This window comes from Streptomyces sp. NPDC127092, from assembly GCF_042722475.1.
Lineage (GTDB): Bacteria > Actinomycetota > Actinomycetes > Streptomycetales > Streptomycetaceae > Streptomyces.
This window is the reverse complement of record NZ_JBHXFE010000035.1, coordinates 1-56101: the sequence shown is the minus strand read 5'-3', so window position 1 is coordinate 56101 and position 56101 is coordinate 1. Positions and strand designations below refer to the sequence as shown.

General features: G+C 71.8%; 53 protein-coding genes and 1 rRNA gene (1 of these 54 cut by a window edge). 18 read left to right on the top strand and 36 right to left on the bottom strand.

Features of this window, described 5'->3' with window-relative positions; all coding sequences use genetic code 11:
• Positions 1–116, top strand: the final stretch of a protein-coding gene (locus tag ACFWJO_RS26400; RefSeq protein WP_386868947.1) for an ABC transporter substrate-binding protein. 1417 nt of this gene lie to the left of the window's left edge; only the last 116 of its 1533 coding nucleotides appear in the window; its start codon lies off the left edge, out of view; the stop codon is at positions 114–116.
• A gap of 72 nt (positions 117–188) precedes the next feature.
• Here the strand turns inward: ACFWJO_RS26400 and ACFWJO_RS26395 are convergent, their stop codons facing one another.
• From ACFWJO_RS26395 to hemL, 8 genes are all read right to left on the bottom strand, one after another.
• Entirely contained in the window at positions 189–698 is a 510-nt protein-coding gene (locus tag ACFWJO_RS26395) for an SRPBCC domain-containing protein (protein ID WP_386868945.1), read from the bottom strand.
• Between the two features lie 93 nt (positions 699–791).
• Positions 792–1883, bottom strand: a complete 1092-nt coding sequence (gene ccsB, locus ACFWJO_RS26390) for a c-type cytochrome biogenesis protein CcsB (RefSeq protein ID WP_386868943.1) — start codon at positions 1881–1883, stop codon at positions 792–794.
• Positions 1880–3673, bottom strand: coding sequence for a cytochrome c biogenesis protein ResB (locus tag ACFWJO_RS26385; RefSeq protein WP_386868942.1), 1794 nt, complete (start codon positions 3671–3673; stop codon positions 1880–1882). The genes ccsB and ACFWJO_RS26385 overlap by 4 nt, the downstream gene beginning before the upstream one ends.
• A gap of 10 nt (positions 3674–3683) precedes the next feature.
• Positions 3684–4427 carry a cytochrome c biogenesis CcdA family protein gene (locus tag ACFWJO_RS26380; RefSeq protein ID WP_386868940.1) on the bottom strand — a complete coding sequence of 248 codons (744 nt, stop codon included), beginning with the start codon at positions 4425–4427 and terminating at the stop codon, positions 3684–3686.
• A gap of 13 nt (positions 4428–4440) precedes the next feature.
• Positions 4441–5046 (bottom strand): TlpA family protein disulfide reductase, encoded by a 606-nt coding sequence (locus ACFWJO_RS26375; RefSeq protein WP_386868938.1) that lies wholly within the window; start codon positions 5044–5046, stop codon positions 4441–4443.
• A 90-nt stretch (positions 5047–5136) separates the two neighbouring features.
• Positions 5137–6390 carry a hypothetical protein gene (locus tag ACFWJO_RS26370; RefSeq protein WP_386868936.1) on the bottom strand — a complete coding sequence of 418 codons (1254 nt, stop codon included), beginning with the start codon at positions 6388–6390 and terminating at the stop codon, positions 5137–5139.
• A 295-nt stretch (positions 6391–6685) separates the two neighbouring features.
• Positions 6686–7333, bottom strand: coding sequence for a histidine phosphatase family protein (locus ACFWJO_RS26365; protein ID WP_386869006.1), 648 nt, complete (start codon positions 7331–7333; stop codon positions 6686–6688).
• A gap of 128 nt (positions 7334–7461) precedes the next feature.
• Complete coding sequence (gene hemL, locus ACFWJO_RS26360) at positions 7462–8769, bottom strand: glutamate-1-semialdehyde 2,1-aminomutase (RefSeq protein WP_384420842.1); 1308 nt, start codon at positions 8767–8769, stop codon at positions 7462–7464.
• An 861-nt stretch (positions 8770–9630) separates the two neighbouring features.
• Here hemL and ACFWJO_RS26355 point away from each other — a divergent pair.
• The gene (locus tag ACFWJO_RS26355) at positions 9631–10068 is read left to right on the top strand and encodes a hypothetical protein (RefSeq protein ID WP_246094774.1); all 438 of its coding nucleotides are present in this window, start codon (positions 9631–9633) and stop codon (positions 10066–10068) included.
• Between the two features lie 28 nt (positions 10069–10096).
• Here ACFWJO_RS26355 and ACFWJO_RS26350 read toward each other — a convergent pair whose 3' ends face one another.
• Both ACFWJO_RS26350 and ACFWJO_RS26345 read right to left on the bottom strand, forming a co-directional pair.
• On the bottom strand, positions 10097–13153 hold the full coding sequence (locus ACFWJO_RS26350) for a phosphotransferase (protein WP_386868934.1): 3057 nt from the start codon (positions 13151–13153) through the stop codon (positions 10097–10099).
• A gap of 195 nt (positions 13154–13348) precedes the next feature.
• The gene (locus ACFWJO_RS26345) at positions 13349–14110 is read right to left on the bottom strand and encodes a hypothetical protein (RefSeq protein ID WP_386868932.1); all 762 of its coding nucleotides are present in this window, start codon (positions 14108–14110) and stop codon (positions 13349–13351) included.
• Positions 14111–14376: 266 nt separating this feature from the next.
• Between ACFWJO_RS26345 and ACFWJO_RS26340 the strand changes: the two genes are divergently transcribed.
• Positions 14377–14766, top strand: a complete 390-nt coding sequence (locus ACFWJO_RS26340) for a MerR family transcriptional regulator (protein WP_386869004.1) — start codon at positions 14377–14379, stop codon at positions 14764–14766.
• A gap of 64 nt (positions 14767–14830) precedes the next feature.
• Here the strand turns inward: ACFWJO_RS26340 and ACFWJO_RS26335 are convergent, their stop codons facing one another.
• Positions 14831–15835 (bottom strand): ABC transporter substrate-binding protein, encoded by a 1005-nt coding sequence (locus ACFWJO_RS26335; protein WP_386868931.1) that lies wholly within the window; start codon positions 15833–15835, stop codon positions 14831–14833.
• 276 nt (positions 15836–16111) lie between these two features.
• Between ACFWJO_RS26335 and ACFWJO_RS26330 the strand changes: the two genes are divergently transcribed.
• Positions 16112–16354, top strand: coding sequence for a hypothetical protein (locus ACFWJO_RS26330; RefSeq protein WP_386868929.1), 243 nt, complete (start codon positions 16112–16114; stop codon positions 16352–16354).
• A 21-nt stretch (positions 16355–16375) separates the two neighbouring features.
• On the opposite strand, the gene ACFWJO_RS26325 is transcribed toward ACFWJO_RS26330, so the two are convergent.
• Positions 16376–16981, bottom strand: coding sequence for a TIGR03086 family metal-binding protein (locus ACFWJO_RS26325; RefSeq protein WP_386868927.1), 606 nt, complete (start codon positions 16979–16981; stop codon positions 16376–16378).
• Positions 16982–17236: 255 nt separating this feature from the next.
• On the opposite strand from ACFWJO_RS26325, the gene ACFWJO_RS26320 reads away from it, so the two are divergent.
• Both ACFWJO_RS26320 and ACFWJO_RS26315 read left to right on the top strand, forming a co-directional pair.
• Positions 17237–18241, top strand: a complete 1005-nt coding sequence (locus ACFWJO_RS26320) for a DUF6597 domain-containing transcriptional factor (RefSeq protein ID WP_386868925.1) — start codon at positions 17237–17239, stop codon at positions 18239–18241.
• 15 nt (positions 18242–18256) lie between these two features.
• Positions 18257–18844, top strand: a complete 588-nt coding sequence (locus tag ACFWJO_RS26315; protein ID WP_386868923.1) for a GNAT family N-acetyltransferase — start codon at positions 18257–18259, stop codon at positions 18842–18844.
• Here ACFWJO_RS26315 and ACFWJO_RS26310 read toward each other — a convergent pair.
• On the bottom strand, positions 18828–19268 hold the full coding sequence (locus tag ACFWJO_RS26310; protein WP_386868921.1) for a GNAT family N-acetyltransferase: 441 nt from the start codon (positions 19266–19268) through the stop codon (positions 18828–18830). The two genes, ACFWJO_RS26315 and ACFWJO_RS26310, sit on opposite strands and share 17 nt — an antisense overlap.
• Before the next feature lie 561 nt (positions 19269–19829).
• Between ACFWJO_RS26310 and ACFWJO_RS26305 the strand changes: the two genes are divergently transcribed.
• Positions 19830–20570 (top strand): Mut7-C RNAse domain-containing protein, encoded by a 741-nt coding sequence (locus tag ACFWJO_RS26305; RefSeq protein WP_386868919.1) that lies wholly within the window; start codon positions 19830–19832, stop codon positions 20568–20570.
• Between the two features lie 45 nt (positions 20571–20615).
• Here the strand turns inward: ACFWJO_RS26305 and ACFWJO_RS26300 are convergent, their stop codons facing one another.
• Both ACFWJO_RS26300 and ACFWJO_RS26295 read right to left on the bottom strand, forming a co-directional pair.
• Entirely contained in the window at positions 20616–21107 is a 492-nt protein-coding gene (locus tag ACFWJO_RS26300; RefSeq protein WP_386868917.1) for a MarR family winged helix-turn-helix transcriptional regulator, read from the bottom strand.
• Positions 21108–21210: 103 nt separating this feature from the next.
• Positions 21211–21771, bottom strand: coding sequence for a TetR family transcriptional regulator (locus ACFWJO_RS26295; RefSeq protein WP_386868915.1), 561 nt, complete (start codon positions 21769–21771; stop codon positions 21211–21213).
• A gap of 115 nt (positions 21772–21886) precedes the next feature.
• On the opposite strand from ACFWJO_RS26295, the gene ACFWJO_RS26290 reads away from it, so the two are divergent.
• The gene (locus ACFWJO_RS26290; RefSeq protein ID WP_386868914.1) at positions 21887–23395 is read left to right on the top strand and encodes an FAD-dependent monooxygenase; all 1509 of its coding nucleotides are present in this window, start codon (positions 21887–21889) and stop codon (positions 23393–23395) included.
• Positions 23396–23882: 487 nt separating this feature from the next.
• Here ACFWJO_RS26290 and ACFWJO_RS26285 read toward each other — a convergent pair whose 3' ends face one another.
• Together ACFWJO_RS26285 and ACFWJO_RS26280 are read right to left on the bottom strand one after the other, a co-directional pair.
• Positions 23883–24593, bottom strand: coding sequence for an AAA family ATPase (locus ACFWJO_RS26285; RefSeq protein ID WP_386868912.1), 711 nt, complete (start codon positions 24591–24593; stop codon positions 23883–23885).
• A 152-nt stretch (positions 24594–24745) separates the two neighbouring features.
• Positions 24746–25225, bottom strand: coding sequence for a hypothetical protein (locus ACFWJO_RS26280; RefSeq protein WP_386868910.1), 480 nt, complete (start codon positions 25223–25225; stop codon positions 24746–24748).
• Positions 25226–25517: 292 nt separating this feature from the next.
• Between ACFWJO_RS26280 and ACFWJO_RS26275 the strand changes: the two genes are divergently transcribed.
• Both ACFWJO_RS26275 and ACFWJO_RS26270 read left to right on the top strand, forming a co-directional pair.
• Positions 25518–26282 carry an SDR family NAD(P)-dependent oxidoreductase gene (locus ACFWJO_RS26275; protein ID WP_386868908.1) on the top strand — a complete coding sequence of 255 codons (765 nt, stop codon included), beginning with the start codon at positions 25518–25520 and terminating at the stop codon, positions 26280–26282.
• Positions 26283–26437: 155 nt separating this feature from the next.
• Positions 26438–27298, top strand: coding sequence for a hypothetical protein (locus tag ACFWJO_RS26270; protein WP_386868906.1), 861 nt, complete (start codon positions 26438–26440; stop codon positions 27296–27298).
• Positions 27299–27361: 63 nt separating this feature from the next.
• Here ACFWJO_RS26270 and ACFWJO_RS26265 read toward each other — a convergent pair whose 3' ends face one another.
• A complete protein-coding gene (locus ACFWJO_RS26265) occupies positions 27362–28555 on the bottom strand; it encodes an RtcB family protein (protein ID WP_386869003.1) in 1194 nt (397 codons plus the stop codon).
• A 175-nt stretch (positions 28556–28730) separates the two neighbouring features.
• Here ACFWJO_RS26265 and ACFWJO_RS26260 point away from each other — a divergent pair, with 175 nt between their 5' ends.
• The 3 genes from ACFWJO_RS26260 to ACFWJO_RS26250 all read left to right on the top strand — a co-directional run bounded on the left by ACFWJO_RS26260 (position 28731) and on the right by ACFWJO_RS26250 (position 32046).
• Positions 28731–29717 carry a DUF3558 domain-containing protein gene (locus tag ACFWJO_RS26260; RefSeq protein ID WP_386868904.1) on the top strand — a complete coding sequence of 329 codons (987 nt, stop codon included), beginning with the start codon at positions 28731–28733 and terminating at the stop codon, positions 29715–29717.
• 132 nt (positions 29718–29849) lie between these two features.
• Entirely contained in the window at positions 29850–30578 is a 729-nt protein-coding gene (locus ACFWJO_RS26255) for a DUF3558 domain-containing protein (protein ID WP_386868902.1), read from the top strand.
• A 118-nt stretch (positions 30579–30696) separates the two neighbouring features.
• Positions 30697–32046 (top strand): DUF2637 domain-containing protein, encoded by a 1350-nt coding sequence (locus tag ACFWJO_RS26250; protein ID WP_386868901.1) that lies wholly within the window; start codon positions 30697–30699, stop codon positions 32044–32046.
• 169 nt (positions 32047–32215) lie between these two features.
• Here ACFWJO_RS26250 and lysS read toward each other — a convergent pair whose 3' ends face one another.
• Entirely contained in the window at positions 32216–33988 is a 1773-nt protein-coding gene (gene lysS / locus ACFWJO_RS26245) for a lysine--tRNA ligase (RefSeq protein WP_386868899.1), read from the bottom strand.
• Positions 33989–34115: 127 nt separating this feature from the next.
• Here lysS and argS point away from each other — a divergent pair, with 127 nt between their 5' ends.
• On the top strand, positions 34116–35891 hold the full coding sequence (gene argS, locus ACFWJO_RS26240; protein ID WP_386868898.1) for an arginine--tRNA ligase: 1776 nt from the start codon (positions 34116–34118) through the stop codon (positions 35889–35891).
• 43 nt (positions 35892–35934) lie between these two features.
• Here the strand turns inward: argS and ACFWJO_RS26235 are convergent, their stop codons facing one another.
• On the bottom strand, positions 35935–37242 hold the full coding sequence (locus ACFWJO_RS26235; protein WP_386868896.1) for a helix-turn-helix domain-containing protein: 1308 nt from the start codon (positions 37240–37242) through the stop codon (positions 35935–35937).
• A gap of 290 nt (positions 37243–37532) precedes the next feature.
• Between ACFWJO_RS26235 and ACFWJO_RS26230 the strand changes: the two genes are divergently transcribed.
• On the top strand, positions 37533–38225 hold the full coding sequence (locus tag ACFWJO_RS26230; RefSeq protein ID WP_386868894.1) for a DUF4232 domain-containing protein: 693 nt from the start codon (positions 37533–37535) through the stop codon (positions 38223–38225).
• A gap of 7 nt (positions 38226–38232) precedes the next feature.
• On the opposite strand, the gene ACFWJO_RS26225 is transcribed toward ACFWJO_RS26230, so the two are convergent.
• The 7 genes from ACFWJO_RS26225 to ACFWJO_RS26195 form a co-directional block, all read right to left on the bottom strand.
• A complete protein-coding gene (locus ACFWJO_RS26225) occupies positions 38233–38505 on the bottom strand; it encodes a DUF1876 domain-containing protein (RefSeq protein ID WP_384420915.1) in 273 nt (90 codons plus the stop codon).
• A gap of 147 nt (positions 38506–38652) precedes the next feature.
• The gene (gene hemB / locus ACFWJO_RS26220) at positions 38653–39654 is read right to left on the bottom strand and encodes a porphobilinogen synthase (protein ID WP_386868892.1); all 1002 of its coding nucleotides are present in this window, start codon (positions 39652–39654) and stop codon (positions 38653–38655) included.
• Between the two features lie 191 nt (positions 39655–39845).
• A complete protein-coding gene (locus ACFWJO_RS26215; protein WP_128976751.1) occupies positions 39846–41516 on the bottom strand; it encodes a uroporphyrinogen-III synthase in 1671 nt (556 codons plus the stop codon).
• Positions 41513–42499: a hydroxymethylbilane synthase gene (hemC, locus tag ACFWJO_RS26210; protein ID WP_386868890.1), complete on the bottom strand. Its 987-nt coding sequence runs from the start codon at positions 42497–42499 to the stop codon at positions 41513–41515. The genes ACFWJO_RS26215 and hemC overlap by 4 nt, the downstream gene beginning before the upstream one ends.
• Complete coding sequence (locus ACFWJO_RS26205) at positions 42496–43851, bottom strand: glutamyl-tRNA reductase (RefSeq protein ID WP_386868889.1); 1356 nt, start codon at positions 43849–43851, stop codon at positions 42496–42498. Before ACFWJO_RS26205 ends, hemC begins: the two co-directional genes overlap by 4 nt.
• A complete protein-coding gene (locus ACFWJO_RS26200) occupies positions 43848–44639 on the bottom strand; it encodes a redox-sensing transcriptional repressor Rex (RefSeq protein ID WP_386868888.1) in 792 nt (263 codons plus the stop codon). The genes ACFWJO_RS26205 and ACFWJO_RS26200 overlap by 4 nt, the downstream gene beginning before the upstream one ends.
• A 272-nt stretch (positions 44640–44911) precedes the next feature.
• Positions 44912–45202 (bottom strand): glutaredoxin family protein, encoded by a 291-nt coding sequence (locus ACFWJO_RS26195; RefSeq protein WP_386868886.1) that lies wholly within the window; start codon positions 45200–45202, stop codon positions 44912–44914.
• A gap of 108 nt (positions 45203–45310) precedes the next feature.
• On the opposite strand from ACFWJO_RS26195, the gene ACFWJO_RS26190 reads away from it, so the two are divergent.
• The 3 genes from ACFWJO_RS26190 to ACFWJO_RS26180 all read left to right on the top strand — a co-directional run bounded on the left by ACFWJO_RS26190 (position 45311) and on the right by ACFWJO_RS26180 (position 49042).
• On the top strand, positions 45311–46258 hold the full coding sequence (locus tag ACFWJO_RS26190) for an HAD family hydrolase (protein ID WP_386868884.1): 948 nt from the start codon (positions 45311–45313) through the stop codon (positions 46256–46258).
• Between the two features lie 461 nt (positions 46259–46719).
• Positions 46720–47535, top strand: coding sequence for an ECF subfamily RNA polymerase sigma factor, BldN family (locus ACFWJO_RS26185; RefSeq protein ID WP_386868882.1), 816 nt, complete (start codon positions 46720–46722; stop codon positions 47533–47535).
• A gap of 313 nt (positions 47536–47848) precedes the next feature.
• Positions 47849–49042 (top strand): DUF5667 domain-containing protein, encoded by a 1194-nt coding sequence (locus ACFWJO_RS26180; RefSeq protein WP_386868880.1) that lies wholly within the window; start codon positions 47849–47851, stop codon positions 49040–49042.
• A 44-nt stretch (positions 49043–49086) separates the two neighbouring features.
• On the opposite strand, the gene ACFWJO_RS26175 is transcribed toward ACFWJO_RS26180, so the two are convergent.
• The 9 genes from ACFWJO_RS26175 to rrf form a co-directional block, all read right to left on the bottom strand.
• Positions 49087–50082: a lysophospholipid acyltransferase family protein gene (locus ACFWJO_RS26175; protein ID WP_386868878.1), complete on the bottom strand. Its 996-nt coding sequence runs from the start codon at positions 50080–50082 to the stop codon at positions 49087–49089.
• A 14-nt stretch (positions 50083–50096) separates the two neighbouring features.
• Positions 50097–51149 carry an NAD-dependent epimerase/dehydratase family protein gene (locus ACFWJO_RS26170; RefSeq protein WP_384420917.1) on the bottom strand — a complete coding sequence of 351 codons (1053 nt, stop codon included), beginning with the start codon at positions 51147–51149 and terminating at the stop codon, positions 50097–50099.
• Between the two features lie 147 nt (positions 51150–51296).
• Positions 51297–51395 (bottom strand): 30S ribosomal protein bS22, encoded by a 99-nt coding sequence (locus ACFWJO_RS26165; RefSeq protein WP_003948845.1) that lies wholly within the window; start codon positions 51393–51395, stop codon positions 51297–51299.
• A 164-nt stretch (positions 51396–51559) separates the two neighbouring features.
• Entirely contained in the window at positions 51560–51769 is a 210-nt protein-coding gene (locus ACFWJO_RS26160; RefSeq protein ID WP_046910004.1) for a helix-turn-helix domain-containing protein, read from the bottom strand.
• A 126-nt stretch (positions 51770–51895) separates the two neighbouring features.
• Complete coding sequence (locus tag ACFWJO_RS26155) at positions 51896–52711, bottom strand: phosphatase (RefSeq protein WP_386868875.1); 816 nt, start codon at positions 52709–52711, stop codon at positions 51896–51898.
• A 190-nt stretch (positions 52712–52901) separates the two neighbouring features.
• Positions 52902–54077 carry an acetoin utilization protein AcuC gene (locus tag ACFWJO_RS26150; protein ID WP_386868874.1) on the bottom strand — a complete coding sequence of 392 codons (1176 nt, stop codon included), beginning with the start codon at positions 54075–54077 and terminating at the stop codon, positions 52902–52904.
• A complete protein-coding gene (locus ACFWJO_RS26145) occupies positions 54046–55272 on the bottom strand; it encodes an MFS transporter (RefSeq protein ID WP_386868872.1) in 1227 nt (408 codons plus the stop codon). The genes ACFWJO_RS26150 and ACFWJO_RS26145 overlap by 32 nt, the downstream gene beginning before the upstream one ends.
• A 43-nt stretch (positions 55273–55315) precedes the next feature.
• On the bottom strand, positions 55316–55963 hold the full coding sequence (locus tag ACFWJO_RS26140) for an HAD family hydrolase (RefSeq protein ID WP_386868870.1): 648 nt from the start codon (positions 55961–55963) through the stop codon (positions 55316–55318).
• A gap of 62 nt (positions 55964–56025) precedes the next feature.
• Positions 56026–56101 (bottom strand): 5S ribosomal RNA (gene rrf / locus ACFWJO_RS26135); the annotation flags it as partial.

Below are 56101 nucleotides of genomic sequence, written 5' to 3'. Positions count from 1 at the left end.
ACAAGGCGGTGCCGATCGTGGAACTCGCGGAGGACGGCTCGCAGCGCTTCGTCGCCATCGCCTGGCCGGAGGGCTCGCCGCCGGCCGCGAGCTGCCTGCCGCCGCGCCGCGGGTGAGGAGCGGCGGCGCGCCACCGGCTCCCGCCCGCGCTTCCGGCGGACACGCGGTCCTGGGCCGTTTCCCGCGGGTCAGGGCACCCACTTCGGCCAGGGCGCGTCCTCCAGCTCGTACACCTCGCGCAGCGCGCGCCAGCGGTCCTCGGTCCAGTCGAGCCAGTCGGTGGGGTGGCCGTCCAGGGCGCCGGCGAGCCGCTCGAAGTGCTCGTGCCACCCGGCCAGCATGTTCAGCTTCTCGTCGCGCGTGCCGCGGAACTCGTGGGTGAAGCGCAGGACGGTCGCGGGCTCCAGGTGGAAGCGGATCCGCTGGTGCCCGGGGTCGACGGTGTACTCGGCGACGTTCTCCATGTCCCAGGCGGTCACCCGCCCGGACAGGACGGTGTCGCTGTTGAACCACCGCAGGGTGACCCGCCCGCCCAGCCTGGGCTCCAGCGGGTCCGCCGCGCAGAGCCACTGCGGCAGGCCCTCCGGTGTCGCGACGGCGGCCCAGACGCTCACCATCGGGTGCGGCAGCTCGATCACGAACCGCAGGTGGTGCCGGTCGTCGTGGGTCTCGCTCCTGCCCCGGGGTATCTCGCTCATGGTTCCAGCGTGGCCCCGGGGCGGGGCGGGTGCCAGCTCAGGGCCGGCTCAGGGCCGACCCCGGGCCAGGCTCAGGGCCGGCTCAGGCCCGGCTCACACTCCGGCGTAGGAGTGCTTGCTGCTCACGAAGATGTTGACGCCGTAGTAGTTGAAGAGGAAGCAGCCGAAGGCGATGAGCGCGATGTACGCGGCCTTGCGGCCCTTCCAGCCGGCCGTGGCGCGGGCGTGCAGATACGCGGCGTAACCGACCCACGTGATGAAGGACCAGACCTCCTTGGCGTCCCAGCCCCAGTAGCGGCCCCACGCGTCACCGGCCCAGATCGCGCCGGCGATGATCGTGAAGGTCCACAGCGGGAAGACCGCCGCGTTCACGCGGTACGCGAACTTGTCGAGACTGGCGGCGGCGGGCAGCCGCTCCAGGACGGAGCGGGCGAAGGACCCCGGGTTGCCGCCGTTGGCGAGCTTGTTCTCGTACGAGTCGCGGAACAGGTACAGCAGGGTGGCGACGGCGCCCAGGTAGAAGACGGCGCCGCAGAAGATCGCGGTGGAGACGTGGATCCACAGCCAGTACGAGTCGAGCGCCGGGACCAGCTGGTCGCTGGGCGTCTTCAGCCAGGTGACGGCCATGCCCAGGTCGAGCAGGACCGTCGTGACCAGCGGAAGCCCGATCCAGCGGACGTTCTTCTTCGCGACGAGGAAGCCGAGGTACGCGCCGACCGCCACCGTGGAGAAGGTGGTGGAGAACTCGTACATGTTGCCCCAGGGGGCCCGCTGCACCGAGAGCGCGCGGGTGATCACGCCCGCCGCCTCGATGAGGAAGGCGAGCGCGGTGAGCGACACGGCGATCCGGCCGTAGAGGTCGCCCTTGACGGTGCCGCCGGCCGCGCCGGGGCCGTCCGGGACGTCCCGGGCACCGGCCGCGGCACGGGTGATCACCTTCGGCTTGTCGAGCACCGCGGTGCCCCCGGCGGCCGTCTTGACCTGGACGGTCACGGCCGGGGCCGCGGCCGCCTTCGACGGCTGCTGCGTGAGGGCGGCGGCGGTGCGGCCGACCTTGCTGCGGCTGCCGAACACCCACTCGGCGATGTGGGCGAAAAAGGCCAGCGTGTAGACGGCCATCGACGAGTAGACGAGCAGGTCGCTCATCTGCGCCAGGCTCTCGTTGGTCTCGGCGGCGAGGATCACTTCTCAGCCCCTTCGGACTTTGCGGCAGGTTCCGCGGCAGGGTCTTCCGCGGACGGGGGTTCCGGCGCGGTGGGCGCCTTGGCGTTGAGCGTGACCGCGAGGTCGGCCAGCTCCTCGGGCAGCCTGGCGGACTCGCTGCGGCCGAGGCCCGCCATCTCGACGACGGTGACGCCGTCCTCGCCCCGTACGGCCCGGACCCAGATCCGGCGCCGCTGGATGAACAGCGAGCCGGCGAGGCCGGCGATGGCGGCGATCGCGCCGGCGAGGGCGAGGCCGTTGCCCGGCTGCTGGGAGACCTGGAAGCTCGCCCACTCCTTGATCTCCTTCTCGAAGGTGATCGAGCCGGCGCCGTCCGGCAGCGTCATGGTCTCGCCGGGGAGCAGACGGTTGGCCTTGCCGGTGCCGCCGTCGACCGCGAACTGCTTCATCTTCGAGGTGTCCAGCTGGTACACGTTCTGCGGCAGACCGGAGTTGACGCGCAGGTCGCCGTGATAGCCGGTGAGCGCCATGACCGGGAAGCCGAGCGCCGGGAACTGGGAGAACATGTTTCCCTTGCCGGCGCCGGCGAAGGTGGGCACGAAGAAGGCCTGGAAGCCGAGCTGTTCCTTCTTGCCGTTCTTGTCGCGGTAGCCGTCCATCACCTTGATCGCGCCGGTCGAGGTGATGTTGTTGTCGATCGGCAGCAGCGGCACGGCGTCGCGCATGACGACCTTGCCGCGGCCGTCCCGGACGGTGACGACGGGCGCGTAGCCGTGGGCGATCAGGTAGACCTTCGCGCCGCCGACCTGCAGCGGCTCGTTGACGCGGATGACGGCCTTCTTGTCGGGGCCGCCGTCCTGGGAGTACGTGACGTCCGCCTCGAAGGTGCGCGGGGTGCCGCGCTGCGGGCCGCTCTTCTCGTACGTGCCGGTGAACCGGTCGAGGGTGAAGCTGAACGCGGGCAGGTCGTCGACGCCGAAGAGGGAGCCGGACTTGAAGTCGTCGTACTGGGTGAGCGTGTTGGAGAAGCCGTCGCCCTCGACGATCAGCTTGCCGCCCTCGGACTTCATCAGCTGGCCCCAGGCGAAGGCGACCAGCATGACGATGAGCGCGATGTGGAAGACCAGGTTGCCGGCCTCGCGCAGATAGCCCTTCTCGGCGGCGACGGCGTCACCCGCGGTGTGGGCGCGGAAGCGGCGGCCCTTGAGCATCGCGAGTGCGGCGGCCCGGACCTCCTCGGGGCCGGCCTCGGTGCGCCAGGTGGTGTACGCGGGCAGGCGGGTGAGCCGCTTGGGGGCGCCCGGCGGGCGGCCGCGCAGCTGGCCGACGAACTGCCAGCTGCGGGGCACGATGCAGCCGATGAGCGAGACGAACAGCAGGATGTAGATCGCGGAGAACCACACCGAGCTGTAGACGTCGAAGAGCTGGAGCTTCTCGTAGACCGGCGCGAGGGTCTCGTGGGCTTCCTTGAAGGCCTGCACCTTCAGCTCGTCCGCGCTGGTCTGCGGGATGAGGGAGCCGGGGATCGCGCCGAGGGAGAGCAGGAAGAGGAGGATCAGGGCGACCCGCATGGAGGTCAGCTGCCGCCAGAACCAGCGGATCCACCCGATGACGCCGAGGGCGGGGCCGCCGACGGCCGTCTCCTCGGCGGGGGCGGTGGACAGCTGGGACGCGGCCTCGCCGAGGCCGCCGTCCTGCTCCCTGGCGCCCGCGGCGTCGCGGGTGGCCCCGGTGCCGTCGGCGCCCTGGGTCTCGGGGGTGCCCTGGGTGTCGGGGGTGCCCTGGGTGTCGTTCGTGTCTGTCGTGCTCATCTCGGAACTCTCAGATCCCCACCGTGTAACCGCTGGCCCAGCCCTGCATCGTGGAGACCATGCTGTCCCATGCTCCTGTGAGCAGGAGGACGCCGGTCACGATCATCATGCCGCCGCCGATCCGCATCACCCAGGCGTAGTGCTGCTTCACCCAGGCGAACGTGCCGAGCGCCTTGCGGAAGGCGATCGCGGTGAGGATGAACGGCAGTCCGAGTCCGAGGCAGTACGCGAAGGCGAGCGCCGCCCCGCGGCCCGCGCTGGCCTGTTCCAGGGCGAGGGCGTTGATGGAGGCGAGGGTCGGGCCGATGCAGGGGGTCCAGCCGATGCCGAACAGCGCGCCGAGCACCGGGGCTCCGACGAGGCCGGCGGCGGGCTTCTTGTGGAAGCGGAACTCGCGCTGGGTGATCCAGGGCAGCAGGCCCATGAACAGCACGCCCATGAGGACCATGAGGATGCCGAGGACGGTGGTGAGGGTGTCCCGGTACTTCTGCAGGGTCCAGCCGAAGCTGCCGAACAGCGCCCCGCCGGACACGAACACGGCGGAGAAGCCGAGTACGAAGAGGGCGGCGCCCGCGGTCAGCCGGCCGCGCCGGGCCTCGGCGAGGTCGGTGCCGGTGACCCCGGTCACGTAGCTGAGGTAGCCGGGGACGAGCGGCAGCACGCACGGCGAGAAGAAGGAGACGAGTCCGCCGAGCACGGCGATCGGCAGGGCGAGCAGCAGCGCGCCGCTCAGGACCGTCTGGTTGGGATCCACGTCACATTCCCCGTCACTTTTCCGCGACGAGCGGTTCGATCATGGAGCGGAGCTTGCTCTCGTCGAGCGCCATCAGCGAACGCGCGGCGATCTTTCCGTCCTTGTCGAGAACGATCGTGGACGGAATGGCCTGCGGATTCATGGAGCCCTTGGGGAATCCGTTGAGAATGAGCTTTCCGGTCGGGTCGAAGAGGCTGGGATAGGGAACCCCGAACTCCTCCTCGAAGGCGAGCCCCTTGGAGGTGTCGGAGTCCCGGGTGTTGATCCCGACGAACTCGACGCCCTTCGCCTTCATCTCGTTCGCGACCTTGGCGAAATGCGGGGCCTCGGCCCGGCAGGGCGGGCACCAGGAGCCCCAGACGTTGAGGACGACGACCTTGCCCTTGAGGTCGGCGACCTCCAGCCGCTTGCCTTCGAGGGTCTGTCCGGCGATCTCCTCGACCGGCTTCCGCTCGCCCTTGGCGACGGTGGAGATACCGCCCGTGTTGGTCACGAAGTTGGTGTCACCGCCGCCGCCGGACTTGCCGTTGCCGTCCGAGCCGCAGGCCGAGAGCGCGAGCGCGGCGGCCAGGACTCCGGACGTCAGCAGGGTGCGGCGGGGCGCACGGCTAAGACTCATGTGAAAAGTTTCGCATGGGCGTTTCGAGGATCTTGGGCACCCCCCTACGTGCCCGTAAAGCCCCTTGTCAAGAAAGCCTAAGCAGCTGCGTCACACGGTCTTGAGGAATGCGTTCCAGCCGCCCGCGGGGGACTGGCCGACTTCCAGGGTACGCAGCCTGGCGAGGATCTTCGGGTCCTGGACGTCCAGCCAGTCCACGAACTGCCGGAAGGAGACCAGCCGCACGTCCTTCTTGGCGGCCATTCCCTTCAGGGCCTCCTCGACGGCGTCCATGTAGATGCCGCCGTTCCACTGCTCGAAGTGGTTGCCGACGAAGAAGGGGGCGCGGTTGGACTCGTACGCGCGGTTGAAGCCGGACAGATAGGCCTCGGTGGCCTGCTTGCGCCAGCCGGGATAGCGGGAGGGCACGCCCTTGGTCGTGTTCTTCGACTGGTTGGCGAGCATGTTGTAGTCCATGGACAGGACCTCGAAGGAGTGGCCGGGGAACGGCACCGCCTGGAGCGGCAGGTCCCAGACGCCGCCGCGCTTGACCGGCCACATCTGGCGGCCGCCGGGCGAGCTGGCGTCGTAGCGCCAGCCGAGGCGCCTGGCGGTGGGCAGCAGGTTGTCCTGGCCGAGCAGGCACGGCGTGCGGCCGCCGATGAGCTCCTTGGTGTAGTCGAAGGGCAGCGGGTCGAGGTCGGTCCAGCCGGTGTGGGTCTTCCACTTGGTGACGAAGCCGACGGCCTGGTCGATCTCGTTCTGCCAGTCGGCCGGGGTCCAGTGGGCGACCGAGCCCGAGCCGCCGCAGAAGTGGCCGTTGAAGTGGGTGCCGATCTCGTGGCCTTCGAGCCAGGCCTGCCGGACGTACTTGAGCGTGTCCTTGATGTGGTCGTCGGTGAGGTAGCCGATGTCGGAGGCGCCGACCCGGTTGTTCGGCGGGCGGTAGAGGCTCTTCTTCGACTCGGGCAGGAGGTAGAGGCCGGAGAGGAAGAAGGTCATCGCCGCGTCGTGGTTCCTGGCGAGTTCGAGGAAGCGCGGGAAGAGGCCGTTGCCGACCTCGCCGGCGCCGTCCCAGGAGAAGATCACGAACTGCGGCGGCGTCTGGCCGGGTTCGAGCGGCACGGGGGCGTCGGGCTGGTGGGGCTGCTTTCCGGTGTCGGCGGTGGAACCGTCACCGATCGGCCGGGCGTCGTCCTTGCTGGGCGTGGCGGAGGTGGTCGGCGCACCGGTCACGTCACCGCCCTTGCCAGGTCCGGAACGTCCGGGCTTGTCCTTGTTGTCACCACTACAGGCGGCCAGACCCAGTGCCGCCGCGGCACCAACTCCCGCCCCGAGCAGACTCCTCCGATTGATCCCGCGCATGACATCCCCATTCGCGCTGACGTAAGACCTGAACGTCATCCAAACCGACAATGGGTGAGATGCCGGGAGGAACACGGAGGTTCCGGGAATTAGCACAAAAATTTCAGGGCGGTCGGACGACGTGGCGTCGTCCGACCGCCCTGAGGGGTCTACTCCTGGGAACGCCTGGCGTCCAGAGGCCCGGCGCCGGGAGGTCCGGCGCGCGGAGGTCGGGCGTCCGGGGACGGGCGTCCCGAGGCCCGGCGTCGGGAAGCCCGCGTCCGGAGACGGGGCCTCCCGAGGACGGCCCTCCGGATCAGGCGCCGAAGGCCTTCGCCTTGCCCTTCACCGGCTTCGCGCCCGCGCGCAGGTGCACCGGCACGAGGTCGAGGGCCGGCTCGCTGTACCCGACCGAGACGATCCGGTCACCCCGGTACGTGAACGTGGTCAGCGAGGCCAGCGTGCACTGCCGGCGCCGCGGGTCGTGCCACAGCCGGCGCTTCTCCACGAAGCTGCGCACGATCCAGATCGGCAGCTGGTGGCTCACGCACACCGCCTCGTGGCCGCGCGCCGCGTCCTTCGCCGCGTCGAGCGCGCCCATCATCCGTACGACCTGCTCGATGTACGGCTCGCCCCAGGACGGCTTGAACGGGTTGGTGAGGTGCTTCCAGTTGCCCGGCTTGCGCAGCGCGCCGTCGCCGACGCCGAAGGTCTTGCCCTCGAAGACGTTCGCCGCCTCGATGAGCCGCTCGTCCGTGACCAGGTCGAGGCCGTGCGTCTTGGCGATCGGGTCCGCCGTCTCCTGCGCCCGCTCCAGCGGGGAGGCCACGACATGGGTGATGTCCCGGTCGGCGAGGTGCTCGGCGACCCGGTCCGCCATCTGCCGGCCGAGCTCGGACAGGTGGTAGCCGGTCCGGCGGCCGTACAGCACGCCGTCCGGGTTGTGCACCTCGCCGTGCCGCATCAGGTGGACGACGGTGATGTCGTCGGCGCCAGTCCCAGAACCCTCCGAGCCCGCCGCGACGGGCGGAACGCCCGGGACGGCCGGCGTGCCCTCTGCGCCTTCTGCGCCCTCGGCGCCTTTCGCGGCGCTCACGCGGTGGCCTCCGCGGCGGCGCGGGCGGCGGCCGGCAGCGCGGCGGCGATCCGCTCGACGGCCCGCTCGTCGTGGGCGGTCGACACGAACCAGGACTCGAAGGCCGACGGCGGCAGGTAGACGCCGTCCGCGAGCATCGAGTGGAAGAACGCGTTGAAGCGGAAGGCCTCCTGCTTCCTGGCGTCCTCGTAGTTCCGCACCTCGGTGGAGGTGAAGAAGACCGAGAACATGTTGGACGCGGTCTGCAGCCGGTGCGCCACGCCCTCCTTCGTCAGGGCGTCGGTGACGAGCCCCTGGATCTCGGCCGAGACGGCGTTCACCTTCTCGTACGCGGCCTCGTCGAGCAGCCGCAGCTGCGCGAGGCCGGCGGCGGTGGCGATCGGGTTACCGGAGAGCGTGCCCGCCTGGTAGACCGGGCCTGCCGGGGCGAGGTGGCCCATGACGTCGGCGCGGCCGCCGAAGGCCGCGGCCGGGAAGCCGCCGCCCATGACCTTGCCGAAGGTCATCAGGTCGGGCCTGACGCCGTCCACGCCGTACCAGCCGGCCCGCGAGGTGCGGAAGCCGGTCATGACCTCGTCGGAGATGAACAGCGCGCCGTTCTTCGCGCAGGCGTCCTTCAGGCCCTGGTTGAAGCCGGGAAGCGGCGGGACGACGCCCATGTTGCCCGGCGAGGCCTCGGTGATCACGCAGGCGATCTCGCCCGGGTACCGGTGAAAGGCCTCCTGCACGGCCTCCAGGTCGTTGTACGGCAGCACGATGGTGTCGCCGGCCTGCGCGCCGGTCACGCCGGGCGTGTCGGGCAGGCCGAAGGTGGCCACGCCGGAGCCGGCCGCGGCGAGCAGCGCGTCCACGTGACCGTGGTAGCAGCCCGCGAACTTGATCACCTTGGCGCGGCCGGTGAAGCCGCGGGCGAGCCGGATGGCGGACATGGTCGCCTCGGTACCGCTGGAGACCAGCCGCACCTGCTCGACCGGCTCGATCCGCGCGACGATCTCCTCGGCGAGCGCGACCTCGCCCTCGCCGGGCGTACCGAAGGACGTCCCGCGCGCCACCGCCGTCTGCACCGCCGCGGTCACCTCGGGGTGCGCGTGGCCGAGGATCATCGGTCCCCACGAGCAGACCAGGTCGACGTACTCGCGTCCGTCGGCATCGGTGAGGTACGGACCGGTACCGGACACCATGAACCGGGGCGTTCCGCCCACGGCCCGGAAGGCCCGCACCGGTGAGTTCACGCCGCCGGGCGTCACAAGGGAGGCGCGGTCGAAAAGCGTCTGTGAGACTGGGGCTTCGTATGAATACGGCACTGTGATCCTGACCTGATCCTGACCTGCGAGGACGACGTCGAGTACGTGGGGACGGTGTGGGCACCCTGTGAATTACGCCGGGGCGTGTCTCCGTCGCGTCTGCGAAACTGGGGCGTCATAAGGATGGCTCACGGAATCCATGGTGTCAGAGGCCACGGCGATCTTGCGGACAGGTGTTTCACCGTACGACCGTGGGGGAGGTCACTGTCACGATGATCGGGCCGCACGCGGAGACGGCGGCCGGAACAGCAGTCGGGTGGAGATATGCATCGCGGTGGCGGACCGGGCGAGGGGACTGACGACCTGGGTCCCGACCCTGTCCGGAGGGGGAGGCACCGGCGCCGGAGGACGGAAGAGCCGAGGGCCAACGAGCCGAGGACGGGCGGTGAGCCGCGCGCCGAGTCGCGCGGCGCTGACGCACGTGGTGACGCACGTGGTGACGCCCGCGGCGAGGTGCGCGGAGACGCCCGCGCCGAGTCGCGTGGCGAGCCGCGCGGCAGCGAGCCGCGGGCCGGCGAGCCCCGGAGGCCGGACGGCCCGTTCCCGGGCGGTACGGGCCCGGCGACGCACGGGCCCGCGCAGAGCGCGACCCCGAACCACAACCCCAACCACAACCAGAGCCCTGGCCCTGGCCCCGGCCCCGGCCCCGGCCCGGCATCCGGTGCCGCCGGCCCTGCCCCCAGTTCCGCCCCGGGTCCGGGTCCGACCCCGGGTCCGGGTCCGACCCCGGGTCCGGGTCCGGTGCCGAGCCCGGTCGCGGACGAGTCGCGGCTCGGCCGGGCACGCGCCCGGCGCGCCGCCCGGGCACGCGAGTCCGGCCCGGTCGAGGGACCGGCGACGCCGGGGAACGGGGGCGGCCGCTTGGGCGTGACCTACAAGTACTTCGGCGCGCCCAACAGCGCGACGGCGGCGCAGGTCCCGATCTCGATGCGCCCCGAGGAGCTCGGCGGCGACGAGCTCGGCATGGGCGGCATGTTCACCAAGATCAAGCCGGAGACCATAGCCGCGATGGTCCTGACCGGCATCCAGGGCATGCCGCTGCACAAGGTCCCGCCGCTGGAGCTGGTCGTCCTGCACCCCGACTACGCCGTGGTGAAGCTCCCGATGACCGTCGTCGACCCCCTCCGCGGCATCGGCGAGGAGTCGGTCGGCGCCGCCGCCTTCATCTGGTCCACGGTCCCCGACCGCGGCGGCCCGCAGGACGCCTTCAACGTCTACCAGCTGCTGCACGAGTGGCAGGACTTCAGCCACCGGCTGCACGAGGCGGGGCACCAGCCGTACTGCCTGGTCTGGCCGTAGGCCGGCGCCCCTCCCCGGAGGGTGCGGGCTAGGCGCCCTTGCCGGTGGCCTTGCCCGTGGCCTTCCGTGCGTCGTCGACGATGCCCTCGGCCAGCTCGGCGGCGAGCAGGAACGGCAGGAAGCGGTTGCTCGGCGCCTCGTGGTCGCGGTAGCGGGCGAACGGCAGCAGCGAGGCGAACAGGGCCCACCGGTACTCGAGGTCGGTGAACGGCCAGTTGGGCTGCTCGCAGCCCTTGAGGATGGCCCGCAGCCGCTTCACACAGGTCAGGACCCGCCGTACCTCCGGGTCGGCCTTCTCGGGGATCTCGGGGTCCCACAGCGACTCCGCGCGCAGCGCGTCCGCGAACCACGGCCGGATCTCGGCCAGCTGCTCCGGCGTCCAGGCGAAGGTACGGGACCACAGCGCGGACTCGAGACGGGCGAAGTCCTTGCAGATGTGGCCGCGGTGGGTGGTCTCGAAGTCGATGATGTAGAGGTCGGGGACGTAGTGGTCACGCTCCTCCCGGCCCGTGCCGCCCACCAGGACGTTCTCGCAGTGCAGATCGCCGTGCGAGACGCAGGTGAGGTACGAGCGGGTGGTCAGGCCCTCGTCGCGGTTGTACAGCAGCCATTCGAGCAGCTCGGACGGGTCTTCCCCGGCCTCCGCGGCCTCCGCGGTCTCCCCGGCCGCCCCGACCTCCCCGGCCGCCCCGGCCTCCCCGGACCCTCCCGGGCCGGCGCCGGGCCTGGCCACCTCGGCGATGTGCGCGACCAGCCACAGCGGGTTGGTCAGGTCCGCGTCGCGGTCGGTGAACATCGGGCCCGCCGCGAAGGAGGACCCCGCGAACAGCGCCCCCAGGGTGCGGGGCCGCCAGGTGAGCCCGCCCTCGACGCCGAAGACCTCGGCGACCTCGGCCGCCTCGAAGTGGCCCAGCTCCGTGCCGGCGTCCTTGCCCGGGGCGTAGCCGGTCCGCTCGTAGTCGTCGGGCCGCAGCGCCGGGTACTCGCCCCGCAGGTCGCCCATGGCGCGGCTCGCGTTGCTCAGCCACGGCCCGAGGGCCTCCAGGAGGAGTTCCCTGACCACCTTCCGGAGCGCCTTGTCCTCCAGGCCCTCCGTCCTGACCAGCCAGGCCCGCAGGGTGGTGGGCTCGTCGCGGTTGCGGAACACGTACGAGGTGAGGATGCCCTGGTAGCGGACGCCGTTGGTGCTGTTGACGACGGTCGCCGTGGACACCGTGCACTTGCTCGACCGGACGGCGGGATGCAGCAGTTCGCCGTACGCGTCGAAGTTCCGCTTCTCCCGCTGCACCTTCGCGGCCTCGTCGATCTTGAGGACGCCGATGGGTCCGAAGACGTTGGACGCGAGGAAGGTCGGCACGGGCCGGTCGGCGAACAGGGCGCCCTGCATCACGGCGCCGTTCGCCTTCGGGGCCAGCTCGACGGCCATGCCCTGGAGCAGCCGGCTCGGCAGCTCGACGACGGCGTCCCGTTCGTTCAGCGACATGGAGGTGGACGCCGCTCCCCGCGCCGAACCCGGCTCCCACGCGTTGCGGATGACGCGGACGCCACGGGCGGCGCCGAGCATGTCGAGGGCGCGCTGCCGCCAGAACTCCTGGACCTCGTCCTTGGTGTCCGGACCGCTCGACGACTCGTTCTGCTTGGAGTAGTACAGGGCCGCGAGCAGGCGCTCGAGCCCTTCGGCCTTCCAGTTGGAGAGCAGCAGCAGGATGAAGGCGATGCTGTTCCAGCGCTCGGGTTCGCCGGCCCACTGCCGCAGCAGCTCCTCCGCCCACGTCGCGGGATTGTCGTAGCCGCCGGGGAGCGTCTGGTTCTTGATCCTCCGGTGGGCCCTCATCCCGCCGGGCTCGACCGGTTCGGGGCCGCCGACGAGCAGCTGGATGCCCACGGCGTGCCGCAGCCACCGGCACACGAAGTCGATCTTGGACAGGTGGTACTCCTGGAGCTCGCCGACGGCGACGAGCGTGGTCGCCTCCGAGACGGCGAGCAGCAGTTCACGCCGGTCGTTGTTGTAGCGGTACTCCACCTGGAGGGTCTGGAGGTAGCCGAGGACGTCGGCGACGATCTGGTGGTCGTTCTCGGGCAGGTGCACCCGCAGGGAGAGGTTGTGCAGCGCGGTCGCCAGCCACTGCAGCCGGATCCGCTGCCCGTCGTAGGCCGTCCCGCCGCGGGTGAAGCCGTAGAGGGTGCGGGAAGCGACCTGCCGGACCTCCTTGGCCCGCTCGTGCAGCGGCACGAAGACGTCGGTCGGTACGGAGGCGCCGGCGAGCTTCTCCCTGAGCAGGCTCAGGTCCTTCTCGAGGATGTCCTTGAGCCGGTCGGCGGCCATCGGCGCGTTCCGGCCGATCATCCCCGTCACGTGCTCGGCGAAGGCGTCGAACAGGGCCTCGGCGGGCGTCCCGTCCTCTCCGCCCGCCCGCCACTCCTCCAGGAGCTGCTCCCAGGTGACGTAGTCGCGGGATCCCGGCCCCTCGCCGTAGCCGTCGTCGGAGAAGTCGTCGGACGGGCGGCGCCACGGGGACGACGGGGCCGCCCGGGACGCCGGGAACGACTGCGGGGCGGAGGCCTGCTGCGGCAGCGGCGGAACGGAGGCCTGCTGTGGCAGCGGCGGAGCCTGCGCGGCGGGCGGCGGGGCCGGCGGGTCCTGCGGCGCGGACGTGGCGGACTCCTCCGGTACGGACGTCCGGACCGGCGCGGTCGCCGTCGCCGTCGCCGCGGGAGCCGTCACGGCGGGCCGGAGTGCGTCCAACTGGGCCAGGAGCCCGCGGCACTGGGCGATCGACCCGGCGTACTTCTCCTGGTTGCGGAAGTTGTAGAGGCGAACCGCTATGTCGAGCAGCTGACGTGCCCGCTCCTGGTCGGTCCTCACGTAGTGGTTCTCCGCCACGGTGAGCGCCGTATTGGCGATCTTGAAGGCCGGCCCGACCAGGTTGCCCTCGGAGATCTCCGGCCCCGCCTGCGCCATGACGACACGCGACTTGGCGAAGCGCTGGGCCAGGTGCGGCTCGGCATGCACGGCCTCGTCCATGGCCGCGTAGACCGTCGTTAAGTAGTTCTCGAAGTCGTCCGCCGAGATGAATGGCGCCATTGCCACCATGCCCTTCCGTGCCGCGTGCGCTGGTTCGTTGCGCAAGGATCTATCGCAGATCCCGGAGGCACGGTGAGGCGGCAACGCGCCACGAGCCCGCCGGTTTCCCGGCGGCGCCCGGGGCCGGTCCCGGACATCCCGTGGACGTCCCGCGGGTCGCCCTCGGACCGGTCCGCAGGGCATTCCGATGCGGCCTCAGGAAACCGGCGTGAGGTCCTCCCGGAACCTCTTCTCGCCTGTCAGGAACGCCGACTGGGGCAGCACGACGTGCGCCTGGGCCCGCCCGCGGGCGATCTCGGCGCGGCTGGCGCCGATCACCGTCCCCGCGTCGCCGTCACCGGCGAGCTCCAGCAGCGCCTCGCGCAGCCGGGTCGCCTCCGGCTTGTCCAGGACCAGGTCGTAGACCTCGAAGAAACGGATCTGCCGATACGTCTCACCCGGAACCTTCAACGGCCCGTCGATCACGCGGCGAACTGACCGGAAACCGACCTCCCGGGCCAGCGGGATCAGTTCCTCGTGCCCCACCTCGCCCAGTTCCTCGACGAGTTCACGCCGCAGGCAGTCGGCCGACGTCTCCCGGTCGACCTCCTTGTGCAGCCAGCGGGCGAAGCCCAGGACGCGCAGCGCACCCAGGAAGCCCCGCAGGTCGTGCCGCATCACGTCCCGGCTGCGCCCCTCCGGCTCGAAGCCGAGCCGCTCCAGGACGTGCTTGGCCGACTCCTGGTACTTCACGACGCCGCCGGGCGGGCCGAACGCGCCGGGCCGGTTGGCGGAGGCGAACAGCACGTAGTGGTCCTCCTCGTGGACCCGCAGCAGCACCGCCACGGAGACCCGCGCCCGGCCGAACGGCGTGAGCAGCAGCCGCAGCAGCGTCAGATGCCTCCTGTTCTGCCACAGCAGCCGGCCCACACCGCTCAGCAGAGCCACGACGATGCCGCCAACGATCTTCTCGACCACGGGGTGCCCCCTCCGTCACACACCGCACCACGCCACGCCTCATCCCGAGCCCACCAATGTACGCGTGCCGTACGCGTGCGCAGGCGGGTTGACCGACGTTCTCGGGGCCTCTCGGAGGCCACGCAGGCGTTTCGCCGCACTTCCCGCTCTCATAAGTGCTGAAGTTAGGACGAATCGGATGTCATGCGTGCGCGGAGTACGTGTCAGCAGAGAAAGGACCCGATGTGGCGATCCCCGACGTCCTGAACACCGTGCGCCCCCGCCCCATGAAGATCGGCGAGGTCGCCGCACGGACCGAACTGTCCCTGCGCACCATCCGCCAGTACGAGGACAGCGGCCTCGTCGTCCCGTCCGCCGCGTCCGAGGGCGGCTTCCCGCTCTACACGGACGCCGACGTCGCCCGGCTGATGGTGATCCGCCGGATGAAGCCGCTCGGCTTCACCCTCGACGAGACCCGCGAACTCCTCGACGCCGTCGACCGCCTCGCCGCCGACGTCCCCGACACCCCCGCCGAACTCGACCCGGACACCCGCACCGCCCTCGTCGCCCGCGTCCGCGGCTACGAGCGGGCCGCGGCCGAACGCGTCGCCGAACTGCGCGCCCAGCTGGCCCGGGCGGAGGAGTTCGCGGACTCCCTGCGGGCGCGGGTGCCGTAGCCGGGGGCTCGGGTGCCGTAGCCGGGGGCGCGGCCGCGAGCCACGTCACGAGGGCCTGATGCCCCTAGAGGTGGTCCTCCAGCGCCGCCGTCAGGTCCTGGAAGAAGCGGGCGTACGCGGCCGGGCTGGGCGGCGTCTCCGGATTCCAGGGAGCGAGCCGGGCGCCCGGCGGGACCACCTGCGGCGGCACCGCGTTGGCCCGGCTGTCGAAGAGCACCAGGCCCGGCGCGAGCCCGAGGGCGTGCTCCCAGTCGGTGGTCAGCCAGCTCGCGCCCGGCCCCGGGCCCGGATCCACGAACCGCACCCCCAGCTCCGCGAGCCGGGCCAGCTCCGGCCAGGCGTGCGGCCGCGCCAGATGCACCTGCTCGGGACCGGCGCCGGACAGCGCGAGGACGCTCAGCCCGGTGCGCCCGGCGGCACCCCGCAGCGCCGCCTCCGCGTCGTCGACCCGCCGGGCGGCCGCGGCCGTCGCCCCGAGGGCCCCGGCCAGCTCGCCGAACCGCCCCAGGATCGCCGACAGCGTCGGCTCGTTGCCGACGGACAGCGCCACGAGCGGCGCCCCGAGCCGCTCGGCGAGCGCCTCGTCCAGCGCGTACGGGCTCTTGCCGTCGTACGTCACGTCCACCACGAGGTCGACGCCGCCCAGCTCCCGTAGCCGCGGCTCGTCCAGGGCCCGCCCGGCCCCCAGGTACGGGACGCCCGCCTCGGCGAGCCCGCCGGCCTTGACCGGATCCAGCAGATCGCCGTCGTGCCCGGAGCCGTAGACCGCGACCGGCCGCACGCCCAGGTCGAGCAGGGCCGCCCCGGCCCGTACGTAGGCCAGGACCCGCTCCGGCCGGCGCGCGGCCGCCGACGCCGCACCCCGGTCGTCCGTGAACTCCCACCCGCCGACCCCGCCGGACGCACCGACGCCGCCGGATATACCGGCCGCATCCGCCGCATCCGCCGTATCCGCCGCACGCGCCGCACGCGCCGAAGCCGCCGAACCCGCCGAAGCCGCCGAACCCGCCGAACCTCCCGTATCCGCCCCGCCCGCGCCCGACATGTCCGTGTCCGTTGCGTCCGCCATCGCGGCTGCTCCCTCCCCGGCCGGAAATCTCCGTCCCCGCCACCTTGAAGCGGTTCCCGGGCCCGCACAAGAGGGCCTGCCCCGGGGGCCGCGGGGCGGGACCTTGGTCCCGGACCCCCCTGCCGAAAGACCCCCAGGGTGGTGTTAACTGAACGGGTCGGGAGGAAGCAGCAGGAATCGTCACGCCGTACGGGCGGGCGAGCGGGCGCCGCCATCTGCCAGTGGTGGGTCGCCGCCGTCGCCGTCGCCGTACGGCACATGCCCCCGGAGTCAGCCATGACCTTGCCCGGCCAGTTCTCGGACCCCCGTGTGATCACCCTCTTCGGCCTGTTCGCCGTCTCCGCGGCCGTGTGGATGGCCGTCGGCATGCGGGCCCGCGCCCGCCGCGCCCGCACGAACGTCCCGCTGGAGCGGGTCTGGCACCCGCAGGAGACGGTCGAGCTCACGCCGGCGGAGGAACGGACCTTCGGCCAGGTCGTCTCGCGTCTGTCACTGAGCGCGGCGGGCCGGCTGCGGTAGGGCGGTAGGCGGGAGCGGCCCTCAGACCGCGGCCGCCCAGAGCCTCGGGTCGCGTCCCGTCACCGCGAGCAGCCGCTCGAACGGGGAGGCGCCCTCGGGCAGCTCCACCTCGGCGCCGAAGACGCCCATCTCGCGGGCCATCGGCGCCATCCGGGCCACCTCCCCGACGAGCTCCGTCACGACCGCCGGGTCCGGCTCGTAGTCGCGTCCGGTGGCCCGGGCCAGGTCCCAGACGTGCACGGTCAGGTCGAGCAGCACCATCGCGCCGACCGTCCGCGCCGGCATGTCCATCGCACCGGTCGTCCCGTCCTCCGCGCCGGGCTCGGCCCAGGCGGCGACCAGCCGCCCGGTCTCCTCCGCGAACCGCGTCCGCCACTCCGGATCGGCGAGCCGGTCGGGATCGGCGCCGGAGAAGTCGGACGGCTGCTTGGCGGCGAGGAGCCGGAAGTTCTCGACGACCCGGAAGAGGTGGTTGAGCAGCCCGCGCACGTCGTATTCGGCGCAGGGCGTGGGCGCGGCCAGCTCCTCGTCGGCGGTGTCCCGCACCAGGGGTACGGCGAGGGCGGCGGCGGAGCCGAGCAGAGGGGCGATGCGGTGATCCTGCTGTTGCTGATCGTCGTACGTCATGGATCCGACGGTAGGGGGGGCGTCGGCGCCGGTCTTGAAGAAACACGCCAGGGGCGCCCGGCCCCGGGGGAGTCCGCCTAGGCCGTTTCTTTCGGATCAGGGCCGGATAGGCCGCGGCGTCTGGCGCGGTGCATCGCAAGGCGCCGGAGCGTCGCGATAGCGGAGCTATCGGGGCGTTTCGGCAACGCGGCGAGGTGCCGTGCCAGGCGTCGCGGACCCGGCCAAGATCCGGAAGAGACGGCCTAGCATCGGAGAATGACCGCCTCCGGTCCCGCACCGCGCCGTGACACCCGCGGCATCGTGGACCCGGCCGAGCTGCTCGCCCGCGTCCGTTTCCGCCGGCACGCACCAGCGCCCGAGCTCCGCCCGTACCTGGAGCACTACTGGCTCATCGACTGGGACCTCGCCGAGCCGTACGCGACCCATGTCGTCCCGCACCCGTCCGTGAACGTCGTCTTCGAGCGGACGGCCGAGCCGGGCGGCGAGGGCCGGGCCGCCGCCGCGGACACGCCGGCCGTCTCGGACTCCGCGGTCGTCTCGGGCATCGGACTGGAGCTCTTCACGAAGAAGCTGACCGGCAAGGGCCGGGTCTGCGGCGCGCAGTTCCGGCCGGGCGGCTTCCGCCCGTTCGCGCCCGCGTGGCCGGTCTCGCACTGGACGGGCCGGATCGTCCCGCTGGCAGAGGCCTTCAAGAGCGAGTGCAGGGACGGGGACGGGGGCGAGGGCAAGAACGCGGGCGAGGTCCCCAAGGCCGAGGGCACGGGCGGGGGCGGGGGCGCGGGCACAGTCGGGGATACGGTCGGGGATACGAAGTCCGCGCCCCCGCCCGGGCTCCTCGCGCGCGTGTTGTCCCCCGAGGAGGACCACGCGCGCGTGGCGGCGCTCGACGCGTTCCTGCTGGCCCACGGTCCCGCCGCCGATCCTGCGGCCGAGCAGGCGATGGCCCTGGTGGACCTGGTCCGCACGGACCGCACCGTGCGCCGGGTGTCGGCGCTGGCCCGGGCCGCCGGGCTCTCGCCGCGCTCGCTCCAGCGGCTGTTCGCCTCCCACGTCGGCGTCGGCCCGAAGTGGGTCATCCTCCGCTACCGCATCCACGAGGCCCTGGAACGCGCCGAGTCCGGCTCCGCGGCAGCGCCGCCGGACTGGGCCGCGCTCGCCGCCGACCTCGGCTACAGCGACCAGGCCCATCTCGTACGGGACTTCACGGCGACGATCGGGGTGCCGCCGACCGCGTACGCGCGGGCGCTGTCAGTGCCCTGACCTAGGGTGCGGCCCATGAAGACGAGCGACGACGACACCGGGGGGACCGGCGGGACGACCGGGGGGACCGGCGGGGGAACGGTCCGTCTGGAGCCGTGGTCGGACGAGGACTTCGCCCTGCTCAAGGCGGTGAACGCACCGGAGTTGACGGAGCATCTGGGCGGCCCGGAGAGCGAGGAGCAGCTCGTGGTGCGGCAGAGGCGGTACGTCGAGCTGAGCGCCGACCCCGGCCGCCCCGGGTGCATGTTCCGGGTGGAGGCGCTGCCGGAGGGCCGCCCGGCCGGCGCGATCGGCTTCTGGGAGACGACCTGGGAGGGCGAGCCGGTGTACGAGACGGGCTGGACGATCCTGGCCGGTTTCCAGGGCCGGGGCGTGGCCACGGCGGCGACGCGCGCGGTGATCGTCAGGGCGCGGGCGGAGGGCCGGTTCGGGTCGCTGTTCGCCTTCCCGTCGACGGAGAACGGGCCCTCGAACGCGGTGTGCCGGAAGGCGGGCTTCACCCTGCTCGGCGAGCGGGACTTCGAGTACCCGCCGGGCCGGCCGATGCGCTGCAACGCCTGGCGCCTCGACCTGGCCCCGGCCGGCCTCACGGCAGGGGCTTGAGCTCCCGGGTGAAGTGGAAGGCGACGATGTCGAAGCGTTCGCGCAGGTAGAAGCGGTGGGCTCCGGTGCGGTGGGTGCCGGAGTCCAGGTTGAGCTCGTAGCAGCCGGCTTCGCGGGCGTGCGACTCCAGGTGCGCGACCATCGCGTGCCCGACGCCGCCGGAGCGGGCGTTCTCGCTGGTCACCAGGTCGTCGACGTACAGCTTCTTGACCGAGCTGGTGTTGACGATGATCCGCCATCCGGCGGCCCCGACGCAGCGCCCGTCGTCGTCGTACGCCGCGCTGAAGCGCAGTCCCTGGGCGTGCCCTGTCGCGTAGATGTCGCGGAACAGCTCCGCGGTGAGATGCGGCCGCAGCTCGCGGAGCACCGGCAGCAGCTCGGCCTCCAGACGCGGGTCACCGGGCTCAAGGTCAACGATCTTCATGCACCGACCGTACCGCGCACCCCGGCGGGGAAGGGACGCCCGGGCAGCGAGCGGGCTGCGACGTCCAGCCACGCAGCCCAGGCGGGCGACCGAGGTCGGCGGGCGGTTCGCCAGGCGTGCGGCCGACGGGCGGGTCGCCAGGCGCGCGGCCGACGGGCAGGTCGCCAGGCGCGCGGCCGACGGGCTGGCCGGCGGCGCGCTGCGGCCGGCCGGCCCATTGGCAGCGCCCAGGCTCGCCCCGCCGCACCCCGCGCACGGTCGCCTGCCCCACCCCGCGCGTGGCGCCGTACCCACCTGGCCACACCCCGCGAGCGGCGCCGTACCCACCCGGCCACACCCCACGCGCGGCGCCGTACCCACCCGCCCACACCCCACGCGCGGCGCCGGACCACCCCGGCCACACCCCGCGGGCGGCCCCGCAAGTGCCCGGCCACGCCCGGCGGGCGGCCCCGCAAGTGCCTGGCCACGCCCAGCGGGCGGCGCCGTCATCCCTGGCCGCACCCCGCCGCCCGCGGCGGAATTGCCTGGCCGGGAAGGGACGCGCGGTGCCATCCTGGCTGCGTGAACGGACCGGAGATCCAGATCAGCTTCGCCCCTGCCCTGCGGCTCTTCGTCTCGGCGGAACGGCGCGCCGGGCACACGGCCGTCGCCACGGACGGCGCCTCGTCGCTCGGCCATGTCGTGGAGTCGCTCGGCGTCCCGCTGACCGAGACCGGGCGGCTGCTCGTGGACGGCCGGCCCGTGGCGCCCTCGCACGTCCCCGCGGCCGGCGAGACCGTCGTCGTGGAGGGCGTCGAGCGGCCCCAGCCGGTCCCGGGTGCCCCGCTCCGCTTCCTCCTGGACGTCCACCTCGGGACGCTGGCCCGGCGGCTCCGGCTGCTCGGCGTCGACGCCGCGTACGAGAGCGAGGACATCGGCGACCCGGCCCTGGCCGCGCTGTCCGCGAAGGAGCGGCGCGTGATGCTGTCCCGGGACCGCGGGCTGCTGCGCCGCCGCGAGCTGTGGGCGGGCGCCTACGTCTACAGCGACCGGCCCGACGACCAACTGCGCGACGTCCTGGAACGGTTCGCCCCGCCGCTCGCGCCGTGGACCCGCTGCACGGCCTGCAACGGACCGCTCGCGGAGGCCGACAAGGACACGGTGCGCGAGCGGCTGGAGAAGGGCACGGAGAACACGTACGACGTCTTCGCGCAGTGCACCGAGTGCGAGCGGGTCTACTGGCGGGGCGCCCACCACGCACGCCTGGAGGCGATCGTGACGGACGCGGTCCGGGAGTTCGGCGGCACGCCGGCCACTCGCTGACCGGCGACCCGCCGACCTGCCGACCAGGCAGGCCAGCCGCCGTGGTCAGTCGGAGTCGAACTCTCCGGCGCGCAGCCGCTCGATCTGGGCCGCGCTCAGTTCGATCGTGCGCCGCATGTAGTCGGTGAGCAGGGCGATCTCGGCGTCGTCGTACGCGTCGAAGAGCTCGCCCCAGGTGCGGTTGAGCCGCCGCCAGAACGCGCCGAGTTCGGCCATCTTCTCGGGCACCGAGGCCACCATGACCCGGCGCCGGTCCTCGGCGTCGCGCTCGCGCCGTACGTATCCGGCGCGTTCGAGCCGGTCGACGAGCCGGGTGGCGGAGCCGGTGGTGAGGCCGGTGAGTTCGGCGACGCGCCCGATGGTGACCGGCTCCCCCTCCAGGCTCAGCAGGCTGAGGCACTGGACGTCGGTCGGATGCAGGCGCAGATGGTCGGCGACGGCCTGGTTGAACAGGGCGTACGAGGCCATGTAGCGACGCGCCTCGCCCTGCATGTCGGCCATCAGCGCGTCCCGCCCTCCGGCTTTCTTCTGCGTCATGCAGAAAGCGTACGGTGCAGCGACCGCCCGCCGACGACGCACGCGACAGAGACAGGCACAGGCACAGGCACAGGCACAGCGTCGGCAGCGACCGCTGCCGGGCTCACGGCGCCTCGGCCGTCAGATACCGCTGCACCGTCGGGCCGAGCCAGGCCACTACATCCTCGCGGTCCATCTCGACGAGCGGCCCGAGGCGCAGCACGTAACGGGCGAGCGCCATGCCGAGTATCTGGGAGGCGACCAGCCCGGCGCGGCGCGGCGCGTCCGCCGGGTCGGGGCAGACGCCGGCGACGACCGGCCCGATCTGCTCCGCGAAGAGCCGCTGCATCCGCTCGGCGCCGGCCTCGTTCGTGACGCCGACCCGCAGCAGTCCGGTCAGGACGTCGTCGCGCTCCCAGCGGTCGAGGAAGTGGGTGACCAGGGCGGCGCCGGCATGGCGGGCGGGCAGCGAGCCGAGCTCGGGAAGCTCCAGCTCGATGGTGGAGGCGGCGGCGAACAGCCCCTCCTTGTTGCCGTAGTAGCGCATGACCATCGACGGGTCGATCCCGGCGTCGCGCGCGATGGAGCGGATCGTCGCGCGCTCGTACCCGTCCGCGGCGAAGCGCTCGCGGGCGGCGTCGAGGATCGCAGCACGGGTGGCGTCGGAGCGGCGTGCGGTCGTCATGCCAACAAGTGTAGGCCAACAGGCGTTGACAGCGCGCCACGACCCGGTCTACATTTGCCAACAAGCGTTGACCAACAAGCGTTGGCCAACGGACGTAGGCACCCTGGAGGCAGCGATGAGCACGACGGGCACCCCTGGAACCCCCACCTCCCCCGACAACTCCCCCAACACCTCCTCCGACCCCTCTCCCCACGCCTCCCCGAGCACCACCCCTCCGACCCCTACCCACCCGCAGCCCTCCTTCGACACAGACGTGCTCGTCGTCGGCTCCGGCCCCACCGGCCTGCTCCTCGCCGGAGACCTCGCCGCCGCAGGCCTCCGCGTCACGGTCGCCGAGCGCCGCCCCGAGGGCCGCTCCAACCTGACCCGCGCCTTCGGCGTCCACGCCCGCACCCTGGAGCAGCTCGACGCCCGCGGCCTCGCGGACGAGCTGATCGCCACCGGCACGCCGATCACCGACCTGCGCCTCTTCGGCCGGCTGTCCCTCGACCTCTCCCAGCTGCCCTCCCGCTTCCCCTTCCTGCTCATCACCCCGCAGTACGAGGTCGAGCGCCTGCTCCACCGCCGCGCGCTGTCCACAGGTGTGGAATTCCGGTACGGGACGGAGCTGCACGGCCTGAGCCAGGACGCCGACGGGGTCACCGCCGAGCTGACCGGACCCGACGGTCCGGAGACCCTGCGGGCCCGCCACCTCGTCGGCACCGACGGCGTGCGCAGCGCGGTCCGCTCCGCGCTCGGCCTGCCCTTCCCCGGAGCCTCGGTGATCCGCTCGATCGTGCTCGCGGACGTACGGCTCGCCGAGGAACCCGGCCGGCTCCTCACGGTCTCCGCTTCCCCCTCCGGAGACGCCTTCGCCTTCGTCGCCCCCTTCGGCGACGGCTGGTACCGGGTGATGGGCTGGGACCGCCGCCGGCAGGTCGCCGACGACACCCCGGTGGACCTGGACGAGGTCAAGGCGATCGCCCGGAAGGCCCTCGGCGACGATTTGGGCATGCACGACGCCCGCTGGATCTCCCGCTTCCACAGCGACGAGCGCCAGGCACCCGCCTACCGCTGCGGCCGGGTCTTCCTCGCCGGCGACGCCGCCCACGTCCACTCCCCCGCCGGCGGCCAGGGCATGAACACCGGCCTCCAGGACGCCGCCAACCTCTCCTGGCGCCTCACCGCCGTGCTGCGCGGCGAGGCACCCGACCCCGAGGCCCTGCTCGACGGCTACCAGGCGGAACGGCACCCGGTCGGCAAGAAGGTGCTGCGCAGCAGCGGCGCCATCGTCCGGCTCGCGATGGCCCGCACACCGCTCCAGCGGACCGTCCGCGACCTCGCCGCCCGACTGCTCGGCGGCATCCGCCCCGCCGCCGCCCGCGCGATGGGCCAGATCAGCGGAATCGGCATCGCCTACGGCCCCCGGACGCGCCGCGTCCCCGACCTCAAGCTGCGCGAGGGCCGGCTGTACGAGCTGCTGCGCGCGGGCGAGTTCGTCCTGATCACCCCCGAGGGCACCCCCCAGCCCCTGCCCCGCACGGCCCCCGTCGCCCCCGACCGCGTCATACACGCCACCTGGGCCAACCCGGCCCGCCGCGACACCCTCCTCATCCGCCCCGACGGCTACACGACCCCGCTGTAGCCGAAGGGCCATGACGGAAGGCCGGGGAGACGCACCGGAGGCGCCGTGACGCACGCCGAGGCGTCGGGGCGCACGCGGAGACGTCGGGGCGCACGCGGAGACGTCGGGGTGCACCCCGAGGCGTCGGGATGCACGCCGAGGCGTCGGGGCGCACCCGGACGCGCCGGGAAGCACCCGGACACAAACCGCGTCGGGAGGGCCCGCCGGAGCCCCGGGGAGGGGCACCCAGAGGCGAGGGAGGCACGCCGGGACGCATCCGGACGGCACACGGAGGCCCCGGAAACCCCGCCGGCACCCGGAGAGGCCGAAGGCACCCGGAAAGCCCCCGGGGCAGCCAAGCAGGCCGAGCGGCACCCAGCGGCGCCCCGTTAGCCGCCCCGGCAGCCCGCCTGGGCAGCTACACACCCGCCTCTCCTCCGCCCCCCGGCCAGTCGCCGAGGGCGGTGTGCCGCTGAGGGCCTGTCCGGCGGATCAGGGCGGACAGGCCCTAGTCCTCAAGGACATGCCGCAGATAGCTCCGCGGGTCGGCCAGGTAGCGGCGCCAGTGGTCGACCACGCCCAGCTCCGCCCAGGCCACCCGGCGCATCCCGTGCTCGCCGACCTCCACGATGTCGGCGCCCGGCAGGGCCGTCAGCAGCGGCGAGTGCGTGGCGCACACCACCTGGCCGCCCCGCTTCACCAGCTGGTCCACATGCCCCAGCAGCTCCAGGCACGACGTGAAGGACAACGCGGCCTCCGGCTCGTCCATCACGTACAGCCCGGGCTGAAGGAACTTCTCCCGGAACGCCGCCAGAAAGCCCTCGCCATGACTCACCGCATCGGGCGCGAAGCCCTCCCGGTCCAGCGCGTCGAGCGCCGTCTCGGCCCGCAGGAAGAAACCCTTGCGCGCCGCGCGACTCCCCAGCATCCGGCGCCCCCGCGGCGCGGCGTCGAAACGGATCCGCTCGCCCAGCACCGACCTGCCCCGCGAGGTGGCGTAACGCCAGTCGTGCGAGCCGCCCCAGGAGTCGAGCCCGAAGCCCTCGGCCAGCGCCTCGACCAGGGTCGACTTGCCGGAGCCGTTCTCGCCGACCAGGAAGGTGACAGGCGCGTCGAAGCGCAGCCCCTCGGCCATGAGCTGGCGCACGCACGGCACCGACCAGGGCCACTCGCCCTCGTCGTAGGAGGCGACATGAGCGTACGCGCGTTCGACGATCACGGATCGAGTGTCACACGCCGGCCCCACACGACGGCCCCACACGACGGCTCACCAGGACGGAGCCCCGGAACCCAAGCCGAAACCCAAACCGAAACCGAAACCGGTGCCGGTGCCGGAGCGGGAGCGGGAGCCGAAACCTGCCCCGCAGCCGGTCAGAAGACGTACGGGTCACCGGTGGCGAGGACCAGCACGTGATGCCGGTCGTTCCGCGAGTTCGCGTCCGCGACACCGTCCCGCCAGACCGTACGGATGTCCACGGTCAGCTCGTCCGGCCGCCCCACCGTCCGCAGATCAAGGGCGAGCTCGTCGGCCACACCGGCCGCCCGCAACTCGCCCGTACGGCAGGAGACCACCCGGTCGCTGCTCCACAGACAGGACGGCGGCAGCTCCTGGCCACCCGCCATGGGCGCGGAGAAGGCCAGCCGGACCGTCGCCTGGGAGACGTCCGCGGGCCCGTGGTTCTCGCTCACCAGCCAGACACCGAGCCGCCCCTCCCAAAGCGAGACATGCCCGTGGTGGGCCAGGTCCGCCTCGGCCCCGGCACCCGCCGCCACACCCGTACCCGCACCCGTACCGGCCACCAGGACGGCCGACAGGGCCGCACCGAACAGGGCCTTGCGCATCTCACTCATGCCCAGAAGATACCCATTACTCCCCATATTTTCTGACTACCAGTCAGTCGCGTGTCCCGACCCGCGGCCACCCACGAGCACACCCCCTCTCCCCACCAGCACGCCCCGCTCCCCACCAGCGCGCCACCCACTCCCCCCACTGGCCGCCCCACTGGCCGCCCCACTGGCCGCCCGCGCACCCCCGCCCAGCGACCACCCGGCCACCGGACCACCCGGCCTATCCTGACCAGGCGATCGAACGATCGAGCCCCACCGACCACCGACCATCGACCATCCGCGCGAGGAGCCCGTCATGACCGCCCCCGGCAAGCCCATCGCCGTCGTCACCGGAGCGAGCAGCGGCATCGGCGCGGCCACCGCCCGGCAGCTCGCCGCCGCCGGCTACCGCGTCGTCCTCACCGCCCGCCGCAAGGACCGCATCGAGGCCCTGGCCGCCGAGATCAACGAAGCCGGCCACCAGGCCACCGCCTACGCCCTCGACGTCACCGACCGCGCCGCCGTCGACGAGTTCGCCACCGCCTTCCCGACCCTCGGGGTCCTCGTCAACAACGCCGGCGGCGCGCTCGGCGCCGACCCGGTCGCCACCGGCGACCCGGACGACTGGCGCCGCATGTACGAGGTCAACGTCATCGGCACCCTCAACCTCACCCAGGCCCTGCTGCCCGCCCTCACCGCCGGCGGCGACGGCACGATCGTCATCGTCTCCTCCACCGCCGGCCACGCCACCTACGAAGGCGGCGCCGGCTACGTCGCCGCCAAGAACGGCGCCCGCGTCCTCGCCGAAACCCTCCGCCTGGAAATCGTCGGCACCCCGGTCCGCGTCATCGAGATCGCCCCCGGCATGGTCAAGACCGAGGAGTTCGCCACCACCCGCTTCCGCGGCGACACCGACAAGGCCGCCAAGGTCTACGCGGGCGTGGCCGAACCACTGACCGCCGACGACGTCGCCGACACCATCACCTGGGCTTGCACCCGCCCCCCGCACGTCAACATCGACCTCCTGGTCGTCCGCCCCCGCGCCCAGGCCTCCAACACCAAGGTCCACCGCGAACTCTGACCCCACACGGGCCACCCGTTCGGGTGAACCACCCCGAACACCCCATCGCCGGACGAACCCGCGACCTACGGTCGAAACAACTCCATACCGAACGGCCCTCGGCAGGGACGGCAATCCCCACCGAGGGCCTCACCATCAGGAAGGGCCAACTTCCCATGGCTGAGCACGACCCTAGCGCGCCCACACTCTTCGACCTCGCCGCGCCCACCCCGTCCTTCATGGACCTGGAGAACCCCGACTACGCGTACATGTTCGGCTTCCTCCAGGCCGACGGCCACCTGTTCCAAGGCGCGGGACGCAAAGGCAAGCTGACCGTCGAGATCAACGCGCGGGACATCCACCTCCTCCACGAGTTCCAGCGCCTGACCCCGTACTACAGCTCCATCAGGGAACGGGTCCGCACCACCAACTTCGCCGAGCAGCACCACTCGGCCACGTGGAGCCTGTGCTCGCTCGAGGCCAGGACCATCGTCAATCAGCTCGGCATTCCCTACGGCAAGAAGTCCCGGGCCATCCGACCGCCCCGCGTCGAGTTCTCCCGGCGGGACTACATCCGCGGCGTCATCGACGCCGACGGGTCGCTCGGCTGGACGGCCGACGGCATCCCGTTCCTCTCCTTCACGTCGGCGAGCACAGCCATGGCCGCGTACGTGTGCCATTACGCAAAGAAGATCACGGGCAGGGAACGCATCGTCAGCCGCAACACCCGCGACCAGGTCTACGTCGTCACCTACCTCAAGGAGCAGGCGCAGCAGCTCGCCCAACACCTCTACTACCCCGGCAGCCTCGCCCTGGAGCACAAGAAGGCCAACGCGGCCGCCATCCAGACCTGGGTACGGCCGGCGAACATGCGGTTCGCACCACCACGCCGACGCTGGACCGAGTCAGACGACCGCGAACTGCTGCGCCTCAACGACCCCGCCGCCGCAGCCATCGCCCTCGACCGCACTGAGCAGAGCTGCGCCATGCGCCTGTGGCGCCTGCGGACGGGGCAGACTCCGAGTCCCGCCGAATAGCCAGCCTCACAACCAGGAACGGGGTGCCGCGTCCGCGCGGCGCCCCGTTCCTGGTTGCCCTTCTCAGCCCTTCACGCAGATGACCTGCCGCAGCTTCGCCACCACCTCAACCAGGTCCCGCTGCTGCTCCATGACTTTCTCGATCGGCTTGTAGGCGCCCGGGATCTCGTCCACGACGCCCGAGTCCTTCCGGCACTCGACGCCCCGGGTCTGCTCCTCCAGATCCCGGGTCGAGAAGCGCCGCTTCGCCGCGTTCCGGCTCATCCGGCGCCCCGCGCCGTGCGAGGCCGAGTTGAACGACGCCTCGTTACCGAGCCCCTTCACGATGTAGGAGCCGGTGCCCATCGAACCCGGGATGATGCCGAACTCGCCCGAGCCGGCCCGGATCGCGCCCTTGCGGGTGACGAGCAGGTCCATGCCCTCGTACCGCTCCTCCGCCACGTAGTTGTGGTGGCAGGAGATCACCGGATCGAAGGTGACCTTCGCCTTCCGGAATTCCCGGCGGACGACCTCCTGGAACAGCGCCATCATGATGGCGCGGTTGTACTTCGCGTACTCCTGCGCCCAGAACAGGTCGTTCCGGTACGCCGCCATCTGCGGGGTGTCCGCCACGAAGACCGCGAGGTCGCGGTCGATCAGGCCCTGGTTGTGCGGCAGCTTCTGCGCCACACCGATGTGGTACTCGGCGAGCTCCTTGCCGATGTTCCGCGAACCAGAGTGCAGCATGAGCCACACCGAATCGGACATATCGACACAAAGCTCCACGAAGTGGTTGCCTTGGCCAAGGCTTCCCATCTGCCGTTCAGCTCGCTCGCGACGGAACTTCACCGCATCAGCGACCGAATCGAACCGCGTCCACAGCTCCCCGAACCCCGCGGTGGAAAACTGGAACAGGCGCGTCGGATCCACCATCTCCCGGTGCATCCCCGCCCCCACCGGAATCGCCTGCTCGATCTTCGACCGCAGCCGCGAAAGATCACCCGGCAGGTCGTTCGCCGTCAGCGAGGTCTTGACGGCGGACATGCCGCAGCCGATGTCCACGCCGACCGCCGCCGGGCACACCGCGCCCTGCATCGCGATCACCGAGCCGACCGTCGCGCCCTTGCCGTAATGCACGTCCGGCATCACGGCCAGGCCCTTGATCCAGGGCAGCGTGGCGGTGTTCTGGAGCTGCCGCAACGCGCCGTCCTCGACCGAGCCCGGATCCGTCCACATCCGGATGGGCACCTTCGCGCCCGGCACCTCTACGTACGACATACCTACCCACTTCCCCCGAAAAGTCTGATAACGCAAAAACCGGAGCCAAAGCCCGTACAGGTGACTACGGACCGGCGTCGACAGCCGCGCTTGCGATAGACATTGTGTTCACCGCGCCATGCGGAGCAGCAAACAGTTTTCGGGGGGACACCCCTGGAGAAGGGAGCCTGGGATCGTGCAGCGCAAGGCGTACGCACCGGGTCGCGCGCCGGGTCGGTCCGGGTCCGCGGCGCTCTCCGCGGTGGCTCTCGCCGTCGGTCTCGGGATCGGGCTTTCGGGCTGCTCCTCCGGTGCCTCTCCGGACGCCGAGGCGGTCGACTCGAAGGCGGGTCCGGCCGCGCCGACGGCGGCGCCGGGGCGCTATCGCACGCTCTTCGAGCCGTGCGGCGCCGTGCCCTCCTCCACGCTCAAGGACCTGTTGCCGGGGGCGGCGGCGCTGCCCGAGCCCGAGCGTGACCGGACGTATCGCGGCACCGCGGCGCCCACGTTCGACACCGACCGGCGGGTGGGCTGCGGCTGGAAGTCCGATGCTCCCGATGCCACTCATCGGCTGACGCTCGACGTGGAGCGGGTGGTGTCCTATGACCCGACGGTGAGCGACGACGACCGTGCGCAGGAGGTGTACGGCCGGAAGCAGGCCGCGGCGGGCATCGCGGCGGTGCCGTCGGCTCCGGCGACGACGTCGCCCACTCCGTCGGGTGGCGGCGCTCCGCCCGGGAAGGCGCAGGGCGCCGGCGCGGGTGCCCCGGCGTCGTCGTCGGGGGCGGGGGCGTCGGCGGGGGCGGGTGCGGGTTCTCCGTTGGCCGGTCATTTGCCGCAGGGGCCTTTGGCGCCTCGGCCGACGCAGGCGACTCCTTCGACGGGCGGTGGCACGGCGACGGCGCCTGCCTCGCCGGGCTCGCCGGGTGTGCCGACCACCGGTCTGGAGGACCGTGTCCTGGACGGCCTCGGTGACGTCGCGTTCCTCAAGGACACGCTCGCCACTCCGGGGCCGTCGGGTGCCAAGCGGCTCGTGAGCGTGGTGTTCCGCACATCGAACGTCATCGTGACGGTCTCCTACGAGGAGCAGACGACCACCTCGGCGGAGGTGCCGGACAGCAGGGAACTGCAGGAAAAGGCCCGGAATCTGGCGCGTCTGCTGGCGGAGCGGCTGGAGGAGTAGCCGTGCGGACCCGCTCCGTGAGCGGGGCCGGACCACGTAACGTGTCGGCGTATCCCGCCCGTCGGCAGCCTGCCGTCGGCCGCCCGGGCGACGCCGGCCGCCCGGACCGTACGACAAGCGACTGAAGGAACCATGCAGCGATCAGCCCCGCGACTCTCCCGCATACTCGCCTGTGCCGCCGTTCCGGTGATGCTCGTCGCCGTCGGCTGCTCTTCCGGATCGGACTCCGGCGACAAGGGCTCGGGTGACAAGGCCGCGTCGTCGGCTTCCGCGACGCCGAAGGCGACGCAGTCGACGAAGACGGTGGAGCCGGCGAAGTTCTCGAAGCTGCCGGAGATCTGTGCGTCGCTGTCGGCGAAGACCGTCGAGAGCCTCGTGCCGAAGGTGAAGAACAAGAAGGGTACGGAGGCGGCCTCCAGCGACGCCGACAGTCGTGGCGGCTGCTCGTGGAACGGCCTGGAGGACAAGGGCACGAAGGGTTCGCAGTACCGCTGGCTGGACGTTTCCTTCTACCGTTACGAGTCGGACGCCACGCTCGGCAGCGGTCAGGAGCGGGCCGCGGACAGCTATGCCAAGGAGCTGGCCAAGCTCCAGGCCACGGCGGGTGCGAAGAAGCTGCGGACGACGCAGGCCTCCGGTGTGGGTGACCAGGCGGACACGGTCACGTATGAGCTGCGGAAGACCGACGAGGACTTCCGTTACGCGTCGGTCGTGGCGCGTACGGGCAATGTGGTGGTGCTGCTCTCCTACAACGGTGCCGGTTACGCGGGTGCGGACACTCCGTCCGAGAAGTCGATCCAGGAGGGTGCGCTGAAGGCGGTGAAGGAGGCGGTCGCGTCGGTCGCGGCGGCCAACAAGTAGCCGAACTGGAAGCGTTTGTCCGGTTTCGTACGGAGCCCGGCCCTCCCCAGGGGGTCGGGCTTCGCGCACATGTGCCAGTCTGTGCCCGCGAGATGTCGATTGACGGGAGGGATCGCGGGTGGCCGCGATGCAGCTGACACGCACGCACCGGATACTCATCGGCCTGGTCGTCGCGGGCGCGGTGATCATCGCCGGTATCGGTTTCGCCGGCTCGTACGCCGCGGTGCGCGAGCTCGCCGTCAACAAGGGCTTCGGCACCTTCTCGTACTTCTTTCCGATCGGTATCGACGCGGGCATCTGTGTGCTGCTGGCGCTCGATCTGCTGCTGACGTGGATCCGGATTCCGTTCCCGTTGCTGCGGCAGACGGCCTGGCTGCTGACGGCTGCGACGATCGCCTTCAACGGTGCGGCGGCGTGGCCCGACCCGCTGGGTGTGGGCATGCACGCGGTGATTCCGGTGCTGTTCGTGGTCGCGGTGGAGGCGGCGCGGCATGCGGTGGGGCGGATCGCGGACATCACGGCGGACAAGCACATGGAGGGTGTGCGGCTGACGCGGTGGCTGTTGTCGCCGATTCCGACGTTCCGTCTGTGGCGGCGGATGAAGTTGTGGGAGCTGCGCTCGTACGAGCAGGTGATCAAGCTGGAGCAGGATCGGCTGATCTATCAGGCGCGTCTGCAGGCGCGGTTCGGTCGGGCGTGGCGGCGCAAGGCGCCGGTAGAGGCGTTGATGCCGCTGCGGCTGGCGCATCTGGGTGTGCCGTTGTCGGAGACGGCGCCGGCGGGGCTGGCGGCGGCGGGGATCGAGCCGGTGTTGTTGCCGCCGTCTCCGGTGGCGGCTCAGGGTGAGGTGCAGGCCGGTCTCCAGGTGCAGGTTCCGGCGTCGGTGTCGGCGGGGGTGACGCCGGAGCTGGAGCAGTCGCGCCCGCAGGCTCAGGTGCCGGGGCAGGTGCCGGGCCAGCTTCCGGGGCAGGTGCCGGGGCAGATGCCAGGTCAGCTTCCGGGGCAGGTGCCGGGGCAGATGCAGCCGATGCCGGTGCCGCAGCCGATGCCGCAGTCGGCGGCGGAGGCCGCGGACGGGGGCAACCCGTGGTTCGTGGCCCAGCAGGTGTCGCCGGAGGCGTACCAGGGGACGTACGACCCGCAGATCGTCGAGGGTCTGGAGCCGATTCCGGTGCCGATCCCGCAGGGTCCGGACGATGTTCCGCCGCCGGGGCCGGAGCAGTTCGAGGAGTACCAGGAGTTCGTGGACGAGCAGCCGTCCGTGGACGAGTTCGCCGAGGCGGCGTACAAGGCGATGTGGAACTACGTCGAGGAGAAGCAGGAGTTCCCGAACTCGGAGCAGCTCGACATATGGCTGAGTGACACGTACAAGGTCACTCACCCGCGCAGCGCGTCGATCCTGCGGGAGCTGACGCCGCAGCTGCGCCGTCGTATCGAGGAGGAGTGGGCGGAGACCCACACGCCGTAAGGCGCGGCGCCTGCGGCGCGGATACGGATACGGCTAGGGCTCCGGCTCCGGCTCCGGCTCCGGCTCCGGCTCCGAAAACGCGAACGCGAACGCGAACGCGAACGGATACAGATACGGAAACCGCCCTCCTCCGAGTGCTTCGGAGGAGGGCGGTGCCGTTTTTTGGGGCTCAGGCGCCGAGCAGCTTGCGGACCCGGTCCGCTCCGACCGCGAGCAGCAGCGTGGGCAGGCGGGGGCCGGTTTCGCGGCTGACGAGGAGCTTGTAGAGCAGGGCGAAGAAGGAGCGCTGGGCGAGCTTGAGCTCGGGCGTGGGCTTGGCTTCGGGAGTGAGGCCGGCCATGACCTTCGGGACGCCGTAGACGAGCGTGGTGAGGCCGTCGAGGGACCAGTGGCTGTCCAGGCCCTCCAGGAGCAGCCGCAGCGACTCGCGGCCCTCGTCGTCGAGGGAGCCGAGGAGTTCGGTGTCGGGTTCCTCGCGGACGATGGTGCGCTGGTCGGCCGGGACCTGGGTGGTGATCCAGTTCTCGGCGCGGTCGAGGCGCGGGCGGACCTCGTCGAGCGAGGTGACCGGGTTCTCCGGGTCGAGCTCGCCGAGGATGCGGAGGGTCTGCTCGTCGTGGCCGGCGGTGATGTCGACGACCGAGGCGAGGGTCCGGTAGGGCAGGGGGCGCGGGGTGCGCGGCAGCTCGCCGGCGGCGGTGCGGGCGGCGCGGGCGTGGGCGGCGGCGTCGGCGGGGAGGACGGTGCCGTCGGCGACCTTGGCCTCCAGCTTGTCCCACTCGTCGTAGAGCCGCTGGATCTCCTGGTCGAAGGCGATCTTGAAGGACTGGTTGGGCTTGCGGCGGGCGTAGAGCCAGCGCAGCAGCTGCGGCTCCATGATTTCGAGGGCGTCGGCCGCGGTGGGGACGCCGCCCTTGGAGGAGGACATCTTGGCCATGCCGCTGATGCCGACGAAGGCGTACATGGGGCCGATGGGCTGGACGCCGTCGAAGATTCCGACGATCTGTCCGCCGACCTGGAAGGAGGAGCCGGGCGAGGAGTGGTCGACGCCGGAGGGCTCGAAGATGACGCCTTCGTAGGCCCAGCGCATGGGCCAGTCGACCTTCCAGACGAGCTTGCCGCGGTTGAACTCGCTGAGCTTGACGGTTTCGGCGAAGCCGCAGGAGGTGCAGGTGTAGGAGAGCTCGGTGGTGTCGTCGTCGTAGGCGGTGACGGTGGTGAGGTCCTTCTCGCACTGCCCGCAGTAGGGCTTGTACGGGAAGTAGCCGGCGCCGCCGCCGGAGCCGTCGTCCTCGGCGGCCGCGCCGGAGCCTTCGGCGGCCTCGAGCTCGGCCTCGTCGACCGGCTTCTGGGACTGCTTCTTCGGCGCCTTCTTGGTGCGGTACTGGTCGAGGATGGCGTCGATGTCGCCGCGGTGGCGCATGGCGTGCAGGATCTGCTCGCGGTAGGCGCCGGAGGTGTACTGCTCGGTCTGGCTGATCGGGTCGTATTCGACGCCGAGCTCGGCGAGCGCCTCGACCATGGCGGCCTTGAAGTGCTCGGCCCAGTTGGGGTGGGGCGAGCCGGCCGGGGCCGGGACGGACGTCAGCGGCTTGCCGATGTGCTCGGCCCAGGTCTCGTCGATGCCGGGGACGCCGTTGGGCACCTTGCGGTAGCGGTCGTAGTCGTCCCAGGAGATCAGGTGCCGGACCTGGTGGCCGCGGCGGCGGATCTCGTCGGCGACCAGGTGCGGGGTCATGACCTCGCGCAGGTTGCCGAGGTGGATGGGTCCGGACGGGGAGAGGCCGGAGGCGACGACGACCGGTTTGCCAGGCGCACGTCGCTCCGACTCGGCGATGACCTCGTCCGCGAAACGGGAGACCCAGTCGGTCTCGGTGCTGCTCTGAGCCACGATCGGTTCGTCCTTCTTCCTTGATCCTTGCTGACCTTGTTTCCCTCGCATCAGCCATTCTCCCAGACGGAGGGAGACACTCCGAGGTTGTCCACAGGGGAGAAAACACGTTGCGCTCGCATGGGACACTTGACAAGCGAAATAGCCCGTAAGACTCCCATCACAGGAACGGAAGCTCATGGCCTCGGTCCCTTCCCTCGCTTCGACCGTGCAGCAGCGTCTCGCGGAAGGCCTCTCGGCAGCCCTGCCGGAGGCCGGTTCCGCCGATCCGCTGCTGCGACGAAGCGACCGGGCCGATTTCCAGGCCAACGGCATCCTGGCGCTCGCCAAGCAGCTCAAGGGCAATCCGCGTGAGCTGGCGACGAAGGTCGTCGAGGCGATCCCGGCGAACGACGTGCTGAAGGACATCGAGGTGTCCGGGCCGGGCTTCCTCAACATCACCGTCTCCGACGCGGCGATCGTGAACACGCTGGCCGCGCGTGCCGCGGACGACCGCCTCGGCGTGCCGTTCAACGCGTCGGCGGGCACGACGGTGATCGACTACGCGCAGCCGAACGTCGCCAAGGAGATGCACGTCGGCCACCTGCGTTCCGCGGTGATCGGTGCGGCGATGGTGGAGATCCTGGAGTTCACGGGCGAGACGGTGGTGCGCCGTCACCACATCGGCGACTGGGGCACCCAGTTCGGCATGCTCATCCAGTACCTGATCGAGCACCCGCACGAGCTGGACCACAAGGCGGAGGGTGCGGACGCGGAGGTCTCCGGTGAGGAGGCCATGTCCAACCTCAACCGGCTCTACAAGGCGTCGCGTGCGCTCTTCGACTCCGACGAGGAGTTCAAGACGCGGGCGCGTGCCCGGGTCGTCGACCTGCAGGCGGGCGACGAGGAGACGCTGGCTCTGTGGCAGCGGTTCGTCGACGAGTCGAAGATCTACTTCTACTCGGTCTTCGAGAAGCTCGACATGGACATCCGTGACCCCGACATCGTCGGTGAGTCCGGCTACAACGACATGCTTCAGGAGACGTGCCGGCTGCTTGAGGAGTCGGGTGTCGCGGTCCGGTCCGAGGGCGCGCTGTGCGTGTTCTTCGACGACGTCAAGGGCCCGGACGGCAACCCGGTCCCGCTGATCGTGCAGAAGTCCGACGGCGGTTTCGGTTACGCGGCGACGGACCTGTCCGCGATCCGCGACCGGGTGCAGAACCTGAAGGCGTCGACGCTGCTGTACGTGGTGGACGCCCGTCAGTCGCTGCACTTCAAGATGGTCTTCGAGACGGCCCGCCGGGCCGGCTGGCTGAACGACGAGGTGAAGGCGCACCAGCTGGCGTTCGGCACGGTCCTCGGCAAGGACGGCAAGCCGTTCAAGACCCGTGAGGGCGAGACGGTGCGGCTGGTGGACCTGCTGGACGAGGCGATCGAGCGGGCGACGGCCGTCGTGTCCGAGAAGAAGGAGAAGGCGGGTCTCAGCGACGAGGAGGTCGTGGAGAACGGCCGGTACGTCGGCATCGGTGCGGTGAAGTACGCGGACCTGTCGACGTCGGCGGTGCGGGACTACAAGTTCGACCTGGACCAGATGGTGTCGCTCAACGGCGACACGTCCGTGTACCTGCAGTACGCGTACGCCCGTATCCAGTCGATCAAGCGGAACGTCACCGACGCCGAGCCGACGGCCCACCCGGAGCTGGAGCTGGCCCCGGCGGAGCGTGCCCTCGGCCTGCACCTGGACCAGTTCGGTGCCGCGCTTGCCGAGGTGGCGGAGGAGTACGCGCCGCACAAGCTGGCCGCGTACCTCTACCAGCTGGCGTCGCACCTGACGGCCTTCTACGACCAGTGCCCGGTCATGAAGGCGGAGACGCAGGAGCTGAAGGAGAACCGGCTCTTCCTGGTGGACCTCACCGCCCGGACCCTCCACCAGGGCATGGCCCTGCTGGGCATCCGGACGCCCGAGCGCCTCTGACGTGAGCTGACGGCCCTGCCCTGCGGCAGGGCCGTCAGCCGTTTCACTGCCTGCCCCACTCGCCCTTGTCGGGCTGGTAGCCGTACGTCGGCCGCCCCTCGATCGCGCTGGTGCGGAAGGGTTCCCCGCCGTCGTCGACGCGGATCCGGCCCTTCTGGTCGCCGCTGCTCCAGTCGAGCTCCAGGTACCAGGCGGTGGCGTGCTCTTCGGTGTGCACGTCCAGGTTGAGCACCTGGGGGTCGCCGGTGGCGACCTTGTACGGGAAGTCCTTGGCCGGCACGACGCCGTCCCCGTCCTGTCCGGCGACCGGCTTCGCGTACGGGCGGGGCGCGTCGAGGTCGACGTCGAAGGTCTGCGGGGTGATCCCGCTGCCGCAGCCGTCGCCCATCGAGTACGCGGTGCGGTCGAGGGGCCTGTCCCGTTCCACGACCCGTACGTGGAGCTTGCCGAGCACCACGGGTGCCTGGGTGCGGCCGGTGACGGTGAGCTGGAGCTGCATGTGTCCGCCGTCGACGCCGCCGAGCGACCGGCCCCAGGTGCGGGTGTCCTGGGGCGGGGGAGGCGGCGGTACGTGGCCGGGGTCCTGGTCGAGCAGGAAGTACTGGCCGCAGGGTTCGGCCCAGTTGTACGAGCTGATGCCGACGCTCAGGGGTGCGGGAGCCGTGGTGGCGGGCGCGGCGGCCCTGTCGTCGTCGGGGGCGGTGTCACCGACGCGTCCGACGAGGTAGGCGCCGGGGACGGCGAGGACGACGACCGCGGCGGCGGCGATGGCGCCCTTGAGGCGGGTGTGGGAGGGCCTGGAGGGCTGGCCGGGTCCGGTGGGCCCGTCGGCGACGAGCACGGTGGTCGTGAGCTCAGGGGGCTCAGAAGGCACAACGGGCTCAACGGGCGCGGCCGGCTCAGTGGGCGTGCCCGGCTCAGCAGGCGCGGCCGGCACGTCGGCCTGAGCCTCCCCCGTCGCCGCAGGCACCGCAGAAGCCCCCGTCGCCGCAGGCACCGCAGAAGCCGCAGACACCGCAGCCGCAGCCGCAGCCGCAGCCGCCGCAGGGTCCGCAGGCGCGGCCGGTTCCGCCTGCTCCGGACCGGTCTTCCCTCTCCTCCGCGCGTCGTCGGCGACGATCCAGGCGCGGTGCAGCGCGACGAGCTCGTCGCGGGAGGCCCCGCAGAGCCGCCCGAGCCGTTCGACGGGCGCGAACTCGGCCGGGACGGCGTCGCCGTTGCAGTAGCGGTGGAGCGTGGAGGTGCTGACGTGCAGCTGCCTGGCCAGTGCTCCGTAGCTGAGCCCGGAGCGTTCCTTCAGTTCCCTGAGCAGTGCGGCGAGGCCGTTCGCCCTCTCCTTGGCGCCATCCATCGGATCCCCCGTTCGGCGTTCCGCGTTCCAGGAACGCATTCCAGGAACGCATTCCAGGGGATGGTCGTTTCCCCAGGTCACAGCAGGTGCAGGCGTTCCACCGTCCCCCATTGTCCCGTGTGGATTGCGGGTGGATCACCCCGGCCCGCAAGCTCTGAGCCATGCCGGACAGCCGCGTCACCGACGCCGTGGCCGCGGCGGTGCTGATCGTCTGCGCCGCGGTCGTGATCGTTCTGCTCAACCACCGCTGACACGCGGTGGCCACTGACACACTCCACGGGAACTCCATCATGCGCATCGTCGCCCGCCGTCTTGCCCTGCCCGCCGCCGCCCTCGCGGCGGCCCTGGCCCTCACCGCCTGCCAGTCGGACGACGCCCCGGCGGCGTCGCCGAAGGCCCCCGACGCGTCGGCGTCGGCGTCCCAGGGGGCCCCGGAGGCCTCCGCGACCGAAGCGGTCCCGCCCGCCGAGGCCGCCCCCACGCCGACGAAGGCGAACGCGCCGAAGCCCGCCGCCGGGACGGCCAGGCCCACGACGGCCGCCAAGCCCACCACGCCCGCCGGGAGCAGCACCTCCACCAGGGCCGTCACCTGCACGGCGGCGAACACCAGGATCGTCGCGAGCAGGGTGAGCCGGCCCGTGAACCACCTGCTGCTGACCGTCACCAACGTCGGTGGCCGCCCGTGCAACGCCCTGGGCGCGCCGATCGTCGGCTTCGACGACCCGCAGGCGCCGATCGCGGTCGTGGAGGACAGCAGGCCGCAGGCCGTCGTCACCCTGGCTCCGGGAGAGTCGGGCTACGCGTCGGTGATCCTCACGGGGGAGCCGGGTCCCGACACGCACGGGCGCACGGTGCGGAAGATCCGCGTCGGTCTCACTCCGGAGAGCGACACGACGGTGGCGGCGCCGAGCGGCACGTTCGCCGACGCCGGCGCCGCCGTGTCGTACTGGCAGCGATCTCTTGAGGACGCCCTCACGTACTGACTGAGGGTCACCGAGGGATGGGGTGGGATGTCCGGCCCGAGACCTCGTCGATCTCGGCGTGCGCCTTCTGCAGCATCTGCGAGGCGATGTCCATCAGCGCGCGGGCGCCGGCGATCTCCTCGCCGACCCGCAGCTGCTCCGGGTCGGAGGGGTGGCGATTGGCATTGCCGTGGCCGCGCATCTCGGTGCCGTCGGTGAGCCGCACCATCGCCGCGGCCCGCGTCCGGTCGCCCTCTTCCTTGAATTCCATCTCGACGTGCCAGCCGACGAGTGTGTTCATCATGAGGACCACCTCCAGAGAGGTACCTGTCGGGTACCTCTCCAGGGTGCATCCCAGGGTGGGCAGTCCGCGCGCCCAGAGCCCGCCGGAGCGCGCCCGGGCCCGTCCGAGCCGGTCCGGGCCAGTCCGGGCCGGACAGGGCCGGTCTCAGAGTCCGCGGGCGAGCTTCTGGGCGACTTCGGTGGCCCAGTAGGTGAGGATCATCTGCGCGCCGGCCCGGCGGATGCCGGTGAGGGTCTCGAAGATCGCCTTGTCGCGGTCGATCCAGCCCTTCTCCGCCGCCGCCTCGACCATCGCGTACTCGCCGCTGATCTGGTACGCGGCGACCGGCACGTGCACCGACTCGGCGACCTTGGCCAGGATGTCGAGGTAGGGCCCGGCGGGCTTGACCATGACCATGTCGGCGCCCTCCTCGAGGTCGAGGGCCAGTTCCCGCAGGGACTCGCGCACGTTGGCCGGGTCCTGCTGGTAGGTCTTGCGGTCGCCGGTCAGGGAGGAGGCGACGGCCTCGCGGAAGGGCCCGTAGAAGGCGGAGGAGTACTTCGCGGTGTACGCGAGGATCCCCACGTCCTCCTTGCCGATGGTGTCCAGCGCGTCGCGGACGACGCCGACCTGGCCGTCCATCATGCCGGAGGGGCCGACGACGTGGACGCCGGCGTCGGCCTGGACCTGGGCCATCTCGGCGTACCGCTCCAGGGTGGCGTCGTTGTCGACGCGGCCGTCGGCGTCGAGGACGCCGCAGTGGCCGTGGTCGGTGTACTCGTCGAGGCACAGGTCGGACATGATCACGAGGTCGTCGCCCACCTCGGCCCTGACGTCGCGGATGGCGACCTGGAGGATTCCGTCCGGGTCGGTGCCCGCCGTGCCGGCGGCGTCCTTCTTGTCGTCCTCGGGCACGCCGAACAGCATGATCCCGGAGACGCCGGCCTCCACCGCCTCGACGGCGGCCTTGCGCAGGGTGTCCCGGGAGTGCTGCACGACGCCGGGCATGGCGGCGATCGGCACGGGCTCGGTGACGCCCTCCCGCACGAACGCGGGCAGGATCAGATCGGCCGGATGCAGTCGCGTCTCCGCGACCATCCTCCGCATGGCAGGCGTCGTCCGCAGCCGCCGCGGCCGCGCCCCGGGAAAGCTTCCGTACGAGTTCATGCCCCCGAGGCTACGCCCGCGCGGCCCGTGCCCTTACCGACGCCTTGTGGGCATGCGGGAGGGCGTACGCGCGCGGGGCGCGGGCCCTGTGAAGGACCCGCGCCCCGCGCGTACGACCGCTCCCGGCCGGTACGTCGTGCGGCGCGCGCCGGCGTTCCCGGCCGGCCCGCGCGTACGACCGTTCCCGGCCCTTACGTCGTGCGGCGACGCCGGGCGCCCGGCCGTCGCTCGCTGGGGCGGGTCACCGGGTCGCCGGCCTCGAGGGCGGCGGCGCGGCGGCGCAGGCCGAACTCGGCCAGGGCCTCGGCCAGCTTGTGCACGGACGGCTCCGGCGACAGGACGTCGACCCGCAGGCCGTGCTCCTCCGCGGTCTTCGCGGTGGCGGGGCCGATGCAGGCGATGACCGTCACGTTGTGCGGCTTGCCGGCGATGCCGACGAGGTTCCGCACGGTCGACGAGGAGGTGAAGAGCACGGCGTCGAAGCCGCCGCCCTTGATCGCCTCGCGGGTGTCGGCCGGCGGCGGCGAGGCGCGCACGGTCCGGTAGGCGGTGACGTCGTCGACCTCCCAGCCGAGCTCGATGAGGCCGGCGACGAGGGTCTCGGTGGCGATGTCGGCGCGCGGCAGGAAGACGCGGTCGATCGGGTCGAAGACCGGGTCGTAGGGCGGCCAGTCCTCCAGGAGGCCGGCCGCGGACTGCTCGCCGCTGGGCACCAGGTCGGGCTTCACGCCGAAGTCGACGAGGGCGGCCGCGGTCTGCTCGCCGACGGCGGCGACCTTGATGCCGGCGAAGGCGCGGGCGTCGAGACCGTACTCCTCGAACTTCTCGCGGACGGCCTTGACGGCGTTGACGGAGGTGAAGGCGATCCACTCGTAGCGGCCGGTGACGAGGCCCTTGACGGCCCGCTCCATCTGCTGCGGGGTGCGCGGCGGCTCGACGGCGATCGTCGGTACCTCGTGCGGCACCGCGCCGTAGGAACGCAGCTGGTCGGAGAGCGACGCGGCCTGCTCCTTGGTGCGCGGTACGAGCACCCGCCAGCCGAACAGCGGCTTGGACTCGAACCACGCGAGCTGGTCCCGCTGCGCGGGGGCGCTGCGCTCGCCGACCACGGCTATCACCGGCCGGTGGCCCTCGGGCGAGGGGAGGACCTTGCCCTGCTTGAAGACCTGGGCGATCGTCCCGAGGGTGGCGGTCCAGGTGCGCTGCCGGGTGGTGGTGCCGGCGATGGTCACGGTGAGCGGGGTGTCCGGCTTACGGCCAGCCGCCACCAGCTCGCCGGCCGCCGCGGCGACCGAGTCCAGGGAGGTGGACACGACGACGGTGCCGTCGGAGGCGCCGACCTCGGCCCAGCAGCGGTCGTCGGCGGTGCGGGCGTCGACGAAGCGCACGTCGGTGCCCTGGGCGTCGCGCAGCGGCACGCCGGCGTACGCGGGCACGCCGACGGCGGTGGCGACGCCGGGGACGACCTCGAAGGGGATGCCGGCGGAGGCGCAGGCGAGCATCTCCTGGCCGGCGTTGCCGTCGAGGCCGGGGTCGCCGGTCACCGCACGGACGACCCGCTTGCCGCCCCGTGCGGCCTCCATGACAAGATTGGTCGCATCCCTCAACACGGGGACACCGACGGTTGTTGACGCCTCGTCGACAACCGTCAGCTCAGGCGTGCTCACGCCCGCGCGCGCATGGCCGCGGACGACTTCGAGCACCTCCGGCTCGGCGATCAGGACGTCCGCGCCTGCCAGGGCTTCGACGGCCCGGAGCGTCAGCAGTCCGGGGTCGCCGGGGCCGGCGCCGAGGAAGGTGACGTGACCGTGGCCGGGGAAGGCGGCGGACGCGGGGCTGGTGGTCGGGCTGGTGGGGCTCAAAGTGCTCGCTCCCCCATAAGACCGGCCGCACCCTTGGCGAGCATCTCGTCCGCGAGTTCGCGTCCGAGTGCCACCGCCTCGTCGTAGGAGGTGGGTACGGGACCGGTGGTGGACAGCTGCACCAGCGTGGAACCGTCGGTGGTGCCGACGATGCCGCGCAGGCGCATCTCGGTGACAACCTGCCCGTGACCGGGGCCGTCGGCCAGCAGGTCGGCCAGCGCACCCACGGGTGCGGAGCAGCCGGCCTCCAGGGCGGCGAGCAGGGATCGCTCGGCGGTCACGGCGGCCCGCGTGAGCGGGTCGTCGAGTCCGGCGAGCGCGGAGACGAGGTCGGCGTTCGACGCCGTGCACTCGACGGCCAGGGCCCCCTGGCCAGGGGCGGGCAGGACCGTGTCGACCGACAGGGGGTCGACCGACAGGGAGCCGGTCAGCTCCTCGGTTCCGCCGATGCGGTTGAGTCCGGCCGCGGCGAGGACCACCGCGTCCAGTTCTCCCTTGCGTACGTAGCCGACCCGGGTGTCGATGTTGCCGCGGATCGGTACGGTCTCGATGGTCAGGCCGTGGCTGCGCGCGTACGCGTTGAGCTGGGCCATGCGCCGCGGGGAGCCGGTGCCGACGCGTGCGCCGGCGGGCAGCGTGTCCAGCGTGACGCCCTGGCGGGCGACGAGGACGTCGCGCGGGTCCTCGCGGTGGGGGATCGCGGCCAGCACCAGGTCGGGGTGCTGGGCGGTCGGCAGGTCCTTGAGGGAGTGCACGGCGAAGTCGACCTCGCCGGCGAGCAGCGCGTCGCGCAGCGCGGCGACGAACACGCCGGTGCCGCCGATCTGCGCGAGGTGCTCGCGCGAGGTGTCCCCGTACGTCGTGATCTCCACGAGCTCGACGGGCCGGCCGGTCAGCTGCCGGACGGCGTCGGCCACATGTCCGGACTGGGCCATGGCGAGCTTGCTGCGCCTGGTCCCGAGCCTCAGTGCCCTCTCGGTCATACTCGCCCTCGGTTCTTGACGTCGCCGTCGTTTCGGTCGGCCCGGCTGACGGAGGCAACCGTCTCCGGGTCGAGGTCGAAGAGTGTCCGCAGTGCGTCCGCGTACCCGGCGCCGCCGGGTTCGCTGGCGAGCTGCTTGACGCGCACGGTGGGCGCGTGCAGGAGCTTGTCGACCACCCGGCGCACGGTCTGGGTGATCTCGGCGCGCTGCTTGTCGTCGAGGCCGGGCAGCCGGCCTTCGAGCCGGGCGACCTCGCCGGCGACCACGTCGGCGGCCATGGCGCGCAGGGCGACCACGGTCGGCGTGATGTGGGCGGCGCGCTGGGCGGCGCCGAAGGCGGCGACCTCGTCGGAGACGATGGTGCGCACCTGGTCGACGTCGGCGGCCATGGGGGCGTCGGCGGAGGCCTCGGCGAGCGATTCGATGTCGACGAGCCGGACGCCGGGCATGCGGTGGGCGGCGGCGTCGATGTCGCGGGGCATCGCGAGGTCGAGCAGGTAGAGGGGCCGGTCGCGGCCCTGCAGGGCGGTCTCGACGGCTTCGCCGGTGAGGACGAGTCCGGTGGCGCCGGTGCAGGAGACGACGACGTCGGCACGTGTCAGTTCGTCGCCGACGGCAACCATCTCGACCGCGCGTGCGGCCACTCCGGTGCTGCCGGGCTCGGTGAGGATCTCGACGAGGCGGTCGGCGCGGGCGGCGGTGCGGTTGGCGACGACGATCTCGTCGACGCCGGCGCGGGCGAGGGTGGCGGCGGCGAGCGAGGACATGGAGCCGGCGCCGATGACGAGGGCGCGCTTGCCCTTGGCCCAGTCGGCGACGTCGGTGCCGTCGGCCAGCTGCTCGAGGCCGAAGGTGACGAGCGACTGGCCGGCCCGGTCGATGCCGGTCTCGCTGTGGGCGCGCTTGCCGACCCGCAGGGCCTGCTGGAACAGGTCGTTCAGGAGGCGTCCGGCGGTGTGCAGCTCCTGGCCGACCGCGAGGGCGTCCTTGATCTGGCCGAGGATCTGGCCTTCGCCGACGACCATGGAGTCCAGGCCGCAGGCCACCGAGAAGAGGTGGTGGACGGCGCGGTCCTCGTAGTGGACGTAGAGATAGGGGGTGAGCTCTTCGAGGCCGACGCCGCTGTGCTGGGCGAGCAGCGTGGACAGCTCGGCGACACCGGCGTGGAACTTGTCCACGTCGGCGTAGAGCTCGATGCGGTTGCAGGTGGCCAGGACGGCGCCCTCGGCGGCCGGTTCGGCGGCGAGGGTGTCGTGGAGCAGCTTGGTCCGGGCGTCGGCGGAGAGGGCGGCCCGCTCCAGGACGCTGACGGGTGCGCTGCGGTGGCTGAGGCCGACGACGAGGAGGCTCATGCCGGCATCACGGCGGGCATGTCCCCGTCAGGTCCCTTGCGGCTCGCGTCCTCGGCGGCGCGGGCGGCCGGCGGTACGGCGACGGTCTCGGTGGCCTCGCCGGCGGCGGTCTCGGTGCCCGGCTCCTCGCCGGCCTTGCGCTGCTCGTGGAAGGCGAGGATCTGCAGCTCGATGGAGAGGTCGACCTTGCGCACGTCGACGCCGTCGGGCACGGACAGCACGGTCGGCGCGAAGTTGAGGATCGAGGTGACGCCGGCGGCGACGAGCCGGTCGCAGACCTGCTGGGCGACGCCGGCCGGGGTCGCGATGACGCCGATGGAGACGCCGTCCTCGCTGATGATCTTCTCGAGGTCGTCGCTGTGCTGGACGGGGATCCCGGCGACCGGCTTGCCGGTCATGGCGGGGTCGGCGTCGATCAGCGCGGCGACGCGGAAGCCGCGGGAGGCGAAGCCGCCGTAGCCGGCGAGCGCGGCGCCGAGGTTACCGATGCCGACGATGACGACCGGCCAGTCCTGGGTCAGGCCGAGTTCGCGGGAGATCTGGTAGACGAGGTACTCGACGTCGTAGCCGACGCCGCGCGTCCCGTACGAGCCGAGGTAGCTGAAGTCCTTGCGCAGCTTCGCGGAGTTGACTCCCGCCGCGGACGCGAGCTCCTCCGAGGAGACCGTGGGCACGGAGCGCTCCGACAGTGCCGTGAGGGCACGCAGATACAGCGGAAGGCGGGCGACGGTGGCCTCGGGAATTCCTCGGCTACGGGTCGCCGGTCGGTGAGTTCGGCCAGTTGCCACGGTGCTCCTGCGGGATGAGCGGGGCTGCAGGCGGCCGTGTGTCCCAGGACCGCCCCGTCGAATGCAGGCTATGTCTTTGTGAACGCGTGCACAAAGATGGTGTCCGTTTTGTCCGCCCAAAGTGACCGGGGTCACGCGGCCGGATCGTGCCGGTACGGAACCGCCGGCGGCCTCAGAGCGTTGGGAACCCGAAGGGGGCAAAACCGCACACTCTCCTTAGGAAGCCGCCCCCGAAACCCAACAAAACGTCCACGATGGTAGCCCCCTTTCGGTCAGGCACCCAGTTCACGCCGGAGCCGCCCGGCGTCCACCCGCCAGAAGGTGTGCTGCTCACCGTCGACCAGAACGACCGGGATCTGCTCCCAGTACGCGCGGTACAGCTCCTCGTCCTGGGTGATGTCCTTCTCCTCCCAGAGTGCTCCCGTCTCGGCGCAGACGGTCTCGATCACCGCCCGGGCGTCGTCGCACAGATGACATCCCGGCCTGCCGATCAGCGTCACCGTGCGCGGCCCGGTCTCCCGCGCGGCGCCCTTCTTCCTCGTACGTCCGAACATGCCGTCCATTCTGGGGCCCGGAGCCCGCGGTACGCGTAACAGAGGAGTCCGCCACTGTTCACACCACGGCATCCTCACAAGTCGGGAAGGACCGAACAGACTGGCTATGCTCACCGCATGGCCCCTCCCGGATGGCTCACCCCCCGTAGGCGCTCCGCCACCGCGCGCAGCGTCCTGGCAGGCGAGGCCGCCGCGGAGGCGGCGCGCAAGACCTCCCAGCAGCTCGAACAGGAGCGGGAAGAGGCCCTCGCCGCTGAAGCCGCGGCCGCCGAGCCGGAGTTCCCCGTCGTCGGCGACACCAGGGCCGCCGCCTTCTTCGACCTCGACAACACCGTGATGCAGGGCGCCGCGATCTTCCACTTCGGCCGCGGCCTGTACAAGCGGAAGTTCTTCCAGCGCCGCGAGCTCGCCCGGTTCGCCTGGGCCCAGGTCTGGTTCCGGCTGGCCGGCGTCGAGGACCCGGAGCACATGCAGGAGGCCCGCGACAGCGCCCTGTCCATCGTCAAGGGCCACCGCGTCTCCGAACTGATGGCGATCGGCGAGGAGATCTACGACGAGTACATGGCCGACCGCATCTGGCCCGGCACCCGCGCCCTCGCCCAGGCGCACCTGGACGCCGGCCAGAAGGTCTGGCTGGTGACCGCCGCCCCGGTCGAGACCGCCACGATCATCGCCCGCCGCCTCGGCCTCACGGGCGCGCTCGGCACGGTCGCCGAGTCGGTCGACGGGGTCTACACCGGCAAGCTGGTCGGCGAACTGCTGCACGGGCCCGCCAAGGCCGAGGCCGTGCGCGCGCTGGCCGCCGCCGAGGGCCTGGACCTGGCGCGCTGCGCCGCGTACAGCGACTCGCACAACGACATCCCGATGCTCTCGCTGGTCGGCCACCCGTACGCGGTGAACCCCGACACCAAGCTGCGCAGGCACGCCAAGGACCGTGACTGGCGGCTGCGCGACTACCGCACCGGCCGCAAGGCGGCCAAGGTCGGCATTCCCGCCGCCGCGGGCGTCGGAGCCCTCGCCGGCGGCACCGCCGCGGCGCTCGCTCTGCACCGCCGCCGCCGCTGAGCGCGCCCCACGGCGCGCCGCCAACGGATTCCGGAACAGGTCCCGCGGACGGATTTACCGATCATGCCGATACGTTTCGGCTGCGATCGAGCGGGACAACCCGCGACCAGCGGCCCTCACCCGTCCGTGGTCGAACACGCCCCGCACACGGCAGGCCCCGGGCATTCCGCACTCCCTACCCGGCAGCGGCCCCGGTCACTCCCCTCTACCGCACTTGAGCACAAGCGGGCCCCCGGTTGATCACAGTCGGAAGCAATCCGATCAACAACCGGTCATCAAGTGCGAGTGATCACGACCACAAGCAGTAACAGATCAGACTGAATCGATGATTTGAGCAACTGGGTGTAGCGCTGCCTGTACTAAGCGTTATTCTCCTCAGACGCACGACGGACCCGCACTTCGCCACCATGAGTGAACGGTCCCGCACTGCACGTGATGGAAGCTCTGCCTCTGGGAGTCCCGTGTACCCACACGTCGGGGTTGACGCCTCGGGCCTGGCTACGCTGCGCGCAACGGTCCTCGACCACTTGCGCGGCTTCGTCCCCACCGCGTACGCCGGCTCTGTCCCCGCTTTCGGCGGACCGGCCTTCGCCGGGCCCGCCTTCGCCGGGCCGGCACCCGCCGGTCCTTGCTATGCCCTGGCCGAAAGCGGCGCCGCCGTCGGCAGACGCGGCACCCGGGGCGGCGCCGGCACCTCGACCGCCGCCCGCCGGCCCACCGCGGACAGCGACAGCGCCCGGATGATGGACCTGGTCGAGCGCGCCCAGGCCGGCGAGGCCGACGCCTTCGGCCGGCTGTACGACCAGTACAGCGACACGGTCTACCGCTACATCTACTACCGCGTCGGCGGGAAGGCGACGGCGGAGGACCTCACCAGCGAGACGTTCCTGCGCGCCCTGCGCCGGATCTCCACCTTCACCTGGCAGGGCCGCGACTTCGGCGCCTGGCTCGTCACCATCGCCCGCAACCTCGTCGCGGACCACTTCAAGTCGAGCCGCTTCCGCCTGGAGGTCACCACCGGCGAGATGCTCGACGCCAACGAGGTCGAGCGCAGCCCCGAGGACTCCGTCCTCGAGTCCCTCTCCAACGCCGCGCTCCTCGACGCCGTCCGCCGCCTCAACCCGCAGCAGCAGGAGTGCGTGACGCTCCGCTTCCTCCAGGGCCTGTCGGTCGCCGAGACCGCCCGGGTCATGGGGAAGAACGAGGGCGCGATCAAGACCCTCCAGTACCGGGCCGTCCGCACCCTGGCCCGCCTCCTCCCGGACGACGCCCGCTGAGCGCTGCGCGCCCCCCACACGCGCCGCCGCCACCCGCACCCTCCGTCGCCGGCATCACGGTCCCCCCACGCCCGCTTCTCCCCTGTCCCCAGCTCCCCGCTCAACTCACAGTCGGTGACGCCTCGATGACGCACTGGTCCGATCATCTTTCGCGCGTAACCCAAGTGCCGCGCCGCTCGTTGTGCGAAATGCAGGCTCCCTGTGGTCACGCCATGTCCACTTCCACTCACTCTTTCGTGTGGATGCGTTCAAGGTGTGCAACCTTCCGAACCCCTCGGGGAGTCGACCGTCATGACGAGAGGAGGTGCCGCCAGTGATCGCGAACGTTTCGGCGCACCGGCGGGCGAACGCCTTCGCCCAGGCCCTGGAGGATCGGACGTCCGAGGGCGCGGCGGCCGAGCAGCCCGATGCACCGGCCGAACCGGCCGAGCACGGACGGCTGTTGGCCCTGGCGAACGGTCTCGGCGAGCTGCCGAAGCCGGAGATGGACCCCGAGGTCAAGGTGGTGCAGCGAGCCCAGCTCGTCGCCGCCATGGAAGCGATGCTCGCGGAGGGAAGCGCGGCAGCGGGCCCTACGGTGCCGGAGCAGCGGACCGCCGGAGCCAAGGGAGCCCACCGGGCCTCCCCGCTCCGGAAGTTGCGGCCACGGTCCCGCTGGTCGAAGGGCCTCGCCGCGGGCGGCCTCACCGTCGGTGTGGCCGCCGGAGCGTTCAGCGGAGTGGCCGCTGCCAGCTCCGACGCGCTGCCGGGTGACTCGCTCTACGGCCTCAAGCGCGGCATGGAGGACATCAAGCTGGGGATGGCGGACGACGACGCCGACCGCGGCGGCCTCTACCTCGACCAGGCGTCCACGCGCCTGAGCGAGGCCCGACGGCTGATGGAGCGCGGCCGGGCCGGCGACCTCGACCACGAGTCGCTCGGCGAGATCCGCCGCGTCCTCGACGGCATGAAGCACGACGCCTCCGAGGGCCACCGCCTGCTCCGCCAGGCGTACGAGCGGGACGGCGAGATCGGCCCCATGGCCCGCCTCAACTCCTTCGCGCAGGCACACCGCGCCACCTGGGACGGGCTGCGCGACCGCCTCCCGGTCCAGCTCACGGACGTGGGCAACGAGGTGAACGACGTCTTCGACGCCATAGACGAAGAGGTCGAGCCGCTCCAGTCCGTCCTCCCGCGCACCCCCGAGCGCGGCCCCATCGGTTCCGGCGGCCCGAGCACGCCGAGAAACACCTCACCGGCCACGCCCCAGAGCCCGCACGCCTCGTCCGCCACACCGTCCCACGGCGGCACGCCCACGCAGCCGAAGCCCTCGGGCTCGGGCTCGGGCACGCCGAAGGACGAGGGGCTGCTGGGCGGCACCGGCGACCTGCTCAACCCGCCGCACACGGGCCCGAGCACCGACCCGTCCGGCTCGGAGTCGACCCCGCCGGTCCCGGACGTCACGATCCCACCGATCCTCCCAGGCCTGCTCCCGGGCCTGGGCATCGACAGCAGCGACGCGAACTAGCGCGCGTGAGGTGCACCCCCGCCAGGGGTGCACCTCACTGCTGCTCAGAAGAACACCGACCGCCGCTGCACCAGCAGCTTGTACAGCGTGTGCTGGATCTGTTCGCGGACCTGGTCCGTCAGGTTGAACATCAGCATCGGGTCCTCCGCCGCCTCCAGCGGATAGCCGTCCGTCGGGATCGGCTCGCCGAACTGGATCGTCCACTTCGTCGGCAGCGGCAGCGCGCCCAGCGGCCCGAGCCACGGGAAGGTCGGCGTCAGCGGGAAGTACGGCAGGCCGAGCACCCGCGCCAGGGTCTTGGCGTTGCCCAGCATCGGATAGATCTCCTCCGCGCCCACGATCGAGCACGGCACGATCGGCACCCCGGCCCGCAGCGCCGTCGACACGAAGCCGCCGCGCCCGAAGCGCTGCAGCTTGTACCGCTCGGCGAACGGCTTCCCGATGCCCTTGAAGCCCTCCGGCATCACACCGACGATCTCCCCGGCCCGCAGCAGCCGTTCCGCGTCCTCCGCGCAGGCCAGCGTGTGCCCCGCCTTCCGGGCCAGCTCGTTCACCACCGGCAGCATGAAGACCAGGTCGGCGGCGAGCAGACGCAGATGACGCCCGGCCGGGTGATGGTCGTGGACGGCGACCTGCATCATCAGACCGTCGAGCGGCAGCGTCCCCGAGTGGTTGGCCACCACCAGGGCGCCGCCCTCCTTCGGGATGTTGTCGACGCCCTTCACCTCCACCCGGAAGTACTTGTCGTACACCGGGCGGAGCAGCGACATCAGGACCTGGTCGGTGAGCTCCTTGTCGTAGCCGAACTCGTCGACCTCGTAGTCGCCCGTGACCCGCCGCCGCAGGAACGCCAGCCCGCCCGCGAGCCGCCGCTCCCAGCCGCCGGGCGCGGGCGCCGGGGCCGGCTCCTCGAGCGGCTGCCGCTCGGCCGGCGGCTGGGCCGGCAGCGCCCGTACGGAGGCCTCACCGTCGCTCCTGGCGGGCCTCCGCCGCGCCCGGGACCGGTCGTCGTCGAAGGGGATGACCTTGGCGTCCGCCATGGCGATCTGGGCTCCTATTCCGCGGTCGTTGAGGTCGGTTCGGGCGCGAGCCGCTCGGCGAGCCGGTCCACGGCCCCCGCGAGCAGCTCCGGCGGCAGCAGCCCCGGCCCGCGGCTGTCCGCGAAGTCCGCGAAGGCCTCCGCGGTGGTGCGGCGCGGCGAGAAGCCGAGGGTCTCCCGCATCTGGACGGTCGACACCACCCGGCCGTGCGTGAGGAGCCGGATCTGCTCCGGCGAGAAGTCGGTGACGCCGACCGTACGCAGCGCCTGCCCCACCCAGGTGACCGCGGGCAGCAGCACCGGCACCGTCGGCCGTCCGAGCCGCCGCGCGCACTGGGACAGCAGCAGCACGCCGTCACCCGCGATGTTGAAGGTGCCGCTGTTGAGGGTGGCCCGGCGCGGCTCGCGCGAGGCGAGCTCCAGGACGTCGATGACGTCGTCCTCGTGGACGAACTGCAGCCGCGGGTCGTAGCCGAAGACCGTCGGCAGCACCGGCAGGTCGAGGTACTCGGCCAGCGGGGAGTCCACCCGCGGTCCGAGGATGTTCGCGAACCGCAGCACGCACACCGCCACGTCCGGGCGACGCCTGGCGAAGCCCCGTACGTATCCCTCGACCTCCACCGCGTCCTTCGCGAACCCGCCGCTCGGCAGCGACTTCGCCGGCGTCGTCTCGGTGAACACCGCCGGGTCACGGGGCGCGGAGCCGTACACGCTCGTGCTGGACTTCACCACCAGCCGCTGGATCCGGGGCGCCTTCTGGCACGCGCCGAGCAGCTGCATGGTGCCGATGACGTTGGTCTCCTTGACCGACGTACGGCCGCCGGAGCCCAGCGCCGTCCCGGTGACGTCCATGTGCACGACGGTGTCCACGTCGTACCGGGCCAGGACCTTGGCGACGGCCGGCTGCCGGATGTCCGCCCGGACGAACTCGGCCGCGCCGAGCGGATGCGGCGAGGGCACCGCGTCCAGGGCGATCACGCGCTCCACGTCGGGGTCCCGCTGGACGCGCCGGACGAAACGCGCACCGAGGTGCCGGGCCGCACCGGTGACGAGCACGACCTTGCCCAAGAGAAGCGCCTTTCGTCGGTCTTCCATCGGTGTTCCGCTGACCGCCACCGTAGCGCCTCCACATTTCGGCGCAATAAAAGCGTGGCCCTCCACCGGAAAACGGTGAAGGGCCACACCTGGCGCTGTACGCGGTCGTCGCCGCGTCGCTTACTTCTTGTTGCGACGCTGAACGCGCGTGCGCTTGAGCAGCTTGCGGTGCTTCTTCTTGGCCATCCGCTTACGCCGCTTCTTGATAACAGAGCCCACGACTACCCTCGCTCACTACTCGGAACATCCCCGCGCCAGCGGGGATCGGTGCGGGGCGTCTGGGCCCACACGACCTACGAGGGGCTAGCCTACCGCCCCGAGCGACCGGCTCGTAAACCGAGGGCGGCATCGGGCTTCCGGCCCGCTTTCCGGCCGCGCGCCCGCTACGCGGTCGCCACCCCCACGAACGACTCCCTGAGGTATTCGTGCACCGCCTGTTCGGGCACCCGGAAGGACCTGCCCACCCGGATCGCGGGCAGATGACCGCTGTGCACCAAGCGGTACACGGTCATCTTCGAGACGCGCATCACCGAGGCGACCTCCGCCACGGTCAGGAACTTCACCTCGTTGAGAGGCCTGTCGCCAGCAGCCATGACCCACCTGTACCTTCCGCCGCGACGCCCACCGGCTTCCCCTCCGGTGACTCTTCGTCGCCGAGCGCTCACGCCCAGAGTAGGGGCGGGTGGTACGAGTGGGGAAGAGGAGCAGCCATCGGCCGTTTACCGTGACAGACACGCTCGATTGAGTACATAGCGAGTGAGTGGACGGTAGTAGTCCGAGCGAACGCCGTCATCAAGCGGAACGGCGACCGACACCTGCCCCTCCGCCTCTCCCACGAACAGCGCGGGATCGTCCGTGTCGGCGAGCCCGATGGCCTCGATACCCAGCTGACCTGCCCCGCAGACCCAGCCGTGGTCCCCCACCACCAGCTCCGGAAGCGGCCCGCCGGCCTCGAGCGCGCTCTCCAGGGCCGCCCTAACCGGCAGCGGCGAGTGCGTGTGCGCCCCTGGCTCGCGCCCTGCGGGCGGCAGGTCCGCATCTCGCACCAGCGCGACGCCCCGTACGTAGTCCAGGAGGTGCGTGCGTACGCCGAACCGGGTCGTTATGTCGACACATCGCCCCTGCGCCGGGGTGAGAACAAGACATCCCGCCGCCGACAAAGCGTCTGCGAGGGCGGCGTAGAAACCGAGCAGCCGGTGCGGATGCCCCGTCCCGAAGAGCACCGGAGCCCGCCGCCGCGCCGCCGCCGCCAGCCGCTCCGCGAACGCCGCGAGCGCGCCGAGCGTTCGCTCCGGATCGATCACGTCCGGCCCCGAGCGGTGCTCCGGGTCGTCCGACACCCCGCACTTGTCCGCCATCAGGCGCAGCAGTTCACCCTCGTCCCAGCCCCACGCCGGATCGAGCCCCAGCGTCACCCGCGGGTCGCGAGCGGCGAAGAGCCGGTAGCTCCGCAGGCTCACCTCCCGCGAGGTCGCCACGGTCCCGGCCAACCCGGCCGCCAACAGATGCGCCCGCAGCGCCCCGGTACTCAGCACCCTGCCGATGCTGCCGGAACGACCCTGCAGTGGGGTCAAAACCCGTTGGATGACGCACAGTCGGCGTAACGGCCACCCGCGCCGTACGCGCCGCCCGTACGAACGGATCAGGCCAGCGAGGGGTCGGGCCAGCGACGGGGCGGGCGAGGGATGTCGGTCAGGCCGGCTGGCTGGCTGGTCCGGCGGACCGTCAGGCCAGCAGTCCGCGCAGCGGGAAGACCGCGCGTCGCGTCGCGAGCACCGCCTGGTCCAGCCGGTCCGCCGGGTCGTAGCCCTCCGCCCAGTCCCGCCAGCCGACCGGCCACCGCCCGTCCGTCATCCGCAGCGGACCCGGCTGCCGCGTCCGCGCGTACACCTCGTCCCGCCACGAGGCCGGGATCACCGACTCCGGATCGATCGGAGCGTGCGCCGCGATCCCCACCAGATGCGTCCACGACCGCGGTACGACGTCCACCACCGCGTACCCGCCGCCGCCGAGCGCCACCCAGCGCCCCTCGGCGTACTCGTGCGCCAGCTCGTGACACGCCTCCTGCACCGACCGCTGCGCGTCCAGCGACACCGCCAGATGGGCCAGCGGATCCTCGAAGTGGGTGTCCGCGCCGTGCTGCGTCACCAGCACCTGCGGCCGGAAATCGGCGAGCAGCTCCGGCACCACCGAGTGGAACGCCCGCAGCCACCCCGCGTCCCCGGTCCCCGCCGGAAGCGCCACGTTCACCGCGCCGCCCTCGCCCGCGCCGGCCGCGCCCGTCTCCTCCGGCCAGCCGGTCTGCGGGAACAGCGTGCGGGGATGCTCGTGCAGGGAGACCGTCAGCACCCGCGGGTCGTCCCAGAAGGCCGCCTGCACCCCGTCCCCGTGGTGCACGTCCACGTCCACATACGCGACCCGCTCCGCGCCCAGCTCGAGGAGCCGCGCGATCGCCAGCGCCGCGTCGTTGTAGATGCAGAACCCGGACGCCGCACCCGGCATCGCGTGATGGAGACCGCCCGCGAAGTTCACGGCGTGCCCGGCCTCCCCGCGCCACACCGCCTCCGCCGCGCCCACCGACTGCCCGGCGATCAGTGCCGACACCTCGTGCATCCCCGCGAATGCCGGATCGTCCACCGTCCCCAGCCCGTACGCCTGGTCCGCCGACCTCGGGTCCGCCGAGGCCGCCCGCACCGCCGCCACGTAGTCCTCGCGGTGCACGAGCCGCAGCGTCGACTCCCCCGCCGGCTTCGCGGACACCACGTCCACCGCCCGGTCGAGCCCGTACGCCCGCACCAGGCCCATGGTCAGCGCGAGCCGCACCGGGTCCATCGGGTGCTCGGACCCGAAGTCGTACCCCGTGACAGCTTCATCCCACATCAACAGTGCGCGGCCGCTCATGCGAGCCACCGTATCGGGCCTTCTCCGGCCCGAACGACGTGGCATACACCACCGTCACCAGGACCAGCACCATCGGCACCAGCATCGCCCCGCGGTAGCTCCACGCGTCACCCAGCGCACCCACGAGCGGCGATCCGATCAGGAAACCCACGTAGTTGAAGACGTTGAGCCGTGCCACCGCCGCGTCGCTCGCCCCCGGGAAGAGCCGCCCGGCCGCCGCGAAGGTCTGCGGCACGACCACGCTCAGCCCGAGCCCGAGCACCGTGAACCCGGCCATCCCCGCCCAGGCCCCCGGCGCCACCGCCACCACCGCGAACCCGACCGCCGCGAGCACCGCACCGGCCCGCACCACCAGGACCGCCCCGAGCCGCCGCACCCCGAAGTCCCCGACGGCCCGCCCGAGCAGCGTCGTCACCATGTACGCGTTGTACGGCACGGTCGCCAGCTCCTCCGAGCTGTGCAGCACGTCCTGGAGGTACTTCGCCGACCAGTTGGAGACGGTCGAGTCCCCGATGTACGCGAAGGTCATCACCATGCACAGCGGCAGCAGCATCCGGAAGGCGACCCCGGACGCCCCTTCCGTTCCCGGTGCGCCGACGGACGCGGGCCCCCGCGCCTCCCCGGTCTCTCCCGCCTCCCCGTCCACGTACCAGCGGCTCCCGAGGAGCGCGGCCGGCAACAGCAGGGCCACCACCGGCAGATAGGAGACGAAGAGCGAGAGGTGCCAGTGCGCCCCGGCCCAGGCGAGTGACGCACCGGCGATGCCGCCGAGGCTGTACGCGGCGTGGAAACCGAGCATGATGCTCCGGCCGTACGCCCGCTGGAGGCTCACGCCCAGCATGTTCATGGACGCGTCCAGCGCGCCGACGGCCAGCCCGAACACGCCCAGCGCGACGGCCGCCGTCCACAGCTCCGAACCGGCCCCGACGGCCAGCAGCGCCAGGAGGACGACGGGCTGCGACCACCGCAGCACCGCGGAAGGGCCGACCCGCGCCACGATCTTCTCGGTGCCGACGCTGGACACCCCGGCCAGCACGGGCACGGCGGCGAGGAAGACGGGCAGCAGCCCGTCGGATATCCCGTACCGGTCCTGGATCGCCGGTATCCGGGTCACGAGCAGGGCGAAGGTGACCCCCTGCACGAAAAAGCCGACCGCCAGGGATCCCCGCCCACGCCGCAACCGCGCATCCGTCATGGCGGCACAGCGTAGGGCCGGGACCTACCGCTGGGTAGATGGATCACAGACCCAAAATCGACGGCAGCTCCCGCATGGAGCCGAAGAACCCGGCGGCCCCGGCGAGCTTCGCCTGGGGCGTCATCGCCGTGAACCCGTACACGTCCATCCCGGCGGCGACGGCTGCCTGGACGCCGAGCCCGCTGTCCTCGACCACCACGCACCGCTCGGGCGCCACGCCCATCCGTTCGGCGGCGTGGAGGAAGAGGTCGGGCGCCGGCTTCCCGCGGCCGACGTCATCGGCGCTGAACACGACCCCGTCGGGGAAATGGACGTCGAGCCCGGTCTTCCGGTGCCCGACGCGGATCCGCTCATGACTCCCGGACGACGCCACGCAGTACGGAACGCCTTCCGCGGCCAGCTTCTTGAGCACGTCGGCGGCCCCGGCGACGGCCTCCAGCTCGCGCTCGAAGGCGGCGAACACGCGCCCGTGGAAGACCGCGTCGAACTCCGCCGGCAGCCGCTGCCCGCTGCGCTCCTGGACGAGCTCGTGAATCCGGTGCATCGCCGACCCCATGTAGTCCCGCACGGACTCCTCGTAGGTGGTGGGATGCCCGAGCTCGGTGAGGTAGGCGGCGAGGAGGCGGTTCGAGATGGGCTCGCTGTCGACGAGCACACCGTCGTTGTCGAAGATGACCAGGTCATGATTCATGACCTGAGCCTAAACGCAGAAAAGCCCCGCACCATAAGGTGCAGGGCTTTCCCACAATGATTGTTCGGCGGCGTCCTACTCTCCCACAGGGTCCCCCCTGCAGTACCATCGGCGCTGAAAGGCTTAGCTTCCGGGTTC

Bases quoted from the DNA above. Each gene is read 5' to 3' on its own strand.
- ACFWJO_RS26395 (WP_386868945.1), bottom strand. From the start codon at position 698: ATGAGCGAGATACCCCGGGGCAGGAGCGAGACCCACGACGACCGGCAC.
- ACFWJO_RS26385 (WP_386868942.1), bottom strand. From the start codon at position 3,673: ATGAGCACGACAGACACGAACGACACCCAGGGCACCCCCGACACCCAG.
- ACFWJO_RS26375 (WP_386868938.1), bottom strand. From the start codon at position 5,046: ATGAGTCTTAGCCGTGCGCCCCGCCGCACCCTGCTGACGTCCGGAGTC.
- ACFWJO_RS26370 (WP_386868936.1), bottom strand. From the start codon at position 6,390: ATGCGCGGGATCAATCGGAGGAGTCTGCTCGGGGCGGGAGTTGGTGCC.
- ACFWJO_RS26365 (WP_386869006.1), bottom strand. From the start codon at position 7,333: ATGCGGCACGGCGAGGTGCACAACCCGGACGGCGTGCTGTACGGCCGC.
- ACFWJO_RS26350 (WP_386868934.1), bottom strand. From the start codon at position 13,153: ATGGCGCCATTCATCTCGGCGGACGACTTCGAGAACTACTTAACGACG.
- ACFWJO_RS26340 (WP_386869004.1), top strand. From the start codon at position 14,377: ATGAAGATCGGCGAGGTCGCCGCACGGACCGAACTGTCCCTGCGCACC.
- ACFWJO_RS26335 (WP_386868931.1), bottom strand. From the start codon at position 15,835: ATGGCGGACGCAACGGACACGGACATGTCGGGCGCGGGCGGGGCGGAT.
- ACFWJO_RS26330 (WP_386868929.1), top strand. From the start codon at position 16,112: ATGACCTTGCCCGGCCAGTTCTCGGACCCCCGTGTGATCACCCTCTTC.
- ACFWJO_RS26325 (WP_386868927.1), bottom strand. From the start codon at position 16,981: ATGACGTACGACGATCAGCAACAGCAGGATCACCGCATCGCCCCTCTG.
- ACFWJO_RS26320 (WP_386868925.1), top strand. From the start codon at position 17,237: ATGACCGCCTCCGGTCCCGCACCGCGCCGTGACACCCGCGGCATCGTG.
- ACFWJO_RS26315 (WP_386868923.1), top strand. From the start codon at position 18,257: ATGAAGACGAGCGACGACGACACCGGGGGGACCGGCGGGACGACCGGG.
- ACFWJO_RS26310 (WP_386868921.1), bottom strand. From the start codon at position 19,268: ATGAAGATCGTTGACCTTGAGCCCGGTGACCCGCGTCTGGAGGCCGAG.
- ACFWJO_RS26300 (WP_386868917.1), bottom strand. From the start codon at position 21,107: ATGACGCAGAAGAAAGCCGGAGGGCGGGACGCGCTGATGGCCGACATG.
- ACFWJO_RS26295 (WP_386868915.1), bottom strand. From the start codon at position 21,771: ATGACGACCGCACGCCGCTCCGACGCCACCCGTGCTGCGATCCTCGAC.
- ACFWJO_RS26290 (WP_386868914.1), top strand. From the start codon at position 21,887: ATGAGCACGACGGGCACCCCTGGAACCCCCACCTCCCCCGACAACTCC.
- ACFWJO_RS26280 (WP_386868910.1), bottom strand. From the start codon at position 25,225: ATGAGTGAGATGCGCAAGGCCCTGTTCGGTGCGGCCCTGTCGGCCGTC.
- ACFWJO_RS26275 (WP_386868908.1), top strand. From the start codon at position 25,518: ATGACCGCCCCCGGCAAGCCCATCGCCGTCGTCACCGGAGCGAGCAGC.
- ACFWJO_RS26270 (WP_386868906.1), top strand. From the start codon at position 26,438: ATGGCTGAGCACGACCCTAGCGCGCCCACACTCTTCGACCTCGCCGCG.
- ACFWJO_RS26265 (WP_386869003.1), bottom strand. From the start codon at position 28,555: ATGTCGTACGTAGAGGTGCCGGGCGCGAAGGTGCCCATCCGGATGTGG.
- ACFWJO_RS26255 (WP_386868902.1), top strand. From the start codon at position 29,850: ATGCAGCGATCAGCCCCGCGACTCTCCCGCATACTCGCCTGTGCCGCC.
- lysS (WP_386868899.1), bottom strand. From the start codon at position 33,988: ATGCGAGGGAAACAAGGTCAGCAAGGATCAAGGAAGAAGGACGAACCG.
- argS (WP_386868898.1), top strand. From the start codon at position 34,116: ATGGCCTCGGTCCCTTCCCTCGCTTCGACCGTGCAGCAGCGTCTCGCG.
- ACFWJO_RS26235 (WP_386868896.1), bottom strand. From the start codon at position 37,242: ATGGATGGCGCCAAGGAGAGGGCGAACGGCCTCGCCGCACTGCTCAGG.
- ACFWJO_RS26230 (WP_386868894.1), top strand. From the start codon at position 37,533: ATGCGCATCGTCGCCCGCCGTCTTGCCCTGCCCGCCGCCGCCCTCGCG.
- ACFWJO_RS26225 (WP_384420915.1), bottom strand. From the start codon at position 38,505: ATGAACACACTCGTCGGCTGGCACGTCGAGATGGAATTCAAGGAAGAG.
- hemB (WP_386868892.1), bottom strand. From the start codon at position 39,654: ATGAACTCGTACGGAAGCTTTCCCGGGGCGCGGCCGCGGCGGCTGCGG.
- hemC (WP_386868890.1), bottom strand. From the start codon at position 42,499: ATGACCGAGAGGGCACTGAGGCTCGGGACCAGGCGCAGCAAGCTCGCC.
- ACFWJO_RS26205 (WP_386868889.1), bottom strand. From the start codon at position 43,851: ATGAGCCTCCTCGTCGTCGGCCTCAGCCACCGCAGCGCACCCGTCAGC.
- ACFWJO_RS26195 (WP_386868886.1), bottom strand. From the start codon at position 45,202: ATGGACGGCATGTTCGGACGTACGAGGAAGAAGGGCGCCGCGCGGGAG.
- ACFWJO_RS26190 (WP_386868884.1), top strand. From the start codon at position 45,311: ATGGCCCCTCCCGGATGGCTCACCCCCCGTAGGCGCTCCGCCACCGCG.
- ACFWJO_RS26175 (WP_386868878.1), bottom strand. From the start codon at position 50,082: ATGGCGGACGCCAAGGTCATCCCCTTCGACGACGACCGGTCCCGGGCG.
- ACFWJO_RS26160 (WP_046910004.1), bottom strand. From the start codon at position 51,769: ATGGCTGCTGGCGACAGGCCTCTCAACGAGGTGAAGTTCCTGACCGTG.
- ACFWJO_RS26150 (WP_386868874.1), bottom strand. From the start codon at position 54,077: ATGAGCGGCCGCGCACTGTTGATGTGGGATGAAGCTGTCACGGGGTAC.
- ACFWJO_RS26145 (WP_386868872.1), bottom strand. From the start codon at position 55,272: ATGACGGATGCGCGGTTGCGGCGTGGGCGGGGATCCCTGGCGGTCGGC.
- ACFWJO_RS26140 (WP_386868870.1), bottom strand. From the start codon at position 55,963: ATGAATCATGACCTGGTCATCTTCGACAACGACGGTGTGCTCGTCGAC.